We start from the raw sequence: 57,671 nt of genomic DNA, 5'->3' as shown, positions 1-57,671 counted from the left end.
GGCAAAAAAATACTCGACCTGCCCGTCAGGCGCAAGAGGCGGGGAGCTGGGCACATTTTCACAGGGACAGATGGTACCCGAATTCGACAAGGTGGTTTTTAATGATGAGGTCGGTGTTGTACACGGTCCCGTCAAGACACAGTTCGGTTATCACCTGCTCGAGATCACAGAACGTTCATAAAAATGCACTAAGATGGGTAATGTTTTATCCATCTTATGCTAAAATCCTTTTCACCTAATCTTTGGGGGCTTAGCTCAGCTGGGAGAGCGCTTCGCTGGCAGCGAAGAGGTCGTCGGTTCGATCCCGATAGTCTCCACCATTAAACTTCATCTAACACCTCCCACTTTCCGCCTTTGGCACTACCGATCCGTTCTATTTTTCCTTCTTTTTTGAGTTTGTTGATCATTTTTTTGATTCCCGACTCACTCATGTTGAGTCTTAGCGCAAGTTCTTTGATCGTGATCGTACGGTCTTCTTTCATCAGTTCATATATTTTCTGGTCACTTTTCAGGGTACTTTTATGGTCACTTTTTTGGTATTCTTCGAGAAATTCTTTTACAGATTGATGAATGCTTTCAAGCATAAACTCTACAAAAGGTGTACTCTCACCGACACTACCTGCCGCTTCAAGGGCTTCATAATATGCCTTTTGATGCTCTTTGACCACACTCTCTATAGGTACATAATAAAAAATATCCCGAAAACTCCCCAGTATCACACTCTGCCAGAGTCTTCCTATACGCCCATTACCATCACTGAAAGGGTGGATAAATTCAAACTCATAATGAAACACTGAACTAGCAACCAAGGGGTGTTCTTTAGTTTTGCCAAGCCAGTCAAACAGTTCGCCTATAAGCTCAGGTACACGGTATGGCGGTGGTGCAACATGAGAGACACCCTCTTTGCCATATACTCCGACATTGCCACTTCTAAAGTGTCCTGCATTTTCCAAAATGCCACCCATCATCCGTTTATGTGCCAAAAGCAAGTCATCAAGCTTTTTAGCATCATACTCTTCTATCAACTCATATGATTTGATGGCACCTTTGACTTCCTCTATCTCCCGTACACTTCCCAGAACTCTTTTGCCCTCTATGAGTGCTGTTACCTCCTCTTCACTGAGGGTATTACCCTCTATCTGCAAAGAACCGGTTATGGAGCGGATACGGTTCTTTTTACGTAGTATTGGTGTCGTCCTGTCTTTTTTGATGGAGCTGACTTCGGTGATCATCTCGGTGATCTCATTGGTCAACAACAATATCTTTGATGTAATGGCGTATGGCGGTATATAGTTACTCATCGAACACCTTTACGCTTTTGGATAATGTTAGTCAGGTAATTCTGCTGCATTACACACCTTTTAAGATTTGTATAAGATATTATGCCAGATATGTCATTAAGCCTATAAAGCCCCAATGAATCTTTTAACAAATCATTTTCGTGTTTCATCCAAGGAAGATAAGTAAGATGAGTAGCACTTGTACTGTTTTCCAAAACAACACGACAACTCTTTTCACAATTTGCTATAATAATTCCGTCAAGATACAAAAAGAAGGTATTATTCATGAAAGCGTTTCTATTCTTGTTTCTTCTGCTGGGCGGAATGAACATTTCTTCCTATGCAGATGTCACCATGCACAAAAGACCCATCATCCCACCTCGTCCCGTGCACCCCATAGAACCTGTACGTCCTGTAGACAGGCCCATTGTCAGACCTTATGTGGATACGGCTTTTGTCGACAATAGGGTCATCAACAACACTTACGAGAGTTGTGACAAGTACAAGGACCTGATCGATGAGCTGAATGCCTACATTGACAGTCTGGAACAGCAGATCGCTGCATTTAAAGAGAGAGAATTTGCACGTATGCGCAAAAAGCTCAAAGAGAAGAATGACAAAGAGCTCAAGGCTTTTGATGAGCGAAAAAGTTCTATCAAGACAAAGAACAGCATTACGATCACGGATAAGCCGGAGAAGTGATCTTCGACTGTAGGCAACGTTCAGCATCCATGTAGTACTTTTTAAGTAAAATCATTACAAATAAACAGAAGGTACAGTACGTCCATGTTGCAAAAGAGAACCATACTATTGTCAATTATTTCTCTGCTGTTCCTCTATGGCTGCGGCAGTACAGATAAAACAAAACAGAGCGATATAGAAGAAAAACCATTAGCGGTAAAAGTCCATACGCTGAAAAAAGAGGTGTATCCTATCTGGGGAACCTTTACCGGAAAAACACAGGCAGTTGACGAAGTTATGGTCCTCTCGCGTGTGGAAGGGGAGCTTAAAGAGCGTCTTTTCAATCCAGGAGATATGGTCAAGAAGGATCAGGTTCTCTTTGTGATAGACAAAAGAAAATATCAGGCAGCCGTAGATCAGGAGAAAGCGATTTTGGAGAAGGACAGGGCCAGCCTGAAACTGGCGAATGCCAACGTAAAACGTTACCGCCCCCTGGTGAAGGAGCAGTTGGCACCCAGGGAGAAGCTTGATGAACTTGTGGCCACGCAAAAGCAGCTTGAAGCGACGATCCGTGCAGATGAAGCTGCGCTTGAAGCGGCAGAACTCGATCTCTCCTATTGTGACGTCAAAGCAAGTATCGATGGACAGATAGGGAAAGAGATGGTACTGGCAGGCAATATCGTTAAACCCGGAACGGAGTTGGCCAAAATCGTCAATGCCGAGTATCTGTATGTCAACTTCAATCCCTCTGCAGAAGAGATCGCTGTGATCCAGAAATACAAATCCCAGACCAATCCCAGTGTGAAAGTCTATTTGCGGAGCGGTAAGAAAACAAAGATCGTACTGGAAGGGAAGATCGAGTTTATCGACAGTGTCTCCAACGCTTCCACGGGGACCGTACCGGTCAGGGCAAAAGTATATAATCCGGACAGGGTCATTTTCCCCGGCAGTTTCGTGATCATCGATGTGTTGATATCTGACAAAATGCCGGTAGTGGCCGTCGATCCCGATCAGGTCTACCAAAACCAGCAGGGGCAGTATGTCTATGTCGTAGATGCCAACAATACGATCGAAGTCATGCAGATCCATCCGGTATTCAGCACTAATGATATGGTGATACTCCCGAAAGAATTCATCGGTAAAAGAGTACTGGCTGAAACGATCCGTGCGATCACTCCGGGGGTCAAGGTAACGCCGATCGAAGTGAACAATACCGTGACGGTGTCGGAATAGTCAATGTTCCCACTCTTTTTTATCGAGCGGCCGGTGGTTGCAAAGGTGATTTCGATCTTTATCGTGATCGTGGGGCTTATTGCGATGAAGCTTCTGCCTATTGCACAGTTTCCCGAGATCGTACCCCCGACGATACAGGTCTCGGCGAACTACACCGGCGGGTCGGCGGAAGTGGTCGAGAAGTCCGTGACTTCACCTATTGAAGAACGGCTTAACGGTGTCGAAGGGATGATCTATATGGATTCCATCTCCTCTTCGGATGGCTCTTCGACCATCAAGGTCTATTTTGAATTGGGCTATGATCTCGATATCGCGGCAGTAGATGTACAGAACAGGGTCGCCCTGGCTACGCCTGTTCTGCCCGATACGGTCAAACAGACAGGTGTTTCTACCAAGAAACTCTCGACCTCCATGGTGCAGATCGTGACGGTGCAGTCGAGCAATCCGAAGCATGATGCACTTTTTCTCTCCAACTTCGCCAGCCTGAATATCCTCGAAGAGCTGAAAAGGATCGATGGTGTCGGTGATGTGCAGAACATGGGGGAGCGGAAGTACTCCATGCGTATCTGGGTCGACCCGGACAAACTTTCCGCTCTGGGCCTGACTGTTAATGATGTGACGCAGGCACTACAGGACCAGAACCTGCAGATCGCCCTGGGAAAGATAGGTGAAACTTCGCTTACCTCCCAGAACAAATTCCAATATACACTTGTATCCAAGACCAGACTGGACTCAAGCAAAGAGTTCGAGAATATCGTCATCAAGGAGAACGAAGATGGCAGCAGGGTCCGCATAAAAGATATCGCCCGTGTTGAGTTGGGGGCGGAGTCCTACATGTGGTCTGCCGATCTCAACAACAAACCTGCAGCGCTTCTTGGTATCTATCAGCTCCCCGATGCCAATGCACTGGATGTTGCCCAAAAGGTACAGAAGAAACTTGAAGAACTCAAGAAGCGTTTCCCCAAAGATATCATCGTCAAGCCTACATACGATACAACTAAGTTTGTGGAAGTTTCCATCGATGAGGTGATAAAAACGCTCTTTGAAGCACTGCTTCTTGTGCTGTTGGTAGTCTACCTCTTTTTGCAGTCTTTCCGTGCGACCATCATCCCGGCACTGGCTATTCCTGTTTCGCTCATAGGTACCTTTGCCGTACTGCTGCTGATGGGTTTTTCCATCAACACCCTGACACTCTTCGGACTCATCCTGGCGATCGGTATCGTAGTGGATGATGCCATCCTGGTCGTTGAGAACGTAGAAGCCAATTTGGAAAAGGATCCCGATATCTCTGTCAAGGAGGCAACGAAACAGGCGATGAAGGAGATCTTTGCGCCGATCATCTCCACGACACTCGTACTTCTGGCTGTTTTTGTGCCTGTAACATTCATCCCGGGTATCTCGGGCGCCCTGTACAAACAGTTTGCCCTGACCATCTCTTTTGCCGTCCTGATCTCCGCTTTGATGGCATTGACACTCTCCCCGGCACTCGCAGCAGGTATCCTTCGCAGAAGGAAGGGAGAGAAGAACAGGTTCTTCACAGCCTTTGACCGTGGTTTGGAAACGGTAAAGAAGCGTTATGCCGCTTTTCTGAAAATACTCTTGAAACACTGGGTCGCCGTCATGGTAGTTTATATGCTTTTACTGGGGGCGACCTATGGTGTGTTCAAGCTTTTGCCTATAGGATTCCTTCCCAATGAAGATCAGGGAACACTGATCGCTTCCATTGCCCTGGACCCGGGGAGTATTCTGCAAAAAACAGAAGAGAGTACAAAAAAAGCCGTGGAGATCTTTAAAAAGACCAAAGGGGTATCGGATGTCATTTCCGTGAACGGTTTCAACATGATCACCGGAGCGCTCGACTCCTCGACAAGTACACTCTTTATCATTCTGGATGACTGGAAAAAGAGAAAATCCAAAGAAACCTCCGTGAAGTACTTGATGTCAAAAATGACACAAGAGGCCAGATCAAAGATTCCGTCGGCCACAGTAAGACTCTTCAGTCCGCCATCCGTACCAGGCCTCTCTGCTGTGGGAGGATTTGAATTCAAGCTGCAGAACCTCACTGCCATGCCGCTGAAAGAGTTTGGACACTATGCACGTGATTTCATAAAAAAACTGAATGCCGATAAACGTATTGCTATGGCCTATACGATGTTCAATGCCGACTATCCTCAGCTCTATGTCGACATAGACCGTGACAAGGTCTTCTCTCTGGGCTTGAAATTGCAGGATGTCTTTTCGGTACTGCGTACCTATCTTGGTTCCCTGTATGTCAATGATTTCAACAAGTTCGGCAAGACTTACAGGGTCTTCATTCAGGCAGATGAGAGTTACAGGACCAACAGAAACGATATTTCGGCCTTCTTTGTCAAGAACAGCAAGAATGAGATGATCCCGCTAAGTACGATTGTAAAAATAAGAAATATCAGCGGTCCGAACTCCATCACCCATTTCAACGGTTATCAGAGTATCGCGGTTAACGGTGTGCATAACATCAAGGGCGGATTCAGCTCTGCCGATGCGATCGCTGCCATTGAAGAATTGGCCGCGACACAGCTTCCCGCTTCGATCGGACATGCATACTCCGGGATCACACTGCAGGAGAAAGAGGCGGGTAATGCGGCAGTGTATATCTTTATACTCTCCCTGCTGATGGTCTTTCTCTTTCTTTCAGCACAGTACGAGAGCTGGATGACACCGCTGATCATCATGCTGCCTATCCCGGTGGTCATGTTCGGTGCGCTGGGCGCCAACATGCTCGCCGGCCTGCTCAACGACACCTATACACAAATAGGGCTGGTCCTGCTTATCGGGATGTCCTCCAAAAATGCGATCCTGGTGGTAGAGTTCGCCAAAGAACTGCACAATTCAGGCATGGGACTGGTGGAGAGTGCCATACAGGCTTCCGTACTAAGATTCAGGGCCATCCTGATGACCGTATTCGCTTTTCTGCTGGGTATTTTGCCGCTTGTGTTCGCTTCGGGAGCGGGTGCGGCGTCGAGACAGTCTCTGGGTACGGCGGTCTTTGGCGGGATGTTCCTGTCAACACTGTTGACATTTTTGCTGACACCGGTCCTCTTCGTCGTCCTGGAACGGCTCAAAGAAAAGTTCGTAAAGGAAGACAATGTATCTTAGGTCTCTGTTTATCATGCTCTTGTTGTTTACGGCCATACAGGCGACACCCCATACTCTTACCGTGGATGCACTGATCAAGATAGCCCTGGAGCACAGTCCGGATATCGATATCAGCCGTTTCGATTTCGAAGGGGCTCAGCAGCGTGCCAAATATACGGAAGGCTTTTATCTTCCGAGGCTGGATGCGGCGCTGAATGGCGGAAAACAGCGGGCAGAGCTTAAGAACCATACCACGAACTATTCTGACATGCTGGCCGGTTCGCTGGGGGTTTCCCAGCTTCTGTACGATTTTGGGAAAACATCCGGCAGGATCTCGGGTGCCCATGCCGAGACTTTGGCACTGCAGGCACAGATGCAGCAGGTTATTTCCGACAAGATCCTGGAAGTCAAGCAGCGCTATTATGATATTCTGAAAACCAAAAGCATCATAGAGGTGGAGCGGAAGAACGTGAAACTGCAGGAGGAACAGCTTCATCGTGCCCAGAGATATCTTGCCTCTGGTATTAAAACGATCATCGATGTTTCCGATGCCAAAGTACGCCTGGAACAGGCACGCCTGGACCTGGAGAATGCCCGGTATGAACTTGAAGAACAGCGGGCCAGACTGGAAGAGACGCTGGGCTACGTCCCCTACAACGGTAACTACATTCTCTACAGTAGAAAACTCTCCCTGCCTAAAGTGAGCAAGACACTGCCCCGGGTAAAAACCTCTCTTTACCGTTTGCAGTCCTTCGCCTATGATCACCGGTATGTACTGCAGAGTTCCAGACATATCGTCTCCGGGGCCAAAGCCAATGTGAAAGCGGAAAAAGGCGACTACGCTCCGACCATTACGCTGAACGGCCAATACAGCAGACAACACGTGGATGACACTGTGCTGGCACTCAGCCCTGAAGAACAGGGGCAGGTCACGGTCACGATGAACTGGAATCTTTTTTCCGGTTTTCAGACTGATGCCAGCGTCGAAGAGGCGAAGATCAATGTGCTCAAGGCTTCTTCGCAGGTGCAAAGTGTCAAACTAGCCATCAAGCGCCAGGTACTGGAGGCACATATCTCTCTGCGCAGGAACGGGAACAATGTCAAGCTTTCCGAGGGGATCGCCCATGCCAGTCATCAAAAATTCATTCAGGCACAAAAACGCTACGAGAACGACCTTTCGGACTACATCGAACTGCAGGATGCCCAGCAGGGGTACATTCGTTCCCTCTCCGATCTGGTCAATGCCTATTACGATTATTTTATCGCACTGGCACAGCTCGATCATGCCATAGGCCGATGAGATCGACAGTATGCGCCTGCGATTAATAAGCGTGTATGGATATCATTGAATGTTGATTAAAGTTTTGGGAAGTTATGTTGGTGACCCCTAGGAGACTCGAACTCCTGTAACATGGATGAAAACCATGGATCCTAACCGCTAGACGAAGGGGCCAACAAAATAATAGTGTACAAGATACAAATGGTGACCCCTAGGAGACTCGAACTCCTGTAACATGGATGAAAACCATGGATCCTAACCGCTAGACGAAGGGGCCATTCACAACTTGTGGACGAAATTATATAGATTGACCGCTTAAATAACTCTTAAGTTGGGTATAATTTACCTAAAAAACAGGAATTCAAATGCGATATCTGAAATATATTATCATTTTTTTAGTGTTATGGTCCCTGTGGGGATGCAGCGAACCAAGCTACAGCCAGCAGAACAGTGCCTACATCGTGCTCAAAACCCCTACGGTCAAATATGCCGATATGGGCTTCCTTTATGAAAACAGTGATGCGGTCAAGGCAGAGATATACAGTAGCGGTCAGGCACTGATGACATTGAAGATATCCAAAGATTCTATCTGTATGAGCCGCCTGAAGTGTATGTCCAAGAATACATTTAATGCACAGGTACTGAACCGTGATTACCCGAAGGATATTGTGGAAAATATTTTCCGGGGAAAACCGGTCTTCAACGGTGTGAATATGACGAAAAAAAGTAACGGCTTTACACAAACGATCAAAAATCCCGGCAAATACAACATTGAATACAGGGTTTTAAATAATGAAATTCTCTTCCGTGATACAATAAATGAAATTCTCATCAAGGTGATCAAACAATGAAGTTCGTAGGAGCGCATGTCAGTGCAAGCGGCGGAGTGGATAATGCACCGCTTAACGCTATGGCCATAGGGGCAAAAGCATTTGCTGTATTTACAAAGAACCAGAGGCAGTGGGTGGCCAAACCGCTGGAAGCAAAAACCATAGAAGCCTTCAAAAAAAACCTTGAAACAGCAGGTATCCTTCCCAGGCATGTACTCCCCCATGACTCCTACCTGATCAATCTCGGGCATCCGGAAGCAGAAAAACTGGAAAAATCGAGGAATGCTTTTATTGATGAGCTTGAACGCTGTGGGCAGCTTGGAGTGGACAAGCTGAACTTCCACCCCGGTTCCCATTTGGTGAAGATCCCCAAAAAAGACCCGGAGTATGAAGAGAAGCTGATGGAGGCAGAACTGAACTGTCTCGATGTGATCGCCGAGTCGATGAACCTTGCCATTGAAGCGACCAAAGGTTCCGATGTCAAACTGGTCATTGAAAACACGGCAGGGCAGGGCTCCAACCTCGGCTACCGTTTCGAACACCTGGCACACCTCATAGAGAAAGTAGAGGACAAAAGCAGGGTCGGCGTCTGCCTTGACACCTGCCATACTTTCACCGCCGGCTACGACCTGCGTACCAGAGAAGCGTATGATGAAACGATGGATGCTTTCGAGTGCATCGTCGGGTTCAAATATCTGATGGGTATGCACATCAACGATTCCAAACCGAAACTGGGTTCCAGGGTGGACAGGCATGCCTCACTGGGACAGGGAGAGATCGGCTGGGATGCTTTCAAATTCATCATGAACGACCCGCGCATGGACGACATACCGCTCATTCTGGAAACCATCGATGAATCGCTCTGGCCTGAGGAGATCAAGGCACTCTACGCGTTGGTGGAAAAATAGACATAAGCGTGCGTCACCTTGAACTTGATTGAGGATCCTTGGCGGATATTGAATCAAGTTCAACATGTGATGGACATAAAAAACAAGGAGAAGAAAATGAAAACGATCGTAAAAGGGCTGGCACTGAGTGCCGTGGCGGGAAGCATACTTATGGCAGGCGGGTACAAGATACCTGAACAGTCTCTTAATTCTATGGCGCTGGGTGCAGCGTATGTGGCACATACAAGCGGTGCGGATACAGCTTATTTCAACCCGGCCAATATGGTTTTTATGGAAGACAGACAGTACATAGAAGGCGGACTGACCCTGGCGCATCTGCCGCAAACTGACTATGTGCTGATGGCGCCTTACAGCGGAAATACGGAAACAGAGAATATTGTCATTCCCAATTTGCATTATGTATCCAATGCGATAGGCGATTTCAGATGGGGTGTGAGTCTAACCGCACCGGGAGGATTGACCAAGAAATGGAATACACCGTATCAGAAAGCTTTTGCACAGGAGTTTACACTCAAGATACTGGAATTGAACCCTTCTGTTTCCTACAAAGTAATGGATAATCTCAGTATCGGTGCAGGTGTAGGACTTGTATACAGTACCGGCGTTGTGAAAAGCGATGCTACAAGTATCGGGATGCCTCTGACTGTCAATATGGATGGAGATACGGTCGAGTTCAGATATAATCTGGCACTCAGCTACAAACCGACTGCAGATATTACGCTTGCAGCAACCTACCGTTCGAATGTGGACTTGAAAGAAGAGGGAACTGCGACGATCAACGGGCATGCTATGGATGCCAGTGTAACGGTGCCTTTGCCAGCTGCGCTAAATATCGCAGCGAGCAAAACATGGGCCAATACATTTACACTTGAAGCGGTTTATGAAAGGACATACTGGTCAACCTATAAAAATCTGGAATTTGTAGGTACCCCTCTTCCTGTGACACCTAAAAACTGGCAGGATACCAATACCTTCAGGATCGGTGCTACGATGGTGATGGATAAAATCACCATGATGATGGGATTTGCGATCGACGAAACACCTGTGCCTGTTGAAAATTTAGGTTTTGAACTGCCTGACAGTGATGCAAAGATCTTTTCCATGGGATTCAGATACCAGCAAACCCAGAACCTTTCCTGGGGTGCGGCACTTTTGGTTGACTCCAAAGATCCTGTCAGTATGCCAAAGGGTGTCAATGCGAACCCTGTTCTGAACAACGGCGGATCATTTAACGGAGGAGGTGCCGTCTTGACAACATTGAGTGTGGCATACGAGTTCTAAAATGGAGTACCCCTACAGTAATTTTTATGAGTTTCTGTTCGCTCAGGCACAAAGACACAGACGCAAGGTCGCCCTTTTTGTTGATGATGAAAAGATCACGTATGGTGTCCTGCTTGAAAAGATTGACAGGTTCGCCGCCTTTTTGTCTCAAAAAGGCATCAGGGAAGGCGACAAGGTCGCACTCTTCCTGCGCAATTCTCCGGAATTCATCTATACTGTATTTGCTGTATCCAAAATAGGTGCGATCACTGTCCCTGTCAATACCTTCCTCAAAGAGGAAGAACTCAGTTATATTCTCAAGGACAGCGAGAGTACGGTACTGATTGCTTCAACCGTCCATGCAGAAGTTGTGAACAGGTCGAATGCACAGGTTCAATGCCAACTGCTTGTCTGGGAAGGTGCTTCACCCCCGCTGGATGAAAAAAATGTCAGTTTTTCAGAAGCTTTGGCAACATCTGCCGAGACGGCCCATGTTGTGAGAGGTCTTGACGATACGGCAGTATTGATCTATACTTCCGGCACGACCGGAAAACCAAAAGGGGCGATGCTCAGCAATAAAAACCTGCTTTCCAATATTGAGTTTGCAAGAAAACTGATCAAAGTAAAACCTAAAGACCGTGTTATTGTATTTCTGCCCATGTTCCACTCTTTTACCTTTACGGTCGGGGTGATCATGCCTCTGTATGTCGGGGGAAGTATGGTGATCATAAAATCACTGCAGCCTTTCTCCAATATTTTTAAACAGGTACTGACAAAACGGGTTACACTTTTCTTTGGTATACCCAATGTGTACAATGCGCTGGCAAAAGCAAAGCTTCCGTGGTATTTTTTATGGTTCAACAATATACGTGCCTTTATTTCCGGGGCATCTGCCTTACAGCCTAAAACCCTTGATGCTATGGCAAAAAAGTTCAAAAGGGCCAAACTGCTTGAAGGCTATGGTCTGAGTGAGGCAAGTCCTGTTGTCTGCGTGAACACACTGAAAAAACAGAAAGCAGGTTCAGTAGGTACGGCAGCCTACGGGTATGAGATCAAAATCGTTGATGAAGAAATGAACGAGCTTCCTCACGGGCAGATCGGAGATATTATTGTCAAAGGCGACCATGTTATGCAGGGGTATTTCAAGCGTCCCGAAGCAACCAGGGAAACCATTGTAAATGACTGGCTTTTGACAGGAGATATGGGATACATGGATGAAGAAGGTTTTCTTTTTATCGTAGATAGGAAAAAAGATCTTATTATTTCCAAAGGGATCAATATTTATCCGCGTGAAATTGAAGAGATTATCGATGCTTTTGACGGAGTTTCCGCTTCTGCGGTGATTGGTATGAAAGACGAGAAAAGCGGCGAAATACCTGTTGCCTATATTGAGCTTGAAGCAGAAAAAGACAGTTACAGCGAGTCGGGCCTGAAGGCACACATGAGGGAGCATCTTGCAAATTTCAAGATTCCAAAACAGATACATATTATTGATGAACTGCCCAAAAATGCTACAGGCAAAGTGCTCAAACGCGTGCTAAAAGAGCATTTGAATGCATAGGACGGCGCCCTATATCCGCCCGGTGAAAAAGGAAGAAACATCAAAGCGATTGTAAATGGTAAACTGATTGTCAACGATCAAATCACGGAAGAGAAGATCCTTCTTTTTGATAAAACGATCGTTGCGGTGTGTGATATGCGGAATCTAAGCGGCATCGAAGTGATCGATGCCAAAGGGCAGTATGTCTCTGCGGGTTTCATAGACCTGCATATACATGGTTCAGGCGGTGCTGATGTGATGGATGCTACACCGGAGGCTCTTCAGACCATATCTGAAACCCTGGTTCAGACGGGTACTACTTCTTTCCTTGCTACTACCATGACGATGTCAACATCTGCTATTGAGAATGCTTTACAAAATGTAAAACAGCACGCCTCCCTTGTAAAGGGTGCCAGGGTCATAGGTGTTCACCTTGAAGGGCCTTTTTTGAACCCGGAAAAACACGGTGCACAGGATAAACAGTATATTCGTGAACCCAGCGTTGAACTCATCGCGCCGTATCTCGACCAGATCAGGATGATCACGATGGCTCCGGAAATAGCAGGAGCGGAAAAATTTATCCGGATGCTTTCCGGGAAATTCCCCCATATTATTTTAAGTATCGGGCACAGCAATGCAAGTTTTGAGCAGAGTAAAGAAAGTTTTGCATGGGGCATTACCCATGCGACACATCTTTTTAACGCAATGAACCCCTGCTTTCACAGAGAACCGGGGATCACCGGTGCCGTGTTCGATTCAGATATTACCTGTGACATTATTGCGGATAGGGTGCATGTACATCCGTCTGTCCTGAAACTGACCCACCGGATAAAAGGTGACAAACTGATGCTCATTACCGATGCTATGCGCGCAGGATGTATGCAAAACGGTTCTTACGATCTGGGAGGAAGGCCGGTGAGTGTTGAAAACGGCAAAGCTGTTTTACAGGACGGTACATTGGCCGGTTCTGTTCTGAAACTGAATGAGGCCCTTCGGAATATGACGAACGTTTCCGATATGACACGTATTGAGGCAGTCAATGCTGTCACCTGCATACCTGCGAAAAAACTGGGATTGGACCTAGGGAAGCTGGAAAACGGTTATGCTGCGGACATAGTCATTTTTGATAAAGATTTCAGTATCATAACAACTATTGTCGAGGGTGAAGTGAAATACAATAAAGGATAAACAGTGTTTGGATTTTTAAAACGAAAAAATAGAGAGATTCTTTCTCCGGTAGACGGTCAGGTCATAGAAATAGAAAAAGTGGACGATGAGGTCTTTTCCGCTAAAATGGTGGGTGACGGTGTTGCGGTCATTCCGGTTTCCAATACTTTCTGTGCTCCCATAGACGGAACAATAACCAAGATATTTACGACCAACCACGCGTACAGTATCAAAAGCGACAAAGATCTGGAAGTGATGGTCCATATCGGTCTTGATACGGTTTCTCTGAACGGAGAGGGCTTTGAACGGCTTGCGAACGAAGGTGACGAGATCAAGGCGGGCGATCCTGTGATCAGGGTTGACCTGCCCTATATTACCGAACATGCCAAAGATATAGTCACTCCCGTCATTGTCTCCGATGAAAGTGACGTCAGGGAAATAGAAAAAACAATAAAGATCGTAAAATGTGCCGATCTGATCATGGAGGTAAAATAATGCCACGGGGGGATAATATCTATCATTACGTAGCCTATGCTGTTGTACTTGTTATTTTTTTTATTGTTTTGAAGAGTCCAAAGAAAAAAAAATAGGTTCAGAACTTCAGGTAATGTTTGGGTAAGCCATTTCTTATATAGTATGAACTATGATGAAAATATTATTGCTTGAAGATGACAAAATACTGTGTGACAGCCTGAAAGAGCTGCTGGAATATGAAGGATACGATGTCGATAAGGCTCATCGCGGTACCGAAGTGTTCGATTTGACATTTCCTACGGTGTATGATCTTTATATTTTAGATATCAATGTGCCTGACACGGACGGCTTTGATGTCCTTTCCGCACTCAGAGAAGCGGGAGATGATACCCCTGCGATCTATATTACAGCATTGACGGATATCAATTCAATTTCCAGAGGGTTTGAGATCGGTGCGGAAGATTATATTAAAAAACCTTTCGATCCCGAAGAACTGATCATCCGTATCAAGAACAAATATGAACGAACGGGCCAATGGATCGTTCTTGGCGATATTCGCTATGATCCGGTTTCACGAGTCATAGAGAAAGAGGGGAAAACAGTTATTCTCGGAGAAGTACAGCATAATCTTTTTCACAGTCTGATCACGGAACAAAATAAAATTGTCAGCAGCTATACCCTCATGGATATGCTTGAACAGCCGAGTGCCAATGCATTAAGGGTCAATCTGGCAAAACTGAAAAACAAACTGGGTATCGAGATCAGAAATATCAGGGGGCAGGGGTATATGATTGAAAACGTATGAGGTAGAGTCTTTTGTCAAAAGTTTTTTTATTTTTCTGATACTGCTCGAAATACTGCTGGCTATTAATTTCTGGTATGAATTCAGAGTTAAAAAGATCGAGCTTGAAAAAAAGATTGAAATAGAAATGAAACTATGTGCCTATACGGTGCAGTGTGAAGGCTTGAAAACGGATTTTGTCGACAAGGGAAAAGATACAGAAGAAAATATTCTGTACAAGGATAACGATTTCATCAGTTATTTTGCACTGCCGAATGTCAAGAAATCTCTCATGAAAGTGGTCTATCCCAGAACCAAATACGAAGCACATATTCAGGAGATAAAAGTACTTCTGGAGAAGAGATTTCTGCTTTATTCCCTGGTTGCAGCACTTATTTCGTTTTTATTTTCCATTTATGCCCTGTTGCCTCTGCACAGGGCACTGCGTCTGAATGAAGAATTTGTAAAAGATATTCTGCATGATTTCAACACACCGCTTACCTCGATGAAGATCAATTTTCAGCTTTTTAAAAAAGAGATCGGTCCCAATCCGAAGATTCAAAGGGTGGAAAACAATATTGAAACCATTCTTTCTCTCCAAAATAATTTACAAGTCTTTTTGCAGGAAGCACGTACCCAGGTAGAATATGTCGAACTTCAGACGCTGACCCGGGAAAGGGTTTCTTATTTTCAGGTACTGTATTCGGATGTTGCCTATCACATCGATGTTCCGGCAGTTAAGATCGTAACAAACAGAGATGCGTTCATACGGATACTTGATAATCTCCTGAGTAATGCAGGCAAGTACAACAAAACATCAGGAGAAGTTTTTATTGTGTTCAGCGGTACGATACTGTCGATCAAAGACACAGGCAAAGGTATTGAGGAACCTTCAAAAGTATTCAGGCGTTATTACAAGGAACAGGAGAGAGGCATAGGGATCGGGATGCATATCGTGAAAAAACTTTGTGATGAAATGCATATCGGCATAGAAGTTAAAAGCCAGGTGCATCAGGGAACGGAGATCCGCCTGGATCTTTCCCGTATTATGGGTTAGTTCTTTGACTGCTGCTGTTTCAGCAAGACCATGATACGCTTTTTTATCTCAGGGTCTTTGTCCTTTTTGTACGCTTCTATCAGTGTTTCCAGGGAACCTTCGGTTAAAAGTGTTTCTTTCCGAAGTTTGGAGAGACGTGTTTTGAGGCTTGCCAGCTGGCCGCTGCTGAGTGTTTTGACGGTCTGGGGATCTTTGAGGTAACGGTCCAGCTCAGCTGACGAAGCGTAGTGCAGATAGTAGGGGTACAGAGGCTTTATCTGAGTATTTTCCGAATCTGTATCCATGAGAGTAACAGACTGTCCCTGTGTTGACTGTGTTGGATTTTCATTTGCTTCTTTTTCTTTTGGCCGGCGGTGATAATCTTTTACTTCGAACATGAGTGTTTTAACCCCTTTGTATCGGCGCAACCCTACTTTTGTCCTGTATCCGAGTGCTTTCAAGTCTGCGGTGCGGTATCCTATCTTGGCAAAAGAATGCAGCATATGTCTTTCTCTGTGACGGGAAGTGATCTTCAGTTTGACCACCGGAAGATTTCTGTGGGAAAAATGGTACAGCGTATAGGTATTGTGATGACGCAGTACAAGGCCGAGATCATGCTTGTGCCTATTATAGAGGAAAAGATATTTCTGTTTTTTCCATACCGGTTTCAACTCACTTCTTGCAAAATAGGCTCTGTAGTGTTTGACCTCGGGAGTGGATTTAACAAGGGTGACCCGGTTAATTTCATTAAATAGGAACAGTTCATTGACTGAACATCCATTCATAAGGAACAAAAGAACAATAAGTACAAAATGTTTCAATAGGCTCTCCTGTGAATTATAGTGAATAATTATATTGATTATAGCAAATTTTGATTTAAGTGCAGGGATGTATAAAAAAGTGGAATACGATCTGCTCTCCGGCAAAAATGCCGGAGTAAGTAAAATTTAAGAAGTAAGGCTAATGGAGGGCTATATGTTCTCTGTGAACTCCTTTGAAAAAGACTGTATCAAATATCTGATACAGTCAAATTATAGTGAAAGAGTATTACCTCAGTATTACCTGTCTGCTATGATTTAAGATAAATGGTTTTTTGTGTCTACGGATATAGAAAGGTCCAGATAAGTGTAGTAAAGAAGACACTGAATGGGAGGGTCAGTATTGCAATAAGCACGGTGGCTAAAATAAGTTCTTGCATTGTTTATCCTTTGGAGTGGTTTGTCCGATTCGGATATGGTAATATCCGAACTCCTAAAGTATAATGCAATACCGTGACTCTATTATTACCTGCAGAAGCGTACTTCAGCCGGTTTTTGGTTTACTATATCTATCACAAGGTATGATGAAATGGAAAAAGGATGATATGCCCCGGCATATTGCCGGGAAGGAGTATAAGGAAAATTTAGGAGTTATGTTTTTGGTACGTTATTTGTTTTCTGTCTGATCCTTTTCGCTGCTGTTCTTGTCGTCCTGTTTTGTTTTCGGAACCTGTGGCTCTTCACCTGGAGCTGCCTGTGTGGTGTCTTGTGCCGCCATAGTGATGGTGGATTTTACCTTTTCCATATCGTTTGCATGTGCAAAGAGGCTTGTGAGTGCAAGTATGCTTGCAAATGTAAGAAGTTTTTTCATGATTCGTCCTTTGAAAACCGCAGCAATGTTCTATGCATCACTGTGGATAAAATAATTGTATCGGATATCTGCTGTCCGACCCCAAAATTATAAGATAGGACTATTACCCCAGTATTACCTCGGCGCTACTTTGGAAGAGGCAGCATATTGGTTTCAGGAGAACAAGGATTTCCCGGGGTTTATCGGGTCAGCACATCTCTGATCTTTTCTGCCACTTTTTCTGCTTTGGTTCCCAGAATGATCTGTATCGAGCCTTTGTCCGGCCGTATGACCCCTTTGGCTCCCAAGGCTGTAAAGTCCTTGTCTTCCAGGGAACTGCTGTCATTTACATTCATACGCAGGCGGGTGATACAGGCATCGGTGTTCAGAATGTTCTCTCTGCCTCCCAGTGCTGCGATGAATGCTTCCGCTTCCGAAGAGGTATTTGGGTTCTCTTTTTTTGTATCATCGGCGAGTTCTGTTTCCATGATTTTGAGTTTAAGCAGTTTGATCAGGTAGTAGCTTGAGACGAAATAGATCACTGCAAACACGGCACCCAGCGGTAAAATCAAAATGGGATTGGTCGCCAGTTTATAATTGATGACATAGTCGATAAAGCCTGCAGAAAAACCGAATCCCGCATGAATATCGAGCATTTGTGCCGTGGCAAGTGCCAAGCCTGTCAAAACGGCATGCAGGATAAAAAGCTGCGGGGCAGCAAAGAGGAAAAGAAATTCCATCGGTTCCGTAATGCCGGTCAAAAAGGAGGTGAAAGCTACCCCTGCAAGAATGGCACCTGCTTTGACCCGATAGGCTTTTGGCGTGTTGAGGTAGATCGCCAGGGCCATGGCCGGCAGTCCGAACATCATCACGACATAAAAACCCGACATATAGATTCCGGCAGTAGGGTCTCCGGCAAAGAAACGGTGCAGATCTCCATTGGCTACCATTTCCACACCGTTCTTGACATAGGTATATTCTCCGAGCTGGAACCAGAAGATCGAGTTGAGAATATGATGCAGCCCCAGTGGAATGAGCAGACGGTTGAGTACACCGTAAAGGAAGGTTCCGAACTCATGAAGCCCGATGATCATATTGGAGAAAGCATCAATGCCGTTTTGGACATAAGGCCAGAAATATCCGGCAAGTATACCTACAAATATAGCGGCAATAGAGGTAATGATGGGAACAAAACGTTTGCCTCCGAAAAAACCGAGAAATTCCGGCAGTCTGATATTGTGAAAACGGTTGTAGAGCGTTCCGGCAAGGACACCGATGATGATCCCGACAAAGACTCCCATGTTGACATCTTTGTCAATGCTGACATACACGGCCTTGGCGATGAGCACACCGATGGCACCGGAAAGTGCCGCGGCACCATCGTGGTTCTTGGCCAGTCCGTAGGCAATACCAATACCAAAAAGCAGATCGAGGTTGCCGAACACCGTCTCTCCGGCACTTTTCATAATGAGGGCGGTCTGCCCGTCGAAAATATCTCCAAAACCCAGACGCAGCAGCAGTGCCGCAACCGGCAATACTGCAATAGGGGTCATGAGTGCCTTGCCGATCTTTTGCAAAAGACTAAACATGTCTGATCTCCTCTTTGGTGGCTGCAATGCGTTTGGGTGATACACTCAGTGTCTCAATACCGATCTTCAGCAGTGTCCCTACAGCTTTAGGGTCGGCAGCCAGTTCTCCGCAGATGCTGACCGGCTTGTCTGCCTGGTCAATGACTGTTTTGATGGCGTCAAATACTACGGAAGAGTGTTCATCGACTTTGAGCGAAGGGTGGGTTCTTTCTATGGCGAACAAATATTGTGTGAGATCGTTGGTCCCGATGGAGTAAAAGTCCGTGACCCTGTTGAAATTTTTGATCAAAAAGAGTACGGAAGGTACTTCTACCATGATGCCGAAAAGCATAGCGGAAATGTCAAGGTCATATTTTTCCGCTGTCCGGAAAGCAAACGCTTTGGCGTGCATGAACTCTTCGACGGTGCTGACCATGGGGAACATCACTTTGATCGGGCGTCCATTGGCAGCCAGAAAGATAGCATGCAGCTGCTCTTCCATCAGCTGTGGATGTGTTTTGAACAGGCGTATACCCCGTATGCCGAGGAAGGGGTTGTCCTCTTCCTGCAGCGTGAGATAGGGCAGTTTTTTGTCTCCGCCTACATCCAGGGTACGTACGGTAATATTTTCAAAACAGGAAAAGATCTCTGTGTACGCCTTTGTTTGCTCTTCCAGGGAAGGTTTTCTGTTTTTAAAAAGAAATTCGGTCCTCAAAAGTCCAATCCCTTCCGCCCCTTCTGCCCTGGCTTCTTTTGCCGAATCGATATCGGTGACGTTGGATAGGATATGAATCTGTTTTTGTGTGCGGGTCAGTGCTTTTTCAAAACGTTTGTTTGCAGCAATGTTTCTTTGCTTTCTGTCCTCTGTTTTGCGTTTTTCTGCTTCGGTAAGATCCTTTTCGCTCGGTTTTGACACTATCATACCGCTGTTGGCATCAAGAATGACCCTGCTGTGCTCTTCCACCGTACTGTAGTCGGCGATAAGCGAGGGAATACCCGCAGCACGCAGCAAAATGGCGGTATGTGATGTCAGGGTGGTTTCCTTGAGTACCACCCCCTCAACACGGCTGCTGCGAAGTTGCGTTATCTGACTGGGAAGAAGATCTTCGGCTAAAAGAATGGCGGAAGTTTCAGGAAGGATCATTTCTGTTTTGATCCCCATATGGTTTTTGACACGCCGGAGAATATCTTGATAGTCTATGATCTTGGATGCCATTTTGCTTCCCGTAAGATGGGCAGACGCTTCTGCAATGGTCAGTTCAAACGTTTCAAATGAGTCAAGATCGTCTGCTATAGCATGCAAAAGTGCTTTCTGGGCAAGATAGATACTGCCGTTTTCCTCCTCTTTGTGCGCAAGGTAAAGTATTTCCAGCTCATCCAAACTTTTTGCAAGCGCTTCTGAAAAGTCCAGCCTGGCTTCTGTGGCAAATTCGCGTTCCGCATAACGGCAGACAGGTGCAATGACCACGCCTCTGGAAATAATCTCCCCCTCTATGATTTGTCCGTCATAGACTTTGGTCTCTTTGCCCAATGTGCTGACCTCTTTGTCCTCCTGCATCAAACGTGCAAAGAGTGCCTGAAGTGTTTCTGTGGCCACCTTGGCATCTTTGCCCCGGGCAAGCAGTGTAAAGCTGTCCCCCTTTTCAAGCCCGAGGGAAAGCAGCGCATTGACACTTTTGGCACTGACGCTTTTGTGCTGGTGCAAGGCACTGATGTCACAGGCGAATGTTTTTGCCGTGTTGACGAATTCCGCAACGGGCCGAAGATGAAAACCGTTGGCTGAAGAGATATGAAGCTGTATGGTATGGGGCTTTTTCCCAAAAAGCTGTTGAAAAAGTTGTAGCATTACACGCTTCCGTTTTAGGGCACCTATGATTAGAGGTACCCTTTATTTTATCCCGGATGATACACTTAAATGGCCAACATGCTGTAAGTGCCTGTTTGGTGCATACCTGCGATATGCTGAAGACCGGTATTCTATGGCATGATCCGAGTAGAGGCAGTATATCAAATTTTTAATCAGAAATAACTATGAGTCAAATCCCTCCATAGGAAATATGATGATTTTATTTTAAATGATATATAATAGCCGGAGATATATTAGAAAGGGAAAGAATGGAATTTAAAAATATAAGCAAGAATATACTGATCGTTGAGGATGACACCTTCAATATCCAGCTCATTGAAACGATCCTTTCCAGGATCATAAATGCCACGGTCGTGTCGACAGATGACGGAGACGAAGCCTTGCAGATGCTGTCGTCGGGAGAGCCCCAGATCGATATGGTTCTGCTTGATCTGCACCTGCCAGGGAAAAGCGGCAGGGAAATACTTCAGGAGATCAGAGCCGATAAATCTATGGATAACCTGCCGGTGCTCATCATTACGGTTGACGGACTCGATGAAATAGAGTTCCGAAAAATGGGCGCGAATGATTTTATTCTCAAACCCTATGACATCAATACGTTTACAGAGAAGCTCTCCCTCTATTTCAAAGAAGACTGAAGTATTCCCTGCATACCGGAGAGCCGGACAGAAGATATTATTTTTTCAAATCACGGACACAACGGACATAGCGGTCATAGTACTGAGATGCCTTGCTGCTTGCGCCGCGTTTGAAATTCACACCCCAGAATGCATCATCCTCATCGGCAACATGTGTTTTTGTCCAGTAAAAGGATTCATCTTCCACGTAAGAGAATGCTTTGGGAAGAGCTGGAGAAACACGATGATAGTCAACGATCGTAAGCAGTTCATGGATCGTCGGCAGTCTCCAGTTGTCAAATCCGCCCAGTTTGAGTTCGCTGCAGTATTCTTTTGCCCGCGGCTGTGTGACCTTGGTCTCTCTGACGTGCGGTGTGTCTTCCCACATCAGACCGTGCCGGCTGTCTTTGACCATGGTGGCTTCTGCCGCAAGAAGGGCAGTCAGGGCAATGAACGCTAAGAAAAGTTTATACATTATGATCCTCCGAAAAAAAGTGATTAGTAAGAGTATATCAAATATTTGTTATACTCAAACAAAAAATATGCATGATTACAGGAAAACGATTGAAATATCTCATTGATTTTATAGAAACAAAAGATGTGTCAAAAGCATCGATCTTCAAACATTTGAAATGTACCAGAGAAGAAGCAGAACTCATTCAGTATGTCTGCCGCAGGTATGTCAAAGGTATTGAGGAAATCTCTGTCCTTGAACTGCTGCAGGACAAATTTTCCCAGCCGGGATATGCCTATCTGAAAAAACTGGATGTGGTCAAAAACCTGCTCGACCTGGGCTGGTTCATACAAATGAGTTTCGGACAGGTCAAGGCACACGAAACTTCACAGCTTGAACTTTTAAATACTTCGATCACTCCGAGCATCTCGCTGCTTCGCTTGCTTGAAGAAGGCTCTTTAGAACTCTCCCTGCCTGAAGTGAAACCCTATACGGACCACCTTGAATATCTTCAGGATCAGTTCGACATGGTTGCCCTGCTGCATAAGATCGCTACGTTCAAGCAGGGTTTTGCGGACAACTCTTTGAGCATAGGCCGGCTGAAGAACAAGTTGACATTGTTGACAAAACGTATCGAAGAGCGAGTAAAGATCACGGAGACAGCCATCGTTGTAGAGGAATTTTTCAGCGAAAAACAGCTTGATGAAAAAGAACAGCGTATTTTTCTTGCGCTGCTGAAAGAAGAGTACAGCGGCGGAGAAGGGCAATTCCGCGATATGAACACGCTTATAGAACTGATCTCCTTCGACGAATATGAAAAGATCAAGAACCGTGCCCTGCTTGAAGATGGCGCAAAACTCATTACTGAGGGAATCATCGACTATGAGGAAATTCTCAACATGTTCGGCGGGGTAAGCCGTTCTTTCTACCTGCAGGAAGAGGTGATGCAGCGGATCATCCATCCCAAGAAAAAGAAAAAGGTGACGAAACTCAAGCTTGATGCTCTGGTACAGGAACAGGAGCTTTTCGAGTACCTCAAGCCCGTTACAACGCTTGATGATGTCGTACTGCATCCCAAAACAAGGGAAACACTGAACAATGTTGTTAAACAGGTTGACAAGGAAGTGTTCAAAAAACTCAAAGAATGGGGCATCAAAGACAAACGCAAAGGTATTGATGCGCGTATCATTTTCTACGGTGCCGCGGGTACGGGAAAAACGATGACAGCGATGAGCCTTGCCAAAACGCTCAAGCGTCCTATTCTCTCTTTTGACTGTTCAAAGATCCTCTCCATGTACGTGGGCGAGAGCGAAAAGAATGTCAGAAGGATCTTCGATGACTTCAAAGAACTGAGCCGAAAAGCAAAGGTCGACCCCATTCTGCTTCTCAACGAAGCCGACCAGTTCCTCAGTTCGCGCAGTGAAGGGGCAGGCTCTTCGGCAGACAAAATGCATAACCAGATGCAAAATATCTTCCTCGAGCAGATAGAAAAATTCGAAGGCATCCTCATCGCGACAACGAATCTGCTGGGGAACATTGACAAAGCATTTTCAAGACGTTTCAACTATAAAATAGAGTTCAAGAAACCGGGCAAAAAACAGCGCCTGAGACTCTGGCAGTTCATGCTCCCCGAAAAAGCGGACTACGATGAGGGTTTCAATGTAGAAGCACTCTCAAAATATGAATTGACAGGCGGACAGATCAATCTTGTCATCAAAAATACGGCATATAAAGTGGCTGTAAGAGAGGAAAGTGTTTTCAGTAACCAGGATTTTCTTGAAGAAATAGAAAAAGAGATGGGTTCCAGTTTTGACGGGGCAAAGAGTATGGGCTTCAAGGTATAAACCCGGAAAAAAACTGAAATGGTGCCGTGGGGACACGGCACCCTACGTGGGTATTCATGATCATATTGCAATTCGCGTAGGGTGCTGTCCCCCGACAGCACCACGAACCCATGCATTTCAATCAGACACAAATCCTAAAATCACTTCACGATCTCCAGGTCGGTCCCCCGCAGGCCGATCATCCCCTGTTTTACATTGAGCGGTACAAAACCGTGCTTTTCCAAAATGCGTGAAGCTGCAACGCTGCGGCTTCCGCTGCGGCAGTAGACGATGATCTTTTTGTTTTTGTCGGTTTTGAGCTTGTCAAGGTTGCTCTCAAGCTGGCCCAGCGGGATGAGTTGGGCACCTCTGATGTGACCGCTTTTGTATTCCGGGATGGTTCTGACATCCAAAAGCGAAACATTGTCACCTTTCTCTATGAGTAGAGCAGCCTGTTTGGGACTGATCGATTCAAAGGGTGCAAGGATCCAGCCTTTAGTATAGGCAATGTAAAAAAGCACGCCTGCCATTGCGATCCAGTAGAGAATATTGGTCTTTTTCATTACAGCAAATCCTTATAAACATGATAATTCAACCGACATTGTAGCTGTTTTTCTGTTTCACTTAGTTACAGTCACACTTTCTCATTCGGAAACAAAAATAGGTGCTCAACTACTTTAATACTCTTTTGGATAGTATAAAAGTGATATTCTGAGAAAACTCTCAAATAACGAAAAGGGATAACTATGACTCATGTAATTACAGAACACCCGTATTTCGGTGTCTTTGTTTTATTTGCTTTGACAGCCGTTGCATTTCCTGCAACACTCGCACTGGCACGTATTGTCAGTAGAAAACTGGCCAAACTTGATACGGAAAAGCTCAAGCTTACCATCTACGAATGTGGCCCGGAAGTCACTAAACAGCCAAACACGATCTCGGCGCAGTTCTATCTGATCGCACTTCTTTTCATCCTCTTCGATGTGGAGATCATCTTTATGTTCCCGTGGGCGATCGACTTTAAACTGCTTGGCTGGTTCGGATTTGCGGAGATGATACTCTTTATCGTATTACTCGCGATCGGTTTTGTATATGCATGGAAGAAAGGAGCACTTGAATGGCACAGCATCAAGTAAATTATGCCTCAGCAGCAGGCTTGCCGATAGCATTGACGTCGGTAGACAAATTGGTAAACTGGGGGCGTTCGAACTCGCTCTGGCCACTGACATACGGGCTCGCATGTTGTGCGATCGAAATGATGGCATCGGGTGCATCACGCTACGACTTCGACCGTATGGGTACGATCTTCAGGGCTTCCCCGAGACAGGCGGACGTCATGATCCTTGCGGGAACACTTTCCAAAAAACACTCTGAGTTCGCGAGAAGACTTTATGACCAGATGACAGAGCCCAAGTGGGTTATCTCCATGGGGTCCTGTGCCAATACCGGCGGTATGTTCAATACGTATGCGACAGTGCAGGGGGTTGACAGGATCATACCGGTAGATATTTACCTTCCGGGCTGTGCACCGAGACCGGAGACGCTTCAGTATGCGTTGATGATGCTTCAAAAGAAGATCAGAAGAGAGTCTGCCAATATGAATAACAATACAAAACAGAATTTGAGGTTGGTGTAATGAGAAAATATACTCCCAAAGACAATGTACAGAAAAAGTCCTATTATACGGACAGATACTGGGTCGCGCCGCGTGTGCCGCAGACAGAAGTAGAGGCAGGAAGCCATTTTGCCGATGTCGTCAAAGCATTGGGCAGAAAAGCCAAAGAGTCCTATGTCTCTGTCGGTCAGCTTGTCATACACATAAAATCAACAGATAATTTTGATGTCATGAAAACCCTTAAAGAAGAGTGCGGCTATACGCAGTGTTCCGAGCAGTCCGCCGTGGACTATCTTGCACAGGACGGAGAGTTCGAACTGTTCTGGCAGCTGCTCAACATTACCGAAGCCAAAAGAGTCAGAGTAGTGACACGCATCAAAGAAAAGGAAGCGATCGAAAGCATCGAACCGCTCTTCAGATCGGCGAACTTTGCTGAGCGTGAAATGTTCGATATGTTCGGTATCAAGGTTAACAACCATCCTTTCCTCAAGCGTATTCTTATGCCGGATGACTGGGAAGGACACCCGCTTTTGAAAACCTATCCGCTGCATGGCGATGAATTCGCTTCATGGTATGAAGTCGACAAGATCTTCGGCAAAGAGTACAGAGATGTGATCGGGCCGGAAAACAGAGACCCTGCGCGTATTGACAGATACGATACGAAGCGTTTCTCCAGAGTCGGATACGAAGTACCGTTCGGTGCCGATATCTCCGAAGGAGAGAAAGAGCAGCCAATCGAATACAGTGAAACGATCCTTGTGGATTACAATAAAAATTCATCCAAGCAATTAGATGAGAGAAGGTAGGGAAGAAGATGCAACAACCCAATAAACTAACCCCGTTTTTTGAAAACCTCAATTTTGAGAGAGATGACAATACGATGGTCATCAACTTCGGTCCGCAGCACCCTTCTGCGCACGGTCAGTTAAGACTGGTTCTTGAACTGGATGGTGAACAGGTCGTTAAAGCCTATCCGGATATTGGTTACCTTCACAGAGGTATCGAAAAAATGGCAGAGAACATGACTTATAATGAGTTTTTGCCAACGACGGACAGACTTGACTATATCGCGTCTACTTCAAACAACTATGCCTATGCCCTGGCTGTAGAGAAACTGCTTGGTATTGAAGCACCAAGACGTGCACAGGTGATCAGAACGATGCTGCTTGAATTGAACAGAGTCATCTCACACCTTTTCTTTATTGCAACCCATGCCCTCGATGTCGGTGCTATGTCCGTATTTCTGTATGCTTTCCGTGAACGTGAATATGCGATGGACCTGATGGAAGAGTACTGCGGTGCCAGACTGACCCACTCATCTGTACGTATCGGCGGAGTGCCTCTTGACCTCCCGAAAGACTGGATCATTAACATGATCTCATTCTGTGATAAAGTAGATCATGAGCTGGAGCATACCTATAATGCTCTGCTTCAGGAAAACCGTATTTGGAAAATGCGTCTGGAAGATGTCGGGGTTATCTCGGCAGAAGATGCGCTTTCCTGGGGCTGTACCGGACCAATGCTCAGAGGTTCCGGTGTCAACTGGGATATCAGAAAAGAGGAACCGTATGAGCTTTACGGTGAACTTGACTTTGACATTCCTGTAAGTAACAGATGTGATTCCTACGGACGCTACAGACTCTATATGGAAGAGATGAAACAATCTACGAGAATTTTGAGACAGCTTGTACCGATGTACAAAGAATCCGATCCTCAGCTGATGGCACATGCTCCGCAGTACATTTCAGCTCCGAAAGAGGAGATCATGACACAGAACTATGCGTTGATGCAGCACTTTGTTCTGGTCACACAGGGTATGAGACCGCCTAAAGGTGAAGTCTATGTACCGACAGAGTCACCAAAAGGCGAGCTTGGTTTCTATATTAAGTCGGAAGGTGAACCGTATGCTTACAGACTGAAGTGTAGAGCACCGAGTTTTTTCCATACAGGACTGCTGCAGGAAATTCTTGTAGGAACATATATTGCTGACGTCGTTACGATCATTGGTTCTACCAATATCGTATTCGGTGAAGTTGACAGATAGGAGAGACTATGAAAAGATATGATTTAAGACATTTACATGACGATTTCTATGACAGAATGGTCGAACTTATCGATAACGGGCTGAAAGTCGGAGAAGCAGGCATCTTCCTTTTCGAAGTAGGAGATTTCTCTTCCATTCAAAAGTCTGCCGATGTCATTAAAGAAACAGGGCATGATCTGATGAATTCACTGAAGTTCAATGAAGTGGACTGGACGGTCGTCGTCAAAAAAGTGGATGAAGAAGTAAGAAAAGAACGTGCCGAAAAAATCGCTGCTGCCAAAGCGGCCGCAGAAAAAGCGGCCAAAGGGGCGGAAGAAGCCGCTGCACTGAAAGCAGCCGAAGAGGCAAAAGCCAAAGAAGAAGCAGAAAAAGCAGCAGCGGAAGCGGAAGCCAAAGAAGCGGCTGCCAAAGCGGAAGCAGAAAAGAAAGCGGCGGAAGATGCAGCCAAAAAAGCGGAAGAAGAGGCTAAAGCCAAAGCTGAAGCAGAAAAAGCAGCGGCAGAAGAAGCCGAAGCGGAAAAAAAGGCGACAGAGGAAGCTGCAGCCAAAGAAGCAGCTGCAAAAGCAGAAAAACCGGCACCCGCAAAAAAGCCTGTAAAAAAATCTGCAGCCAGAAGAAACACTGCCAGAAAACCAAAGGCTAAATAATGTCTGGAATTGTATTCTCAACTTGGAGAGGCGAGTTTATCGACAACCGCGGTAAATCCTCTGACGAGTCGAGCCAGTCCGAATTCAAACTGCCTGAAACCTATCACGGGGAGAAGAACTCCAAAGCGTTCATCGGCTGGGATGGTGTTGCCATCTTTGACGAAGATATCGATGCGGTGGAACTGGCTTCGAAGTATGCGGCACAGTATCAGGAATATTCCGAAGCCTGCGGCCGCTGCGCACCGGGTAGATGGGGCGGCAGGATTCTGTACGATTTGCTTGACAAGATCGCCAGAGGAGAAGGTTCGCATGATGACATAGCCCATCTTAAAGAGATCAGCAAAACGATGATGGCTACATCAAAATGCGAGATCGGGAAAACAGTCCCCAAACCGATCCTTGATCTGATGGAACATTACGAAGCGCAGTTCGATACCTGTATCGAACTGCAGATCCCGTCGAGGCATTACGGCGGCAATACGGACTATATCGCCAAGGTCACTGCACCGTGTACAGATATGTGCCCTGCACACGTGGATATTCCCGCCTATATAGAAGGGGTAAGAGATATGGTCTTTACCGATTCTTTGGCAGCGACAAGACAGACCATGCCTCTGGCACATACCTGCGGGCGTGTCTGCCCCCATCCGTGTGAAGATGCTTGCCGGCGTGCAAACCTCGATGAACCTATCTCTATTATGGAGCTGAAGCGTCTTGGTGCGGACTATGAAACGGACCATGATCTTGAATGGCTGCATCCTCGAACGCCGAAGCCTCCGAGAAACGATGGCAAAAAAGTGGCAATCGTCGGTGCAGGTCCCGCAGGATTGACCGCGGCATATTATCTGGCACTCGAAGGAATACAGGTTGATATCTTTGAAGAACTTCCTGTCAATGGCGGTGAAGTCGCGGTAGGTGTACCTGAGTACAGAATGCCTGTGGACAAGTACAACAAGGACATTGAGCTGGTACTCAGTATGCCGACGGTAAGTATCACCAATAATTACAGAGTGAATGCAGAGCGTCTCAAGGAGCTCGATGCCGAATATGATGCGACACTGCTCGGATTTGGCGCGAGACTTTCGAAAAAAGTGCGTGCTGAGAACGAAAACACTAAAATGGGCGGCTACTGGGGTGCGATCGATATGCTGGACAAAGTCAATCTCTGGCATAAATACAACATCGGGTCACCCGCTTCCAATGAACTTAAAGACAAAGTTGTTGTTTGTGTCGGCGGCGGGTTTACCTCGATGGATGTCGTCCGATGCTCCATTCGTGAAGGCGCGAAGAAGGTGATCATGCTCTACCGCCGTGATGAGAAAACGATCATTCGCAACACGACTTATGAAGAATATCATGAAGCAGTCGAAGAGGGGGTGGAATTTATCTTCCATTCTGCGATTGAAGAAATATTTGATGACGGTGAAAATATCACGAAACTCAAAGTGAACCGTTTCGAGCTTGTACCGGACCCTAACGGCGGGCGTGCACAGCTTGTCAAGATTGAAGGCGGTGACTTCGAGATCGAGTGTGACTACCTGATCCCGGCGGTTTCCCAGGCACTGGATACACAGCTTCTGCCTGAAGAATGGAATCTTGAAATGACATCCTGGAACAGTATTTTGACGAACGGAAAAGATTTCATGACTTCCCGTCCGGGGCTTTTTGCCGCGGGTGACTGTGAGTACGGCCCTATGACCATCGTCAATGCAGTGGGACAGGCACGGCGTGCCGCTTCGGTCATCAGCCGCTATATCTATGACGGAAAATGTACCCTGACAGATGACGAGATCATGGAAGACCATCTTGCCAAACTCAGGGTGTATGACAAGAAGGAAAAGATCACAGGCTGGATGCCGGGACTTCCGAGAGCCGAAAGTGAAAAACTCGGTGTAGACGAAAGAAAGAGCAACAACAAAGAAGTCAATCTCGGATTTACAGGCGAAGAAGCGATCGCAGAAGCGGAAAGATGTATGCGATGTTACTATATTTCAATGGTGGCGGTGTAATATGAGTGCACATAATTCTATGAATACCGGGAAAGAGATCAGCGTTACCATTAACGGTCAGGAGTTCAAAAGTACTTTTGGCAAAACCATACTGGAGATCGCCAGAGAGCATGATATTTATGTCCCGACCATGTGCTATTTGACCAAGGTCCAGCCGATAGGTTCATGCCGTATGTGTGTGGTAGAGGTCGAAGGTGTGGAAGGGATGATCCTCTCCTGCCAGGAAAAAGCGACGGACGGCGCAGTCATTACTACTGACAGCGATGCCCTTTTTGAGGAACGCCAGAGCATTATGAAGCTCTATAATGTCAACCATCCGCTCGAATGCGGTGTCTGTGACAAAAGTGGGGAATGCGACCTTCAGAACAAGACCATGGAGTTCAACCTCGAGGCACAGGACTTCACGGCAAGAGACCAGAACAGGCCGGTAGAGAACTGGGGACATGTTTCCTACGACCCTGCACTCTGTATCATGTGTGAGAAGTGTGTACGTGTTTCGACCGAGATCACGGGGGATGAAGCGCTCAAGATCAAGTTCGGCGGATACGGATCAACCATTGTCAATACCAAAAAAGAGAAGAACTACGCTTCTCTGGGTGAAGCAGCAGCGGTCTGCCCTGTCGGGGCACTGGTCAGTACGAAGTTCAAATACACGGCCAATGCCTGGGAGTTGACGAAGATTCCGAGTGCCTGTCCGCATTGCGGCGGCGGATGCCAGATGTATTACGAAGTGAAGCAGGACAGGATCTACCGTGTGACCAACGAGTTTGAATTCAGTACTCTCTGCGGCGCAGGCAGATTCGGTTTTGACTATGCCAATGAAGGTGTGACAAAAGACAAAGAGGCTTTTGCAAAAGCGGTTGAAGCTTTCAACAAAGCAGATACGGTCCTTCTGTCGAACCAGACTTCGAATGAAGAAGCGCTGATCCTTCAGAAACTCAAAGAGAAGCTCGGTTTCAAACTGGTCTCCCCCGAAGCGCGAGCCTACCAGAAATTTATGCAGGCCTACGGCAATATTACCGGAAAACATCTCTATGGCGGTACCCTTAAACGTATTTCCGAGTCAAAAGCGGTGATCATTTTCGGTTCGCGAATCAATGACGATGCACCAGCGGTGAAATATCATGTCAATATGGCAAGCAAGTGGCATCAGGCCAGAGTCGCCTATATGCATCCGATCGAAGACAAAGAGATACAGAATATCGTGACACAGTTCATTAAATATGAAGTGGGAAGCGAAGAGGGTGTGGCCGCTTTGCTGGCCGATACACTGCTTAAAGAAACAGAATTGCCCAAAGCGGTACGTTCTTTCCTGGATGATCTCGATATCGGCTATCTGTCAGCCGAGACCAATGTAGGGGAAGAGGAGCTTGAAGCGCTGAGAAAATCTCTGTTGAAGAAGAGCGGATTCTCTTTGGTAGTCGGCTCTGACCTTTATGCCCATCCCAGAGCAGAGCAGATCGCGAAACTGGCAGCACTGCTTGAACAGTATGCCGGTTTCAATGTGGTCTGTGTCCCTCCAGCGGGTAATGCCATGGGTATTTCACTCGTCTGTGATCTTGATGATGAAGCAGAAGGTGCTACGGTCGGTTACAATATGCCTGCCGACTTTACCCTTTCCGCATTGGGCGGCGGTGATCTTGACATGCCGGCAATGAATCAGCAGGAGGGTACGCTTACTACAGTGGACAAGCGTGTCGTACCTATGAATGCAGCCCTTCCGTATGGGGGCTATGTTTTGAATGATGTCGCCAATGTTTTGGGAATGGATGCGGAATATACCATTGAATATACGAAAATACTGCCGGAAGAGAAGGGTTTTGAAGCGATTGAATTCGATGCGCTTCCGGATTATTTTGACAGTGTAGGCACTGAGCACAGAGGCTATCTGCTGAAGGCCCGAAAGGTTTCTGTCAGCAGAAATTTTGACGAAGTGGAAGAGCTCGAAGGCTATGACGGAGCTGTAGTATACCGCTGCGATCCTGTCGAACAGTTCTCGGCTTTTACAGCCAAGTCATCCCTGTTGGAAGACGAAGCCGTACTTCTGGGTTCACAGCAGTTCGCTACGGCAACCAGACTGAAAGATGGTGACCGTATCACGTTCGCTATCGATGGTGTGGATTTCGATCGACTGTTTAAGATCGACACAACCATGAAAGGAACCATCGCCCTTAATCCGACATTTGACATGGGATTAAGTGGAGCTTTGGTATCCTCTTATAGATTTAAGAGGTTAGATTTTGAAAGGGCAGGAAATTAATATGAGTACAGTCAATATTAAAATCGATGGCAGGGAAGTCGCGGTCAAAGAGGGTGAATATATCCTCAATGCCGCACGTGCCAACGATATTTTTATTCCCGCGATCTGTTATTTGACACGATGTTCGCCAACACTGGCGTGCCGTCTTTGTCTGGTAGAGGCCGACGGAAAACAGGTATATGCATGTAACGCAAAAGTCAAGGAGGGTATGGAGATCACGGTCGATACACCCAACATTCTTGAAGAGCGTCGTGCGATCATGGAAGTTTATGACGTGAACCACCCGCTTCAGTGCGGCGTCTGCGACAAGAGCGGAGAGTGCGAACTTCAGAATTATACGCTTGAACTCGGTGTGGATTCACAGTCCTACATGATTCCGGATACCAAAAGAGAGGTCAAGAACTGGAGTTCCGTACTGCATTACGATGCAGGTCTCTGTATCGTATGTGAACGTTGTACGACCGTCTGTAAAGATATGATCGGAGATGCGGCACTTACTACCGTAAAAAGAGGCGGAGAGGCACTTGACAAAGGCTTTAAAGAAACGATGCCGAAAGATGCCTATGCAATGTGGAACAAACTGCAGAAATCTGTCATCGCACCAAGCAACGGAACAGAATATACGAACTGTTCGGACTGTGGCGAATGTGCGGCTGTCTGTCCGGTAGGTGCACTGGTCAGCAGAGATTTCCAGTATAAATCAAACGCGTGGGACCTCAAGAGGATTCCCGCAGTTTCTGCACATTCTTCGGACGGTTTCCAGATTTATTACGAAGTGAAACCTGCTTCCATTGAGAACAGAAATGAAAAGATCTTCCGTGTGACCAATGAGTGGAACTATGTTTCATTGGACGGTGCAGCACGTTTTGCCTATGATTTTGAAAATACTGATGTTACAAAAGATGAAGCAGCATTCGCAAAAGCACTGGAAGCATTCAAAAATGCGCAGACCGTACGTTTCAATTCTGTGATCACCAATGAAGAAGCCTTGATGCTCCAGACGCTCAAGGAAAAGAGGGGATTGAAACTTTATAATCCTGAAGTACGCGCTTTCCAGAAGTTCCTCGGCTATTATCAAAAAGCTTCAGGCAATAGATTCTGGACGACGGACAACGATGCAATCATGAAAAAGAGTGACTTTGTCATTGCCCTTGGCTCTGCACTCAGAAATGATGCACCGGGGATGAAGTATGCCTTCAACAATGTTCAAAAGCTGAACAAGGGGGCGGGACTCTATTTTCATCCGATTGCCGATACCCTCATTCCAAGCTTTGGTAAAAATGTGGAGTGTTTTACCCACAAACCGGGTCTGGAAGAGGCTGCCCTTTACCTTGTACTCGATCTTTTTGCCGACAAAGAGAAACTGCCTGAAGAGGTGAAAGAATATCTTGCAAGTTTCAAAACGACCGAAACGAAGACGATCAAAGAGAAAGTGATGAAGGATGTGACTGAAACCGTGGTTGATGAGGAAACAGGCGAGAGCAAAGAAGTGACCAAGAAAGTCCCTGAAATGGTAGACAAAGAGATCACGGTCGAGAAGAACGGTCTGGTAGACCTGCTTGGCGGCAATTCTTCTACTTTTACAGATACCTTTGAGAAAATGATGAAGAAAAAAGAATCCTTCTCCATGATGATCGGTGAAGATTTCTATTATCATGACAAAGCGGAGAACCTGGCGAAACTCATTGCCCTGATCGAAGAGACTTCCGAGATCGATGTCGTAATGGCTCCGCCAAAAGCCAATGCGCTCGGTGTAGCGCTGATCTGTGATCTTGATGATGAAGCCGAAGGCTATACGATCGGATATAACGAGATCGGCGATTTCAGACTCTCCGCACTGGGTGACGGAGACTTGGATATGCCGGCGATGAACCAGCAGGAAGGGACCTTCACCAATATTTCCAAGAGAGTGGTACCGACCAATGCCGCTGTCGAATACGGCGGATATGAGCTGAATGACCTTGTCTCGGAACTCATTGAGGAAGGGGAAAGCCTGACCGTTGACTGGACTGTCAGGCTGCCTGCTTCAAAGGGCTTCCGTGCCATAGAGTTCGATGCATTGCCGAACGGTTACAGCAACGACGGTACGGAGAACAGGGGTTATTTGTTGAAAACATCCAACAGAAAGGCTAAAACACCTTCTGTAGAGAAGTTCGATGAGCATGCAGCACTGGAAGGCGAGATCGTGTACCGGTGCAACCCGGCCAGACAGTTTTCCGACTTCTCGGACAAGGCACATGAGATATTTGAACCGTTCGGTCTGTATGCCAGTGCCGAGAAAGCTGAGGCGCTTGGAGAGAAAGTGGAAGTGGTATTCGGGAATGGAAGTATCGTCGTCGATGTGATCGCGGATGAGAAGATGACCGGTGATATCACAAAACTGTCCGATTTCAAGAGTGCTCAGAACGTGTATGAGCTATTTGGCCCGGCCAGATATCAAACAGTAACAATGAGAAAGGTGTAATATGGAAACAACACTCGTACAAAATTTACCGGAAGTGACGGCGGCCGGTGTTATCATTAAAGCCATCCTTATTCTGGCAGTGATCGCGGCGATCGCCGGTTTCGGTACTTTTATTGAAAGAAAGGTACTGGCATTCATGCAGAGAAGACTCGGACCTATGCACGTAGGTCCCTACGGTTTGCTTCAGCTTGTGGCGGATGGTATCAAACTTTTTACCAAAGAAGATATTGTCCCCCAGAATGCAAACTCCCTTATCTTCAAGATCGCACCCTCCATTACGGCAGCAACAGCCTTTATTGCGCTGGCTGCAGTACCGGTATTCCCGGACTTTACCATTCCTGAGTGGGTGCCTTTGCTTGGAGGTGTTTTTGTACCTTCTATTGCGGCAGACCTGAATATCGGGATTCTCTTTGTGCTGGGAATGATGGCGGCAGGACTTTATGGTCCTTTGCTTGCAGGTATGGCACAGGCGAACAAATGGGGTATTATCGGTGCGGCAAGAACGGCAATCCAGTTTTTGAGTTATGAAGTAGTGACAGGTCTTTCCATCCTGGCTCCGATCATGCTGGTAGGTTCACTTTCTTTCGTTGACTTCAATAACGCACAGGCAGGCGGCATCAGCCACTGGCTTATCTGGCAGCAGCCGGTTGCGTTCGTACTCTTCCTTATTGCAGGGTTTGCCGAGACGAACAGGACACCGTTCGACCTCCTTGAGCATGAAGCGGAAGTGGTTTCCGGATATGCAACAGAGTATTCGGGTATGAGATGGGGTATGTTCTTTATTGGTGAATATGCCAATATGATCACTATTTCTATCATTGCGGCAGTTGTTTTCCTCGGTGGTTACAGCGAAGTGGGTATAGGTTGGCTGACGATCATTCTGAAGGTAGGGTTCTTTTTCTTCCTGATGCTATGGGTCAGAGCAGCATGGCCGCATGTGAGACCGGATCAGTTGATGTGGCTGTGCTGGAAAGTATTGATGCCGATAGCTGTGATCAATATAGTGATCACAGGTATTGTGATGATGGTGTAAGGAGCAGGTATGGGTTTAGAACAATTTAAAAATAGAAATGTAGGTACACAGAACTATAAGATGCTTGATCTTGGGCAGAGTCCCGAAACAGGCATGGGTAAGTTCAAGCAGGTCTTAGACAGGACGTTCAAGGGCGAACTGCTTGTAGGACTTTGGGTCACAATGCGGGAAATGATCAATGCACTGTTCAAAGGACAGATGCATACAGTAAAATATCCGTTTGAAAAACTGCCGATCTCTCCGAGATACAGAGCGATCCATGATATGCTCAGACTGCTTGAAAGCGGTCATTACAGATGTATCGGATGCGGATTGTGTGAAAAGATCTGTATTTCAAACTGTATCACAATGGATACAAGATACGATGAAAACCAGAGAAAAGAAGTCAGTGAATATACGATCAACTTCGGACGCTGTATCTTCTGCGGGTATTGTGCGGAAGTATGTCCGGAACTGGCGATCGTACATGGACCGAGATATGAAACAGCTTCCGAGCAGAGAGCGAGTTTCTCACTTTTTGAAGATATGTTGACACCGATCGACAAACTCAACCTTCAGCAGGAATATGACGGATTTGGCGCTGTCTCACCGAATGCTGATGAAAATATCAAAAAAACGCCATTAGCGTATTAGGAGGAGCAGATATGTATGAAACAATAGCCTTTTACCTATTTTCGGCTTTAACAATAGGACTTTTCCTCATCACGGTCTTTAGCAAGAATGTCTTGTATGCCATGACATCGCTTGCTGCAGGGATGGTGCTGATCTCAGGCTTTTTCTTTATTCTGGGGGCAGATTTCCTTGGTGTGGTTCAGCTCATTGTATATGTCGGTGCCATTATGGCACTTTATTCGTTTGCAATGATGTTCTTTGATTCAACCAAATCGATCAAAGAAAAAAATACCAATCCTGCCTTGATCTTTGTATTGGGCGGTTTGAGCGCCCTGTCATTGGTACTGATGTTCGCTGCACCGATCTACAATGAATCGATCCAGGCGCTTTATCCGATGCATGAAGGTGTCGGGAATGCACAGGATGTCGGTATCGTACTCTTTACCAAGTATCTTATCCCGTTTGAAGTTGCAGCGGTTATGTTATTGGTAGCGATGATCTCAGGGATTATCCTTGCCGGTAAGAAAATGGATCAGAGTCTCACCAAGGACACTTGTGTAGATGATGAAATCTTGATAAAAAAGGATGTAAAATGATAGGTTTAACTCACTATCTTGTCATCTCAGCACTGATCTTCTCTATCGGGTTGATGGGTGTATTGAGAAGAAGAAATCTTTTAATGCTTTTCTTCGCAACGGAAGTGATGCTCAATGCGGTCAATATCGCATTTGCAGCGATTTCACACTACTATAATGATCTTACGGGTCAAATGTTTGCATTCTTTATTATCGCGATCGCTGCGAGTGAAGTGGCCGTTGGTCTGGGTATACTGATCGTATTGTATAAAAAACACGGTAGTCTCGATCTTGATGATCTTGCAAATATGAAGGGGTAATGATGGAAACTTTAGTATATATAGCACTGTTTGCTCCGTTTGCGAGTTCGCTGTTCGCAGCTTTGTTCGGAATGAGTCCAAAACAAACATTTGTAGGTATTGTAGCGTCTCTGCTGCTTTTTGCATCGTTCTGTGCTTCGGCTATGCTGGCATTTCATGTCTGGACCACAGGGGCAGGCATACATGTTACAATGATGGATTGGATCTCTGCAGGTGATCTTCATATTCCGTTCGGTTTTGTGGTGGATCAGGTTTCCGTGACCATGATGACCGTTGTCACACTTGTTTCGACAGTGGTTCATGTTTATTCTATAGGATATATGGACCATGATAAGAGTTTCAACCGATTCTTCTCATACCTGTCAGCCTTCGTTTTTTCGATGATGATCCTTGTTATGTCAGATAACTTTGCCGGACTTTTCATCGGATGGGAAGGTGTGGGGGTCTGTTCATGGCTTCTGATCGGTTTCTGGTATCACAAAGAAGATGTATCCAGAGAAGAGAATCCCTCTATTTCTCCATCCTGGGCAGCGAATGAAGCATTTATTATGAACCGTATCGCTGACCTTGGAATGCTGATCGGACTTTTCATCCTTTACTGGAATGTTGGCAGTCTGCAGTATGATGTGGTGTTCGCGGCACTTCCTGATTTGAGCGGCTCGGTACTGAATGCGGCAGCGATCGCACTCTTTATCGGAGCAATGGGTAAATCGGCACAGTTCCCGCTCCATACCTGGCTGACAGATGCAATGGAAGGCCCGACGCCGGTTTCTGCATTGATCCATGCGGCCACCATGGTAACTGCCGGTGTATTCCTTGTGATCAGAGCGAATCCGCTCTTTTCCATGACGCCGGAGGTAAGCTATTTTATTGCGGCCCTGGGTACCTTTGTCGCTTTCTTTGCGGCATCCATGGCACTGGTCAACAGAGACTTGAAGCGTATTATCGCTTTCTCGACACTTTCTCAGCTGGGATATATGTTTGCGGCGGCAGGTCTGGGAGCTTACTGGATCGCACTTTTCCACCTCGCGGCACACGCTTTCTTCAAAGCACTGCTCTTCCTGGGTGCAGGTAACGTGATGCATGCAATGCATGATGAACTTGACATTTTCAAAATGGGTGGATTGAAAAAAGCGATGAAGTGGACTTATATCTATATGGGAGTCGCTTCCCTGGCTTTGGCAGGAATTCCTCCGTTTGCAGGTTTCTTCTCCAAAGATGCCATCATCGAAACGGCCTTCAATGAAGGAACATTGTTTCTATGGGTTATCCTTGTCGTGACGGCAGGTATGACTGCATTCTACAGCTTCAGACAGGTCTTCCTTACTTTCGAAGGGGACGAAAGATACAAAGCATTCGGTATTCATCCGCATGAAATGTATAAATATGTTCTTATTGCAATGTCACCGTTGGCAATACTTGCAGTGATAGCCGGTTTTGCACAGGGTACGTTTGAGCACTTTGTAACCAAGCTGCTGCCAGACTACCATATGAGTGAGCATACACACCATCTTTCAATGATGCTGGGACTGATTGTCCTTGCCTTTGCGGTAGGCGGTATTGTACTGGCATACAGAAAGTACTATAAGGGACTCAAAAGAGACAAGAAACTGGAGAACAGTTTCACATACAAACTTTTGGCAAATCAGTACTATATTCCAAATCTGTATGAAGCAATCATTACAAAGCCGTATGCGATGCTCTCGGAAATGATGTGGAAAGATGTAGATATGAAAATTGTAGATGCAACCGTTGACGGCATTGCCAAATTCCTCTATAAGAGCGGGGATGCTTCAAGAAAGATGCAGACAGGTAACCTGTCCAACTATCTGAATTGGATGGCTGTGGGTTCTGTATTCCTATTGGTTATCGCAGTCATTTCAGCGATGTTTGTGTAAGGAGAAGATAGATGGAAAATATTTTAAGTATATTGGTGTTTTTTCCTGCAATCGCTGGATTGTTGGGATTTGTTGTAGATAAAGAGAGTGCACGTGCCTACGGTATTACTGTAGCAGCGATCGAGTTTCTTCTCTCTGTCTGGCTGTGGTTCAGTTTTGATACGGCAAATGCAGGAATGCAGTTTGTCGAACTGATTCCTATCATTCCTGATTTTGGTATCAGTTATTATCTTGGTGTAGACGGTATTTCTCTCTTCATTATTCTGATGGCGACATTGATGACGCTGATCGGTATGATGAGTATGAGTATTACAGAGAATATCAAAAATATGATCATCACATTGCTTTTCCTTGAAATGACAATGGTAGGGGTCTTTGTTTCCCTTGATGCGATTATCTTCTACCTTTTCTGGGAACTTTCGCTTGTGCCGATGCTTTATATTATCGGTGCATGGGGCGGACCGCTCAGAGTTTATGCGGCTGTGAAGTTCTTCCTGTATACCTTTACGGGGTCCCTGATCATGCTGGTAGGTATGCTGTTCGTAGCCTATGTTTACCATAATCTTACCGGGGTATGGAGTTTTGCTATTACAGACTGGTATGCACTGGTGCTTCCGGTCAATTATCAGCTTTGGCTCTTTGCTGCCTTCTTCGTCGGTTTTGCGATCAAGGTTCCGATGTTCCCGTTCCATACCTGGCTGCCGTATGCACACGGTCAGGCACCTACCATCGGTTCCGTCATTCTTGCAGCAGTCCTGTTGAAAATGGGTACATACGGTTTCGTAAGATTCTCACTTCCCATGTTCCCTGATGCCTCTGTCATGGCAATCATGCCGATCGCTGCGCTTTCCATTGTAATGATCATCTATACAGCAATGGTCGCCTATGCACAGAAAGATATGAAACAGGTTATTGCGTATTCATCTGTGTCTCATATGGGTATTATCATGCTCGGTATTTTTGCCATGAATGCCGAAGGTATCAGTGGTTCTGTTTTCCAGATGCTCTCACACGGTATCGTGTCGGGTGCATTATTTATGCTTGTCGGCGTGATCTATGACAGAAGACATACAAAGCTGATGAGTGAATTCGGCGGATTGGCATCGGTGATGCCAAAGTATGCCGTGATCTTCGGTATTATGCTGATGGCTTCCGTCGGCTTGCCGCTAACGATCGGATTTGTCGGTGAATTCCTGGTTCTGCTCGGATTCTATCATGTATCACCGGTATTGACTGCTCTTGCAGGTACATCCATTATCATCGGGGCGATCTATATGCTCACGTTGTTTAAAAAGAGTTTCTTCGGGCCGGTGACCAATGAAGCCAATAAAACACTTAAAGATTTAAGCAGTAAAGAGACATGGTCTCTGGTACCTTTGGTTCTTATCGTTGTCTGGCTTGGGGTTTACCCCAAACCGGTACTTGCGCCGATTGATAATTCTGTGAAGGCAATGTTGGCATTTATGGATGCCAAAGCGATCACCCAAGAGGCAAAAGATATGATCAAAGTTTCTAAAACAACACTAAACAGAGGGGAGGTTAAGTAATGTTACAGCCTATTAATGTAAGTTTGGAAAGTCTTAATCTCATTACACTCGCACCAATGCTTATTGCAGTTGCCGGTGGTTTGATTATCCTGATACTTGACCTGATCAATGGGAAACTGCACAAGTCTCTCTATGTGATGCTGACCATTCTGGTACTGGTGGTTGATTTTGGTGCCACACTGGGGCTCAATGTGAATGAACGGGGTTTCTTTGATGTTATGCTGATCGATGGGGTTTCCATCGTTTCGCAGCTTCTGATCATTGTAGCTTCCATTATATTTACACCGTTGGCGCTGACTTCAAAGCGTTTTCATGAGTACTCCTATCCGGAGTTCTTTGCACTGTTCCTGTTCATGGTTGCGGGATTCCAGTTTATGGTGGCAAGTGACAACCTGATTCTGATCTTTGTCGGTCTGGAAACAGCATCACTTGCACTCTATACGCTTATTGCACTGCACAACAGAAGCAATTCCTATGAGGCGGCAGTGAAATATTTCACTATGGGTGCGCTGGCAGCCGGCTTCTTTGCTATGGGGTCAGCCGTGATCTACGGATTGACAGGTTCTATTGAACTCTACAGGGTAGCGGATGTATTGGCTGCACGTATGAATGAAACAGGATTGATGATAGCAGTCTTCGGATCTGCTGTGCTTCTGCTGGTGGCCTTTGCCTTTAAGCTTTCTCTCTTCCCGTTCCATACATGGGCACCGGATGTGTATGAAGGTGCGTCTGCACCGTTGGCAGGATATATGTCAGTAGTTCCAAAGGTAGCAGCCTTTGTTGTTTCCATCAGGATTTTCGGTATGTATATCGACCTTGGTGTTGAATGGGTCCGTATCGTGATTATCGTACTTGCCGTACTTACCATGACACTGGCAAATGTCATGGCCCTGGTTCAGGAAGATGTCAAACGTATGCTTGCGTATTCGTCTATTTCCCATGCCGGTTTTATTATTGCAGCACTGGCACTTGATACAACAGAAGGTACGACAGCTATTTTCTTCTACTATGCACTCTTTATGTTTACCAACCTGGGAGCCTTCACGATGCTTTGGATTTCGAGACATAAAGTCAGAAGATTCGATGCACGATATGACCATCCGTATGAAAAATTTGCCGGTATGATCAGTATCCGGCCTGTCGGTGCAGTGATCATGGCGATCTTTATGCTGTCTCTTGCAGGTGTTCCTCCATTCTCGGTATTCTGGGGTAAAATTTATGTCATGCAGGCAGCGGTGAATTCAGGGTATGTATGGCTGGCTGTCGTGATGGGACTTAACTCAGCGATCGCGGCATACTACTATTTGAAGCTTGTTGTCTACATGTTCCTGAAAGAACCGGTAAAAGATGTCGATACAGTACAATATAATTCATCCAAGCCTTTGATGGCTGTGGTAGGGTTTGCGACACTGGCTACGGTGGCAGCGATCTTCTATGTACAGCCGCTGGTATCCTATATATACTATATGATCTCGGCTTCAGGTTATTAAAACGCCATCGTAGGGTGCGTATCTACGCACCTTTTTTGATCCTTCCGGTTAGTGTTATTTTTTACACGGACCGGATGAAGCGGTGCGTCTTACGCACCCTACAGTAACAGTTTCTCCAACTCCGAAACACTTCCCTTTATGACAGTGTCAAACTGTGAATGATTGAACGTAGTCTGCCTTTTTGCAAGTCGGGCGGTATTGGTAGTGATCTTCTCTTGAAGCATGGTTTTATCATAAATACCGTCAAGGTAGGCAAGTGTTTCTTTGATACCGATGGCTTTCATGCAGCGGGGTGTCCGGGTATACTTCCGCTCCAGCATGCATATCTCATCGATAAGCCCCTCTTCCAGCATCATTTTGGTACGTCGGGCAATACGCTCTCTAAGTACTTTTCTGTCGACCTCTATCTGGTAGAGAGAGAGCCCTGGATTCATGGCGGGCCGGGGAGGGAATTCTCTGAAATATGCAGTAGGGGTTAACCCTGTTTCAAAGTAGATATTCAGTGCTTTTTCAATGCGGTAGGGATCATTTGCAGCGATCTTTTGCATATAGTCGGTGTCCATACGGCAAAGCCACGTATACGTGCCGGAAAGATCTCTCAGTGCCTCTTTTGATTTTATGCTTGTTTCTTCCGATATCTTTGGAAGTTCGCTGATACCCTCCATCAGCATCTTGAGGTAAAAACTTGTTCCTCCGACAATGACAAGGTTTTTTCTGTCGGCAAGGGCTTTTTTATAGGTATCATGATAGAGCTGAATAAAGGTGGTTACATTAAAATCTTCATCAGGAGAAATGTAGTCGATGCCAAAATGCTCTATTCCCTGGCGTTCTTTTAGCGTCGGTTTTGCGGAAACAATGTTTATATCTTTATAAATGGAGAGTGAATCTATGGAAAGAATGTAGGCATCAAGAGCCTCTGCTGTTTTGATGGAAAGTGCTGTTTTCCCCGATGCAGTAGGACCGATAAGAGCAAGTTGTCTGAGGCTATTCATGTTATTATGATAACAAGTTGCGGCTAAGTGTTAAGTACGAAGAGGGTAAAATTGTACATAACTAACCTGCGGCCACACGACAGGGCTGGACTCAGGCTAATATTTTGGAGAGTGCATGGATCTATTTGACAAAGATAACCGTTTCAATATTGCCAATATAGTGACCTATCTGAATGTTTCACTGGGGGTCATTGCCATTTATTTTATTGTCAAGGAAGATTTTTTTACGGCTATCGTATTGGCATGGATCGCGGGAGCCTGCGATATTATCGATGGCAAGCTGGCGCGAAAATATGAACTCTCGACCGAATTCGGTATACAATTGGACAGTTTTGCCGATTTTATCTCTTTTGTTGTCATGCCGCCGTTCCTGCTGTTCTATGCACTCAAAGGCAGTTTTTCAAGCGGATGGGAAGAGATGGCAGTCGGTGCGGTTTTTATCGCCTATATTATTTTGGGACTTCGCAGACTGGTGGAATTCAACCTGAAGGTGGATGCGGGCGAAGTGGCGAAATATTTTGAAGGTGTACCGACCCCGCTGGGTGCTATTCTGCTCTGGATACTCTATCTGCTGTTCAGCTATAACATTATTCCAAGTGTTTTTGTGATCACCCTGATGGTTGTAGGAATCGCCTGGTCGTTGAACAGCAAGCTGAAGATACCACATCCCTAAAAACAAAGAGAGAAAAGTGAAAAGCAAAGAATTGGGTGAGAATGGATTTCTCAAAAAACTGAATGATTTTTCCGAACTGGTAATGTTCAAACACTCGGTATTTTCATTGCCGTTTATTTTCATCGCAATGCTGGTCGCTTCCTATTTAGACAGCGGTTCCGGATGGTTCGGGTGGAGACTGCTTGTACTGGGGACTGTTGCGGCGGTTTCTGCACGGAATTTTGCCATGGGTGTCAACCGCTATCTTGACAGAGATATCGATATACTCAACCCGAGAACAAAGAACAGGCCCTCGGTGGACGGACGGGTCTCCTCCGGACAAATGTTATTTTTTGTTGCAGTGAACGCACTGCTTTTCATAGGGGTGGCCTATCTCATCAATACCCTTGCTTTTGAACTGGCTGTACCCATTCTGATAGTGCTGGGTGCCTATACGTTTTTTAAACGTTTTTCTGCTCTGGCTCACCTCATACTTGGGGTAAGCCTTGGTTTGGCACCGATTGCAGGAGTGGTAGCTGTCTCGGGGGAAATCACAGTCTGGTCGCTTTATCTTGCTGCCGGGGTGATGTTCTGGGTAGCAGGATTTGATCTGCTTTATTCACTGCAGGATATGGCATTTGACAAAGCAAACGATCTGCATTCTATCCCCTCAAAATTCGGTCCTGAAAAAACAATGCTGATTGCACGGGGTTTTCATGTGCTTACCGTGTTTTTCTGGGCAGCATTTGTGATGCGTGCAGGACTTGGCATCTGGGCTGATGCGGCAGTTGTTTTTGCTGCGATTATGTTGACATATGAACACTATCTTGTCAACAAAGACTTTACAAAGATAGACAGAGCTTTTTTCACCGTGAACGGATATCTTGGTTTTGTTTTTCTGTTTTTCATTATCTTGGAGGTAGCATAAATGGCTTATTTGGAAATAGGGATCATCGCTTTGCTGGTTATAGTCGTCTTTTATCTTTTTGCAGTGAACAGCAAATTGAAGAAAGAGAAAAAGGTGTTGCAGGAAACACTGGAAGTGAAAGATACCACCATACAGAATTTACAGGCTTCACGTGTTGCCGTGAAGGATGTCATTGAAAATCTTTCGGCACATGATGAAGTGATGACATTGCTGGAAGAGGGAAAAAGCAGGGAAGAGATCTCGGATGAACTCGGTATTCCTATCAGTAAGATCGAACTAATCATCAAGTTTGACAGGATCAAAAAAGACCATGCCGTCTGACAACTGGGACTACATTCTTAAAGAAGCCTACGAAGAGCTTGAAGCGGATTACCGTTTTTTTCTTGAAGAAAACACTGCATATATCCCCAATAAAGAAAATTATCTGAATGCATTCAAAACCCTTCCGAAAGAGAAAGTGAACTATATTCTTTTCGGACAGGATCCCTATCCGAGAGCCGAAAGTGCCAGCGGATATGCTTTTATCGACGCCAGGGTTAAAACGATCTTCTCCGAAAAAGGTCTCAGCAAAGAGGTGAACCGGGCTACAAGTTTGCGCAATTTTGTAAAGATGGCGCTGCTTGCACGAGGTGACCTGTCCCCTGATGATCTGTCACAGGATGCCATTGCCGCTCTTGACAAAACGGCATTTATCTCTTCTATCGGGGAACTTAGATGCAACTTTGAGAGGAACGGTGTTCTGCTCCTCAATACAGCGCTTGTTTTTACAGACAAGAAAAGTTCGGCGAGACATGTAAAAGCATGGCGGCCTTTTGTTCAGAGTTTGCTGCACTCGCTTGAGCCTCAGGCGCCGAAACTGATTCTTTTTGGAAACCATGCCAAAGAACTGAAAAAGCATCTGCCGCTTGAAAACTTCGAGACAATTGAGCTGGAGCATCCCTATAATCATACATTCATTACCAATTCCAAAGCACTTGATCTTTTCGGTCCGATGCAGTTACTTGATAAATAAAGAATTTTTCGCTACAATTCGCTCACTAAATATCGCAGCAACTTCTAAATGTGCGCTCATGGCTCAGCTGGATAGAGCATCGGTTTGCGGTACCGAAGGTCTCAGGTTCGAATCCTGATGGGCGTACCACTTCTATTGACGGTTTGGCCGTTGTTTCAATATATAATTTTTCTTTATTGCTTGAAGGTATAGGTAACTCCTACTTTTTATCCCACTTTTGAATTTTTTTGTGCTTTACTACACTGTATGTTAGTGGACAAGGAAGCTGCACTGCAAGAAAACAAATATAAGTTTGCGTGAATTACCGAGCGGAAATATCGGGTGGAACAATAGTCCACAGTGCACAGTGCAGGCTGTCTAACTTACACCGTTATTGCACAGAGTCTCCCTCTGTTGGCACAGTTCGTAGGGATCGTCATATTTGTCCACATCTAAGAGATCCAGATCATCCCATTCCTAATCGGTGATGAAGATCTCTTCATGGTTTGGCTTCGCCTGAGACATGCTTGCCTTCTGTAGGCACTTCTGAAATGGCCTGTGAGAGTTCGAAGCGGATCAGGGGAAGTTGAACCTATGAACCAGAGAGAAAGCCACTGTTATAGGAGGAAAGGTCTGTAATTCGAACACTTAACATAGTATCCTCCTTATGTATGATATGTCATAGTTTAGGCTCGTTGCGGAGCAAATACATGATGTCGTGATTCGTTGTTATAAACAGATAAACAGCGAAGAGTGGCAGGTGCCAATGATGACGAAGGTGTATCAATAGTGAGAAAAGATGCTTACCTGAAAAAAATGCCTGGGGTGGTTCGGATTTTGGTGTTAATATCCAAACCTTATGAGATTGGAAGTATGTGATATTTGTCTACATAGAGAGAAAATTATTGGTTGAAAAAGTAGGAAAATCATATTTTCATTCGTATTGATGCTATAATTAAATAAAGGGAATTTAATAATTTTCTTTATTACAACTTATAAAATGGAGGAAAAATATGTTTAAAGTTCGTAGTATAAACCTTATATTGGCTACAAGTGCCGCATTGATACTCACGGCATGTGGAGGAGGAAGCAGTAGCGGAAGTACTGCCCCGACGGCTTCAGTCGAAGGCCAATTCATTGATGATGTTGTGCAGGGGTTAAATTATAGCTGCTCGTCTGGAGCAAAAGGTCTGACTGATAACAATGGTCATTACACCTGTAAGGAAGGAGATGATGTTGTTTTCAGCTTGGGAGAGAATATTCTGCTGGGGACACTACCCGCACAAAGCGCTTTCTATACGCCATACTCAGTCTTTCCAGGTGACCTTGAAGCATCTTTGAACCTTGTAGCATTGATCCAAGCTTTGGATAAGGATGGAGATCTGCATAATGGTCTTATCAACATTGACCTTTCCCTGCTGGACAGACTGCCCGCGGATATTGACTTTCACAGTCTGACATTCAGAGAAGATATTGAAAAAGCTCTGGGGATCGCTCTTCCATCCGCACATGATGCACAGAAAAAACTGAATGAAAATATTGTAGCAGCAGGTGGTGTGGTTCCTGACTGGGCAAGTGATTTGGTACCAGTTCCAAGTCCATCACTGGAGCCAACACCAGAGCCGAGCCCGACACCAACACCTCCTGGACCGACACCAACACCAACACCTGATACAACGGCACCGGTATTTACCTCAAATGCAAATGTTCAAGTGCTTGAAAACAAAACATCGGCCCTTACGCTTGTCGCTACAGATGAAAGCACTGTAACCTACGGTATAAACGGCGGTGACGATGCTAACAGCTTTAATGTCGACAGCACTACGGGTGATGTTACGTTCAAAGTGGCACCTGATTATGAAAGTTGCAAAACAAATTATGAATTTACCGCCAGTGCTACAGATACATCTGGAAATGAAGCAACACAAGATGTCAACATTACAATTTTGAATTGTGAATGTGATACTCCTGTAACACATAATGGTACAGAATACTGTCTGGTAGTGTCTCCAAAGACATGTAAGGTATGGTTCGACAGAAATTTGGGGGCGGCACGAGTCTGTACCAGTATAACTGATACAGCTTGTTTTGGAGACTACTACCAATGGGGTAGAAATGCTGATGGGCATGAAAATAGTACTAGCGATACCAATGATACACTGGCGACACAATTCAATCCTGTACAGAATGAAATACTTGGCAAATACATAACAAATACCGATAGCTCTTCTTATGAATGGGCAGCAATAGATAGCGAAGGCTCCCAGAGAAGTGCGAACTGGTCAGTGACGGATGGAACAAATCTTTGCCCTGTAGGATTTAGGGTGCCAAGTTTTTCAGAACTTTATAGCGAGGTTCAAAATACAATCCATAGCTCCGATGAAGCTTTTGATAGTTTCTTGAAAATCCCAGGCGCTGGAATGCGTCTCGCAGATGATGGTCAAATAGATACGTATAATGACTTTTCGGCATTTTGGACATCAACACCGTATATAAATAGTGACCCTGGAGGGAGCAGTTCACCTGCGTCAATGGCAATTCAGTTTGAATCTTCTAGTATACATATATATGAGCATCTGGGACGTGCCTTTGGTCTTACAGTACGCTGTATACAAGATGATAGTGCTCACTAGCGTGTACTTTCTACCTGACCAACTATGAGGGATAGGGAAGCACACTTCTTTTAGCTGCATGATGCTACGAAAGCATCATGTTTTGTCAATTACATTTGATGCGGTAGCACGGCTACATGGAATGTGGGTGGGTTTAACACTATCAGGAGATGGACAGTGCAGAGTGACAGGTGCTAACGTTACAGAAGAAACAAAAATGTGCTGAAAAGTTCCTAATATACTTAATGGGAGGGGATGGTCTGGATATGGTGGAAGGATTAATTCTTACTGGGGTCGTAAGTCTGTGAGGTTTTTTCCCTAATGGTTTTAGTTTTTTGAAAGTTTTTGGATAAAATCGGGTTTTTTCTTCAAAAATTTCTGAAAACGGATAGACAAGTGTTTATAGTGACGGCTCAAGCAAAGATGTGACTTCCAGTGCAACATGGAATGTCACTGACACAAGTATTGCAGTCATTAACGAAAAAGGAACAGCAACAGGACAAAGTGTTGGTACTGTGGAAATCGCAGCTACCTATACTGATGGTGACATAGAAAAAACCGGCATCGCAGAGTTAGATGTTCTGGCTGCACCGCCATCTTTTGATTCATTGACCATTGAAGGTAACAGTATTGTTCCTATAGGTGTTACAGAGCATTTAGATGCGATCCTGACACTGAGTGATGGAAAACGATATACTGTAAACGACAAAGTGAACTGGACTTCTTCCGATAGTGCTGTTGCGACAGTAACAGCAAGTGGAGATGTAAGAGGAGTAGCAGAAGGAAAAGTAGTTATCACAGCTGCAGCTAAAAATAATAGCAGTATCATGGCAACACATGCTATGACGGTAACAGCGGCAACCTTAACGAAAATCCAAATCGAAAAGGGATACAGTCCTGATACCCCTACACCTATCACATCATTGGATGTACCAATTACCACAGACGTGTATATCACTGCATGGGGTATCTATTCAGATGGATCAAGAGAGTATATCAATACAGATACAGTATGGTGGTCAAGTGATCAGCAAATTGCCAGTATTAACTATTTGAAATCTTCATATGTGTACGGTAGAGATACAGGAACTGCTACTATCACAGCAGCCTATCAGGGTCTAAAAGCAGAACTTTCTGTTACAGTATTACCACAAGATCCTGCACTGACAAGTATCGAACTGATCTAAAGTACGTATGGAGATGTGACTGGCAAATCATTTGATCTGCCACAGGGTGACAAGGAATGGATCACAGCATACGGGCATTATTCTGATGGCAGTAAAGAGGATATCAATAGATATGTTTCCTATTCTTCAAGTGATCGAAATGTTGCGTATGTGATCGATGAAATTGATTCAAATGTTCACGGAAGAAATCCAAGTACTGCAACCATCAATGTAGACTGGCAAGGTGTGCATGCAGAAGTTGCAGTGAATGTCACTGCAAGTACAATTGAAATTCAGGAAGGCTGCTCTTCCAGTCAAACTGACATCATAGATGATAGCAATCCGCTTGAATTGACAATTGATGAAGAACAATGCATCAACGCATGGCTCGTCCACAAAGATGGAACAAAAGAACGTGTAACAACGACTGTTTTCTGGAAGTCCCAAGATCAAAGTATCGCATCTATGGATCTTTTACAGAGAAACTCGAAAGTTACAGGCGTAGCAGCTGGTAGTACAACAGTATCTGCAACACTTGATGGGGTTACGGGGAAAGCACCTGTTGTTGTGAGTGAACCATAAAATATTTTAATATTTATCCCGTTCCGGCTTGGTTCGGGGTACAAGGGCAATCATTTCTTTCACACTCTTCCGTTTTTTATTTTAAGCCATATGAAACGGGTTTTTCGTTACATACGATAAATTAACCATGCCTAACCAAATTTATATTACAATAAGAACAAACTATTCTGTGGAGTCTCTGCTGTGAAAATCCTGCTTGTTAATTTAAATCCTGTTGTTTCCAGACTCTTTGCGCTGTGTACCCGAGATGCGCATGTAGTATTGGATGAAGTGCAGAGTGTCGGCGAGATTGGACCCGAAAATAAGTATGACCTGCTTTTTGTGGACGACGCTTCCTATACGGGCAGTGTCAAAGAATTCATAGACAGCCGGGAGAGAGGGAGAACGGTATTTCTTTCGTATGACGATGCATCGGTACCCGGTTTTGATATTACGCTTAAAAAGCCGTTTCTGCCTTCTCAGATTTTGACATTGATGGAAAGTGTCGATAGTGTGCGTGAACCGGAAAAAGAAATAGAAGAGCCTGTGATCTTTCCTCTGGAAGAGGAAACGTTATCTGAAGAAGAAACAGAAAGTTCGATGCCGGCTGAAACACTGTCTGCCTCTATTTTGCCCCAGACAGAAGCACAATCAGTACCAAAAGAGGATCTTTTGGAGATGGGTCAGGAAAGTTCCCGCATACTTGACAGCAGAGAGATCGAAAAGATCAAAGATCTGCTTGATATGGATGAAGAAGAAATACCTTCTTTTGAAGAAGAGGTAGCAGAAGAGGTGCTTGAACAGCGCAAGGTAGATGCTATTACCGCACAGCTGATCTCAGAGGGATTGGAGATCGTGGATGAAAAAGAGATTGTAGAGGCACTCCATTCAGACAGCAAGTCCAAGAAAAAGAGAAAAAGAGAAGAGACAGGGCCTTTCAATCCCAAAGAGTTTGAAGTGCTTCAAAAACAGTTTATGAAAGCACTTTTCAAGCTCAAGCCTAAAAAGATCAGGAAACTTCTTAAGGGGAAGAACGTAAAAATAACATTGAAACTAAAGGGTGGGAACTGATGTATAATGGTGCAATACTGGTATTGTCCGGACCAAGCGGAGCGGGAAAAAGTACAGTGATCAATGCGGCTTCGGATAAAATAGGCGAATATTATTTTTCTATTTCGACAACGACAAGAGCACCAAGGGCGGGTGAAGAAGACGGAGTGGACTATTTCTTTGTGAGCAAAGCATGTTTTGAGGAAGATATCAAGGCTGGAAATTTTCTGGAGTATGCCCAGGTACACGGAAATTACTACGGTACTTCACTCAAACCTGTAAGAGAAGCACTCGATCAGGATAAACTGGTAATCTTTGATATTGATATTCAGGGACATCGTCTGGTACGTGCAAAGATGGATGACATTACTACGTCAGCGTTCATTACCCCTCCGACACTCAAAGATCTTGAGTCGAGGCTCCGGGCACGGTGTACGGATACAGAAGAAGTTATTTTGCGGCGTATTGAGAATGCAAAAGAGGAGATCAAAGCAGTAGGAGAATATGATTTTACAATCATTAACGATACGGTAGAAGAGGCAGCACAGAAATTTACCAGTGTTGCCAGGGCAGCCAGACTGAAACAGAGTAAAGAAGAAGAAGCCGAATTTATACAACAGTGGCTTGGAGTTTGGGACGGATAGAGCTTGTCTTAAACATTTTTAAGTATAATTATTAAAATTTTAACATTGCACTATATAGTAAGTGCAGACAAAGGATGAATTATGGGTATGCCAAGTATGCCGGAGTTATTGATCGTTTTGGCGATCGTTGTACTTCTTTTCGGAGCGAAAAAAATTCCAGATCTTGCAAAAGGAATGGGTAAAGGTATCAAAGACTTCAAGAAAGCCATCAAAGAAGATGACGAAGAAGAGGTAAAAGAGATTGCCAAGAAAGAAGAGCCGAAAGTCGAAGCGGCAGCAGAAGAGAAAAAAAGCGAGAACGCTTAAATCAAGTGCTGAACGTTCAATAAGCCAGAGGCATGTGTCCTTTTGGCCGGGCACGTTGAGTGTTCAGAATATTCTACATAATGTGTTCCTCACACATTCATCTATTACCGTACCAAACATTTAGGTATATACTTGGTACAGTAATACTATCCCACACTATTTACGGAAACGGTTATTATGAAGTTAAAAGAAGAAGTCAATAAAGTTATACAAACAGCTTTTCAAAAAACAGGTATCGATGCACAGCCTATCAATGTTTCGGAAGCGACTAAGCCGGAATTCGGTGATTATCAGTTCAATGGTGCCATGGCACTCTCCAAAGAACTGCGGAAGAACCCCAGAGAGATCGCCTCCGGGATCCTTGAAAACCTTGACCTTTCCGGCATTGTAAGCAAAGCGGAGATCGCAGGACCGGGGTTTATCAATTTATGGCTGAATGACAATGTCATTGCTGAAAAATGTCGTGAGGCACGTGAAGACAAGAGGCTGGGAGTTTCAAAAAAGAGTGCTCCGATTAAAGTTGTCGTTGATTATTCGGGTCCGAACATGGCAAAACAAATGCATGTGGGACATTTGCGTTCCACGATTATCGGCGATACACTGTCGAACCTTCTGGAATTTCTGGGTGATGAAGTGATCAGGCAGAACCATATTGGCGACTGGGGAACACAGTTTGGTATGCTGATCGCCTATCTCGAAGAGAGGGGAGAAGACGGTTCGGGCAGCCTGAAAGACTTGGAACAGTTCTACAAAGATGCCAAGAAACGTTTTGACGAGGATGAAGCATTTGCCGACAAAGCAAGAGAATATGTCGTCAAGATCCAAGGCGGAGATGAACACTGTCTGAATCTCTGGCAGAAATTCATCGATATCTCTTTGGGGCATTGTGAAGAAGTATATGACAAACTCTGTGTCAGGCTGACACGTGAGGATGTCAAAGCGGAAAGTTTCTATAATGAAGATCTCCCGGAAGTCGTTGCTGATCTTGCAGAAGAAGGCAGACTGAAAGAGAGTGAAGGGGCCCAGTGTGTCTTCTTTGAAGATGAAGAGATTCCTGTGATCGTGCAGAAAGGGGATGGCGGGTACCTCTATGCAACGACTGACCTTGCAGCACTCCGGTACCGAGCCAATATCCTGGGTGCAAAACGTATCTCCTATGTTGTGGATGCACGGCAGGGGGAACATTTCAGACAAATTTTCAAAGTAGCCAAAATGTCCGGTTTTGTGCCGGAAGATGTCAAACTTGAACATGTCGCTTTCGGGACCATGATGGACAAAGGCGGCAAGCCGTTCAAAACGCGTGACGGTGGTACCGTAAAGCTTATTGATCTTTTGGATGAGGCTGTCGTTAAAGCCAAGGCGGCGATTAAAGAAAAAGATGACTACTCTGAAGAGGAAGTGGAAAGACTGGCGAAGATCATCGGTATCGGTGCCGTGAAGTATGCCGATCTTTCCATCAACCGTGAATCGAACTATATTTTCAACTGGGACAAGATGTTGTCATTCGAAGGCAATACCTCGTTATATATGCAGTATGCCTATGCGCGCATACAGAGTATTTTCAGGCGCTACAGAGGAGAGATCAAAGGGAGTGTTGTCATTACGGATGTGCTTGAGCATCGTTTGGGTGTGATGCTGCTTCGCTTTGAAGAAGTACTTGACCGGGCAGCGGAGGATGCTGCACCCAACCAGATCACAACCTATCTGTACGAATTGGTCACACTGTTTATGCGTTTTTATGAGCAGAATCCTATTTTGAAAGAGGGCGTTGATGAAGAAGTGAAACTCTCTCGTCTGGTTTTGGCGGATATGACAGCAAAAACCATTAAGCAGGGCTTGGATATACTCGGTATTGATGTGGTAGATAAACTCTAAAGGAGATATTGATATGAAGGCACTGATAGTAGTGGGTATCCTTGCAACATTTGGGCTCATCTTTTTTCTTTATTACCGCAACAGGGATCTGAAAAAACTTTTGATAGCACTGGGTACATTTGTGTTGCTCATTTCTTTTGGGATTATGGGCAATATTACCCGGCAGATCATTCCTCTTTTTTTGGCGCATGTCATATTGGTGGTCTTTGCGTGGGGTGGGCTGCTGTATTATCTGTTCAGAGGCAAATATTACTGGTGGGTGATTTTTTCACCGGCAGTCACCCTTGCGCTCTTCATTGCACTTTCTTTGCTTGAGGGATCACGGTACGAGGATGTGTTTGCTTTTTAAGCGTCCTGCCTACTGTTCTTTTTTTTGATTTTCCACGAGTTCGCTTAAGAATGTTTCCAGTGAATAGCGCTGTCTGTACTCGGGAATCATAATATGGATCAGTATATCGCCCAGATCCGCTACAGCCCAGTCATCACTGATATCTGTTGCCAGAAATGTTTCGCCAAGCGGTTTGAGATCTTTTTTGAGATGTTCAAAAAGTGCTACGGTATGTTTGCCGTTCAGTGAATTGGCGATTACCACATGTTTGGCAATATAATCTGTATTTCCAAGGTCGAATACTTCGATCTCTTCCGCTTTTTTTTCATCCAGTACCTTTACGATATGTTCTATTCTGTCGTTTGTTGTCATGTTTTGTTTTATCCTTTTTTGTTGTCATTTATAGTCTCTTGGACCGATTTTTTTATTTTGCTGTCAATATAGTGTAAATCTCTTTTCTCCCTGATGGCTGAGGAACTGACCGGAAAGTCTATTTCCAAGAGTTTCCATGAGTTCAGCATGTCCGTATCAAGAAAATGGTTCTCTCTGGTGGCGATCACCCAGGTGACCGTTTTGTTCAGCCAGTCAAACGCATGCCATTGTGTCAATGTTGACAGATTGTCAGATCCGATAATGAGATACTTTACCTTATAGGTGCGGTTAAAATATTGTACACTTTGTGAAGTGCGTATACTTTTGCCTTGTTTGATCTCATAGTCATCAACGGTTACTTTGGGAATGTCATCAAAAAGCCGATGACACCATTTCAGACGTTTCTGTGCACTTGCCAGGGATGTACTTTTAAAAGGGTTCAAATAGGCAGGAACGATAATAAGCCGGTCGATATCCAGATGTTCAACTGCCTTGAGAACAATTTCCTGATGTCCCCGGTGGGGAGGGTCGAAACTCCCTCCGAATATTGCGACTTCCGGCTTGGACTGATTAACCAAATGCTAACCTCACTTACTGTAAAATAATATACTATTTAATGTGACATTTTTTGGGTAAAACCCAAAAAAATAACGCTAATACCGGGTTTATTCCGGCAGCAGGCGTTCGCAGAAAGTATTCTTGGGATTACTGATGCGACTGGTCGCATTTTAGCATAAAAAGCATAAGGGATGCGTATGGCGGTAAAAGTAGCGATAAACGGTTTGGGAAGAATCGGGAGATGTGTGGCAAGGATTATTGCCCAGAGAGAAGATATCGAGCTTGTGGCAGTCAATGCGAGCGGGACGGAAGCAATGCTTGAATACAATTTAAAGTATGACTCCGTACACGGTACAAGAACGGATGTCAAGGTAGCGGATGGGTATATTTGTATAGGCAAAGACAAGGCAAAGATCTTTGCGGAACGCGCACTTGAAAAGATCGACTTTGCAGGCTGCGGCGCTGAGATCGTACTGGAATGCACCGGTGCTTTTTTGACAGCAGAGAGTGTTCAGCCGTACCTTGAGAACGGTATTCAAAAGGTACTTTTTTCCGCACCGGCAAAAGATGATACGCCAACATTCGTACTGGGTGCCAATGCAGAGGCGTATGAAGGGCAGGCCATTGTTTCCAATGCAAGCTGTACTACGAATGGCCTGGCACCGGTCGCCAAAGTACTGGATGACGCTTTTGGCATTGAAAAAGGCTTGATGACCACGATCCATTCCTATACCTCCTCTCAGCCGATTCTGGATGCAAAGCATAAAAAAGATCCAAGGAAAGGACGTTCCGGCGCGAGCAATCTCGTACCGACGACCACCGGGGCGGCCAAAGCCATTTCCAAAGTGCTTCCGCAGCTTGAAGGCAGACTTAACGGCCAGGCGATCAGGGTACCGACCCCGGATGTTTCCATGGTGGATTTGACCGTAATACTGAAAGAAGAAGTGATACTTGATGAAGTGAAAGCCGCTTTTAAGATCGCCAGTGAAGGAACACACAAAGGTATCCTCGGTGTCGATGAAGAATACCGGGTCTCCCAGGATTTCGTGGGTGAAGAGCTCAGCAGTGTCGTTGCTATCGATACTATTCAAGTTATCGGCGGGAATATGGTCAAAGTACTTTCCTGGTACGACAATGAGTGGGGATACTCCTGCCGGCTTGTAGATATGGCTGTACATATCAGCAAAAAATAACATTTGGAGGATTTATGCTAAGAACGATCAAAGATATCGATATCGATGGGAAAAGAGTATTTATACGCTGTGACTTCAATGTTCCAAAAGATGAATTTGGAAATATTACGGATGACAGACGTATCCGTGCTGCGCTGCATACGATCCGCTACTGTATTGACAGAGAATGCAGGATCATTCTGGCTTCCCATTATGAGCGGCCGGAACCGGGGAAGTATGAGGAAAAATATTCTCTCCGCCCCATAGCCAAAAGACTGCATACGCTTTTGAAGATCAAAAACGAACTCTATATGGCAAATGATGTTGTCGGTCCGGACGCCAAAGAAAAAGCATCAAAACTTCAGCCTGGAGATATTTTGATGCTTGAAAACCTCCGTTATGAAGCAGGGGAAACAGCCAATGATGAAACCTTTGCCAAAGAGCTTGCATCGTTTGCTGATGTGTACATTAATGATGCTTTCGGTGCCTGCCACAGAAAGCATGCGTCCATTTACGCTATTGCGATGCAGTTTGACAAAGAGCACAAAGCAGCCGGTTTCCTTTTGAGCAAGGAAGTGAACTTTTTCAGTAAAGTACTTGAAGATCCTATCAGGCCTTTCATTGCAGTGGTCGGAGGATCAAAAGTTTCCGGAAAACTTCAGGCGCTGAATAACCTGCTGAACAAAGTTGACAAAGTGATCATCGGTGGAGGTATGGCTTTTACTTTTCTAAAAGCACAGGGCTATGAAATCGGTAAATCACTTGTTGAAGATGATTTGATCGATGAAGCAAGAGATATTATGGAGAAAGCACATTCCCTGGGGGTAAAATTCTACCTGCCGGTCGATTTTGTCGTGGCTCCGGAATTTTCTGAAAATACAGCAGTCAAGTATCTGCCTTCCCAGGAGATCCCGCATGACTGGATGGGGCTCGATACCGGTCCTGCTTCTTCACGGCTTTTCAGGGAAGTACTCAATGATGCGCAGACGATCATCTGGAACGGTCCGATGGGGGTGTATGAAATGGACAAGTTCTCCAAAGGAAGTCTCATGATGTCACACCATATAGCGGAGACACATGCAACGACCATAGTAGGAGGAGGTGATACTGCCGATGTAGCACAGCGTGCAGGTGATGTGGATGAAATGACATTTGTCAGTACCGGCGGCGGTGCAAGCCTGAAACTCATTGAAGGTGTGAAACTTCCCGGGATAGAGGCATTGGAAAAATGATTTATGCAGCCAATTTCAAAATGAACCATACCCGGGCAAGCACACAAGCCTATCTGAAAACACTCGAGGCAAAATTGTCCAAAATGCACAGCGGGGACCGTGTTTTGGTTTTTCCTCCTGCAACAGCATTGACTGCGCATACAGGAAATATTACTGTAGGGGCACAGAATGCCTATAGGGAAAGAAACGGTGCTTTTA

55 protein-coding genes and 4 tRNA genes (1 of these 59 running past the window's edge) are annotated in these 57,671 nt (G+C 45.3%); 47 read left to right on the top strand and 12 right to left on the bottom strand.

The features are described 5' to 3' along the window. Nucleotides 1–181 carry the 3' portion of a peptidylprolyl isomerase gene (locus F8L24_RS06325; RefSeq protein ID WP_294953313.1) on the top strand. Its footprint begins 101 nt before the window's first position, so the window shows 181 of its 282 coding nt (coding positions 102–282); its start codon lies beyond the left edge, outside the window; the stop codon is at nt 179–181. A 63-nt stretch (nt 182–244) separates the two neighbouring features. After that, nucleotides 245–320: transfer RNA gene (locus F8L24_RS06320), tRNA-Ala, on the top strand. Here the strand turns inward: F8L24_RS06320 and F8L24_RS06315 are convergent. Further along, nucleotides 321–1,301: a Fic family protein gene (locus tag F8L24_RS06315; protein WP_294953310.1), complete on the bottom strand. Its 981-nt coding sequence runs from the start codon at nt 1,299–1,301 to the stop codon at nt 321–323. A 264-nt stretch (nt 1,302–1,565) separates the two neighbouring features. On the opposite strand from F8L24_RS06315, the gene F8L24_RS06310 reads away from it, so the two are divergent. The 4 genes from F8L24_RS06310 (at nt 1,566) to F8L24_RS06295 (ending at nt 7,608) form a co-directional block, all read left to right on the top strand. After that, a complete protein-coding gene (locus F8L24_RS06310) occupies nt 1,566–1,982 on the top strand; it encodes a hypothetical protein (RefSeq protein ID WP_294953307.1) in 417 nt (138 codons plus the stop codon). A 108-nt stretch (nt 1,983–2,090) separates the two neighbouring features. Continuing rightward, nucleotides 2,091–3,194 (top strand): efflux RND transporter periplasmic adaptor subunit, encoded by a 1,104-nt coding sequence (locus F8L24_RS06305; protein ID WP_294953304.1) that lies wholly within the window; start codon nt 2,091–2,093, stop codon nt 3,192–3,194. Nucleotides 3,195–3,197: 3 nt separating this feature from the next. Further along, a complete protein-coding gene (locus F8L24_RS06300) occupies nt 3,198–6,329 on the top strand; it encodes a multidrug efflux RND transporter permease subunit (RefSeq protein ID WP_294953302.1) in 3,132 nt (1,043 codons plus the stop codon). Continuing rightward, a complete protein-coding gene (locus F8L24_RS06295) occupies nt 6,319–7,608 on the top strand; it encodes a TolC family protein (RefSeq protein WP_294953299.1) in 1,290 nt (429 codons plus the stop codon). Before F8L24_RS06300 ends, F8L24_RS06295 begins: the two co-directional genes overlap by 11 nt. Before the next feature lie 78 nt (nt 7,609–7,686). On the opposite strand, the gene F8L24_RS06290 is transcribed toward F8L24_RS06295, so the two are convergent. Together F8L24_RS06290 and F8L24_RS06285 are read right to left on the bottom strand one after the other, a co-directional pair. Then, nucleotides 7,687–7,761, bottom strand: a tRNA-Glu gene (locus tag F8L24_RS06290). 28 nt (nt 7,762–7,789) lie between these two features. Then, nucleotides 7,790–7,864 (bottom strand) — tRNA-Glu (locus tag F8L24_RS06285). An 88-nt stretch (nt 7,865–7,952) separates the two neighbouring features. Between F8L24_RS06285 and F8L24_RS06280 the strand changes: the two genes are divergently transcribed. The 8 genes from F8L24_RS06280 (at nt 7,953) to F8L24_RS06245 (ending at nt 15,604) form a co-directional block, all read left to right on the top strand. Continuing rightward, the gene (locus tag F8L24_RS06280) at nt 7,953–8,438 is read left to right on the top strand and encodes a hypothetical protein (protein ID WP_294953296.1); all 486 of its coding nucleotides are present in this window, start codon (nt 7,953–7,955) and stop codon (nt 8,436–8,438) included. Next, nucleotides 8,435–9,325 carry a deoxyribonuclease IV gene (gene nfo, locus F8L24_RS06275; protein WP_294953293.1) on the top strand — a complete coding sequence of 297 codons (891 nt, stop codon included), beginning with the start codon at nt 8,435–8,437 and terminating at the stop codon, nt 9,323–9,325. Before F8L24_RS06280 ends, nfo begins: the two co-directional genes overlap by 4 nt. Before the next feature lie 96 nt (nt 9,326–9,421). Further along, a complete protein-coding gene (locus tag F8L24_RS06270; protein ID WP_294953290.1) occupies nt 9,422–10,606 on the top strand; it encodes an outer membrane protein transport protein in 1,185 nt (394 codons plus the stop codon). A 1-nt stretch (nt 10,607) separates the two neighbouring features. Next, nucleotides 10,608–12,146: a fatty acid--CoA ligase gene (locus F8L24_RS06265; protein WP_294953287.1), complete on the top strand. Its 1,539-nt coding sequence runs from the start codon at nt 10,608–10,610 to the stop codon at nt 12,144–12,146. Between the two features lie 39 nt (nt 12,147–12,185). Next, nucleotides 12,186–13,313, top strand: a complete 1,128-nt coding sequence (nagA, locus tag F8L24_RS06260; RefSeq protein ID WP_294953333.1) for an N-acetylglucosamine-6-phosphate deacetylase — start codon at nt 12,186–12,188, stop codon at nt 13,311–13,313. A gap of 3 nt (nt 13,314–13,316) precedes the next feature. Beyond that, nucleotides 13,317–13,787: a PTS glucose transporter subunit IIA gene (locus F8L24_RS06255; RefSeq protein WP_294953285.1), complete on the top strand. Its 471-nt coding sequence runs from the start codon at nt 13,317–13,319 to the stop codon at nt 13,785–13,787. Nucleotides 13,788–13,935: 148 nt separating this feature from the next. Continuing rightward, nucleotides 13,936–14,571, top strand: coding sequence for a response regulator transcription factor (locus F8L24_RS06250; protein WP_294953282.1), 636 nt, complete (start codon nt 13,936–13,938; stop codon nt 14,569–14,571). Further along, entirely contained in the window at nt 14,558–15,604 is a 1,047-nt protein-coding gene (locus F8L24_RS06245) for a HAMP domain-containing sensor histidine kinase (protein WP_294953279.1), read from the top strand. Before F8L24_RS06250 ends, F8L24_RS06245 begins: the two co-directional genes overlap by 14 nt. Here F8L24_RS06245 and F8L24_RS06240 read toward each other — a convergent pair. The 4 genes from F8L24_RS06240 to F8L24_RS06225 all read right to left on the bottom strand — a co-directional run bounded on the left by F8L24_RS06240 (nt 15,601) and on the right by F8L24_RS06225 (nt 20,605). Next, the gene (locus tag F8L24_RS06240) at nt 15,601–16,404 is read right to left on the bottom strand and encodes a hypothetical protein (protein WP_294953277.1); all 804 of its coding nucleotides are present in this window, start codon (nt 16,402–16,404) and stop codon (nt 15,601–15,603) included. The genes F8L24_RS06245 and F8L24_RS06240 overlap by 4 nt on opposite strands. A 604-nt stretch (nt 16,405–17,008) precedes the next feature. Next, on the bottom strand, nt 17,009–17,212 hold the full coding sequence (locus tag F8L24_RS06235; protein ID WP_294953273.1) for a hypothetical protein: 204 nt from the start codon (nt 17,210–17,212) through the stop codon (nt 17,009–17,011). A 179-nt stretch (nt 17,213–17,391) separates the two neighbouring features. Further along, a complete protein-coding gene (locus tag F8L24_RS06230; protein WP_294953270.1) occupies nt 17,392–18,780 on the bottom strand; it encodes a PTS transporter subunit EIIC in 1,389 nt (462 codons plus the stop codon). Beyond that, nucleotides 18,773–20,605, bottom strand: a complete 1,833-nt coding sequence (locus F8L24_RS06225; RefSeq protein ID WP_294953267.1) for an HPr family phosphocarrier protein — start codon at nt 20,603–20,605, stop codon at nt 18,773–18,775. Before F8L24_RS06225 ends, F8L24_RS06230 begins: the two co-directional genes overlap by 8 nt. Before the next feature lie 269 nt (nt 20,606–20,874). Between F8L24_RS06225 and F8L24_RS06220 the strand changes: the two genes are divergently transcribed. Next, nucleotides 20,875–21,264 (top strand): response regulator, encoded by a 390-nt coding sequence (locus F8L24_RS06220; protein WP_294953264.1) that lies wholly within the window; start codon nt 20,875–20,877, stop codon nt 21,262–21,264. Between the two features lie 37 nt (nt 21,265–21,301). Here the strand turns inward: F8L24_RS06220 and F8L24_RS06215 are convergent, their stop codons facing one another. Next, entirely contained in the window at nt 21,302–21,718 is a 417-nt protein-coding gene (locus tag F8L24_RS06215; protein WP_294953261.1) for a DUF1566 domain-containing protein, read from the bottom strand. A gap of 89 nt (nt 21,719–21,807) precedes the next feature. Here F8L24_RS06215 and F8L24_RS06210 point away from each other — a divergent pair, with 89 nt between their 5' ends. Further along, nucleotides 21,808–23,541 carry an ATP-binding protein gene (locus tag F8L24_RS06210; RefSeq protein ID WP_294953258.1) on the top strand — a complete coding sequence of 578 codons (1,734 nt, stop codon included), beginning with the start codon at nt 21,808–21,810 and terminating at the stop codon, nt 23,539–23,541. 140 nt (nt 23,542–23,681) lie between these two features. Here F8L24_RS06210 and F8L24_RS06205 read toward each other — a convergent pair whose 3' ends face one another. Next, the gene (locus tag F8L24_RS06205) at nt 23,682–24,083 is read right to left on the bottom strand and encodes a rhodanese-like domain-containing protein (protein ID WP_294953255.1); all 402 of its coding nucleotides are present in this window, start codon (nt 24,081–24,083) and stop codon (nt 23,682–23,684) included. Nucleotides 24,084–24,266: 183 nt separating this feature from the next. Between F8L24_RS06205 and F8L24_RS06200 the strand changes: the two genes are divergently transcribed. The 15 genes from F8L24_RS06200 to nuoN are packed head-to-tail and all read left to right on the top strand — an operon-like array spanning nt 24,267 to nt 42,034. After that, a complete protein-coding gene (locus F8L24_RS06200; RefSeq protein ID WP_294953251.1) occupies nt 24,267–24,656 on the top strand; it encodes an NAD(P)H-quinone oxidoreductase subunit 3 in 390 nt (129 codons plus the stop codon). Further along, entirely contained in the window at nt 24,638–25,156 is a 519-nt protein-coding gene (locus F8L24_RS06195; RefSeq protein ID WP_012084008.1) for an NADH-quinone oxidoreductase subunit B, read from the top strand. Before F8L24_RS06200 ends, F8L24_RS06195 begins: the two co-directional genes overlap by 19 nt. Then, entirely contained in the window at nt 25,156–25,941 is a 786-nt protein-coding gene (locus F8L24_RS06190; protein ID WP_294953248.1) for an NADH-quinone oxidoreductase subunit C, read from the top strand. The genes F8L24_RS06195 and F8L24_RS06190 overlap by 1 nt, the downstream gene beginning before the upstream one ends. Nucleotides 25,942–25,949: 8 nt before the next feature. Continuing rightward, nucleotides 25,950–27,179: an NADH dehydrogenase (quinone) subunit D gene (nuoD, locus tag F8L24_RS06185; RefSeq protein ID WP_294953245.1), complete on the top strand. Its 1,230-nt coding sequence runs from the start codon at nt 25,950–25,952 to the stop codon at nt 27,177–27,179. Nucleotides 27,180–27,187: 8 nt separating this feature from the next. Continuing rightward, nucleotides 27,188–27,826, top strand: coding sequence for an NADH-ubiquinone oxidoreductase subunit E family protein (locus F8L24_RS06180; RefSeq protein WP_294953242.1), 639 nt, complete (start codon nt 27,188–27,190; stop codon nt 27,824–27,826). Continuing rightward, complete coding sequence (locus F8L24_RS06175) at nt 27,826–29,835, top strand: FAD-dependent oxidoreductase (protein WP_294953238.1); 2,010 nt, start codon at nt 27,826–27,828, stop codon at nt 29,833–29,835. The genes F8L24_RS06180 and F8L24_RS06175 overlap by 1 nt, the downstream gene beginning before the upstream one ends. Nucleotide 29,836: 1 nt before the next feature. After that, on the top strand, nt 29,837–32,095 hold the full coding sequence (locus F8L24_RS06170) for a 2Fe-2S iron-sulfur cluster-binding protein (protein ID WP_294953235.1): 2,259 nt from the start codon (nt 29,837–29,839) through the stop codon (nt 32,093–32,095). 1 nt (nt 32,096) lies between these two features. Beyond that, complete coding sequence (locus F8L24_RS06165) at nt 32,097–34,559, top strand: NADH-quinone oxidoreductase subunit G (RefSeq protein WP_294953232.1); 2,463 nt, start codon at nt 32,097–32,099, stop codon at nt 34,557–34,559. Nucleotide 34,560: 1 nt separating this feature from the next. Further along, the gene (gene nuoH / locus F8L24_RS06160) at nt 34,561–35,592 is read left to right on the top strand and encodes an NADH-quinone oxidoreductase subunit NuoH (protein ID WP_294953229.1); all 1,032 of its coding nucleotides are present in this window, start codon (nt 34,561–34,563) and stop codon (nt 35,590–35,592) included. Between the two features lie 9 nt (nt 35,593–35,601). Further along, entirely contained in the window at nt 35,602–36,225 is a 624-nt protein-coding gene (gene nuoI, locus F8L24_RS06155; RefSeq protein WP_294953226.1) for an NADH-quinone oxidoreductase subunit NuoI, read from the top strand. A gap of 11 nt (nt 36,226–36,236) precedes the next feature. Further along, a complete protein-coding gene (locus F8L24_RS06150) occupies nt 36,237–36,800 on the top strand; it encodes an NADH-quinone oxidoreductase subunit J (protein WP_294953224.1) in 564 nt (187 codons plus the stop codon). Further along, nucleotides 36,797–37,099: an NADH-quinone oxidoreductase subunit NuoK gene (nuoK, locus tag F8L24_RS06145; protein WP_294953221.1), complete on the top strand. Its 303-nt coding sequence runs from the start codon at nt 36,797–36,799 to the stop codon at nt 37,097–37,099. Before F8L24_RS06150 ends, nuoK begins: the two co-directional genes overlap by 4 nt. A 2-nt stretch (nt 37,100–37,101) precedes the next feature. Beyond that, nucleotides 37,102–38,997, top strand: coding sequence for an NADH-quinone oxidoreductase subunit L (gene nuoL, locus F8L24_RS06140; RefSeq protein WP_294953219.1), 1,896 nt, complete (start codon nt 37,102–37,104; stop codon nt 38,995–38,997). Nucleotides 38,998–39,008: 11 nt separating this feature from the next. Continuing rightward, a complete protein-coding gene (locus F8L24_RS06135) occupies nt 39,009–40,544 on the top strand; it encodes an NADH-quinone oxidoreductase subunit M (RefSeq protein WP_294953216.1) in 1,536 nt (511 codons plus the stop codon). After that, nucleotides 40,544–42,034, top strand: coding sequence for an NADH-quinone oxidoreductase subunit NuoN (gene nuoN / locus F8L24_RS06130; RefSeq protein ID WP_294953213.1), 1,491 nt, complete (start codon nt 40,544–40,546; stop codon nt 42,032–42,034). The genes F8L24_RS06135 and nuoN overlap by 1 nt, the downstream gene beginning before the upstream one ends. 98 nt (nt 42,035–42,132) lie before the next feature. Here the strand turns inward: nuoN and miaA are convergent, their stop codons facing one another. Further along, a complete protein-coding gene (miaA, locus tag F8L24_RS06125) occupies nt 42,133–43,026 on the bottom strand; it encodes a tRNA (adenosine(37)-N6)-dimethylallyltransferase MiaA (protein ID WP_294953210.1) in 894 nt (297 codons plus the stop codon). 115 nt (nt 43,027–43,141) lie between these two features. Here miaA and F8L24_RS06120 point away from each other — a divergent pair, with 115 nt between their 5' ends. From F8L24_RS06120 to F8L24_RS06060, 13 genes are all read left to right on the top strand, one after another. Beyond that, a complete protein-coding gene (locus F8L24_RS06120; protein ID WP_294953207.1) occupies nt 43,142–43,699 on the top strand; it encodes a CDP-alcohol phosphatidyltransferase family protein in 558 nt (185 codons plus the stop codon). Nucleotides 43,700–43,715: 16 nt separating this feature from the next. After that, nucleotides 43,716–44,606, top strand: coding sequence for a menaquinone biosynthesis prenyltransferase MqnP (mqnP, locus tag F8L24_RS06115; RefSeq protein WP_294953205.1), 891 nt, complete (start codon nt 43,716–43,718; stop codon nt 44,604–44,606). Further along, the gene (locus F8L24_RS06110; RefSeq protein ID WP_294953202.1) at nt 44,607–44,927 is read left to right on the top strand and encodes a sigma-70 family RNA polymerase sigma factor; all 321 of its coding nucleotides are present in this window, start codon (nt 44,607–44,609) and stop codon (nt 44,925–44,927) included. After that, nucleotides 44,917–45,618, top strand: a complete 702-nt coding sequence (locus tag F8L24_RS06105) for a uracil-DNA glycosylase family protein (protein ID WP_294953199.1) — start codon at nt 44,917–44,919, stop codon at nt 45,616–45,618. The genes F8L24_RS06110 and F8L24_RS06105 overlap by 11 nt, the downstream gene beginning before the upstream one ends. A 52-nt stretch (nt 45,619–45,670) precedes the next feature. Continuing rightward, a tRNA-Arg gene (locus F8L24_RS06100) sits at nt 45,671–45,747 on the top strand. Between the two features lie 863 nt (nt 45,748–46,610). Beyond that, nucleotides 46,611–48,230, top strand: a complete 1,620-nt coding sequence (locus F8L24_RS06095) for a cadherin domain-containing protein (protein ID WP_294953196.1) — start codon at nt 46,611–46,613, stop codon at nt 48,228–48,230. A 404-nt stretch (nt 48,231–48,634) separates the two neighbouring features. After that, nucleotides 48,635–49,396 carry an Ig-like domain-containing protein gene (locus F8L24_RS06090; RefSeq protein ID WP_294953193.1) on the top strand — a complete coding sequence of 254 codons (762 nt, stop codon included), beginning with the start codon at nt 48,635–48,637 and terminating at the stop codon, nt 49,394–49,396. A gap of 15 nt (nt 49,397–49,411) precedes the next feature. Beyond that, nucleotides 49,412–49,957, top strand: a complete 546-nt coding sequence (locus F8L24_RS06085; RefSeq protein ID WP_294953190.1) for an Ig-like domain-containing protein — start codon at nt 49,412–49,414, stop codon at nt 49,955–49,957. Between the two features lie 183 nt (nt 49,958–50,140). Continuing rightward, complete coding sequence (locus F8L24_RS06080) at nt 50,141–51,007, top strand: hypothetical protein (protein ID WP_294953187.1); 867 nt, start codon at nt 50,141–50,143, stop codon at nt 51,005–51,007. After that, nucleotides 51,007–51,630 (top strand): guanylate kinase, encoded by a 624-nt coding sequence (gmk, locus tag F8L24_RS06075; RefSeq protein WP_294953183.1) that lies wholly within the window; start codon nt 51,007–51,009, stop codon nt 51,628–51,630. Before F8L24_RS06080 ends, gmk begins: the two co-directional genes overlap by 1 nt. An 81-nt stretch (nt 51,631–51,711) precedes the next feature. After that, the gene (locus F8L24_RS06070; protein ID WP_294953180.1) at nt 51,712–51,936 is read left to right on the top strand and encodes a twin-arginine translocase TatA/TatE family subunit; all 225 of its coding nucleotides are present in this window, start codon (nt 51,712–51,714) and stop codon (nt 51,934–51,936) included. 177 nt (nt 51,937–52,113) lie between these two features. Next, nucleotides 52,114–53,811 (top strand): arginine--tRNA ligase, encoded by a 1,698-nt coding sequence (gene argS / locus F8L24_RS06065; protein ID WP_294953177.1) that lies wholly within the window; start codon nt 52,114–52,116, stop codon nt 53,809–53,811. Between the two features lie 13 nt (nt 53,812–53,824). Further along, on the top strand, nt 53,825–54,160 hold the full coding sequence (locus F8L24_RS06060) for a hypothetical protein (protein WP_294953174.1): 336 nt from the start codon (nt 53,825–53,827) through the stop codon (nt 54,158–54,160). 9 nt (nt 54,161–54,169) lie between these two features. Here the strand turns inward: F8L24_RS06060 and rsfS are convergent, their stop codons facing one another. Together rsfS and nadD are read right to left on the bottom strand one after the other, a co-directional pair. Next, the gene (gene rsfS / locus F8L24_RS06055; protein ID WP_294953171.1) at nt 54,170–54,511 is read right to left on the bottom strand and encodes a ribosome silencing factor; all 342 of its coding nucleotides are present in this window, start codon (nt 54,509–54,511) and stop codon (nt 54,170–54,172) included. 8 nt (nt 54,512–54,519) lie between these two features. Beyond that, nucleotides 54,520–55,089, bottom strand: coding sequence for a nicotinate (nicotinamide) nucleotide adenylyltransferase (gene nadD / locus F8L24_RS06050; RefSeq protein WP_294953168.1), 570 nt, complete (start codon nt 55,087–55,089; stop codon nt 54,520–54,522). A 177-nt stretch (nt 55,090–55,266) separates the two neighbouring features. Between nadD and gap the strand changes: the two genes are divergently transcribed. The 3 genes from gap to F8L24_RS06035 all read left to right on the top strand — a co-directional run. Next, nucleotides 55,267–56,262: a type I glyceraldehyde-3-phosphate dehydrogenase gene (gene gap / locus F8L24_RS06045; RefSeq protein WP_294953164.1), complete on the top strand. Its 996-nt coding sequence runs from the start codon at nt 55,267–55,269 to the stop codon at nt 56,260–56,262. Nucleotides 56,263–56,276: 14 nt separating this feature from the next. After that, nucleotides 56,277–57,473 (top strand): phosphoglycerate kinase, encoded by a 1,197-nt coding sequence (locus tag F8L24_RS06040; protein ID WP_294953161.1) that lies wholly within the window; start codon nt 56,277–56,279, stop codon nt 57,471–57,473. After that, nucleotides 57,470–57,671: triose-phosphate isomerase (locus F8L24_RS06035; RefSeq protein WP_294953159.1), on the top strand; the 202-nt coding region annotated here is incomplete at its 3' end. The genes F8L24_RS06040 and F8L24_RS06035, both read left to right, overlap by 4 nt.

The sequence above is a fragment of the Sulfurovum sp. genome (assembly GCF_015493435.1).
Lineage (GTDB): Bacteria > Campylobacterota > Campylobacteria > Campylobacterales > Sulfurovaceae > Sulfurovum.
This window is presented reverse-complemented; position numbering and strand designations above follow the sequence as displayed.

Bases quoted from the DNA above. Each gene is read 5' to 3' on its own strand.
- F8L24_RS06215 (WP_294953261.1), bottom strand. From the start codon at position 21,718: ATGTATAAACTTTTCTTAGCGTTCATTGCCCTGACTGCCCTTCTTGCG.
- nuoH (WP_294953229.1), top strand. From the start codon at position 34,561: ATGGAAACAACACTCGTACAAAATTTACCGGAAGTGACGGCGGCCGGT.
- F8L24_RS06265 (WP_294953287.1), top strand. From the start codon at position 10,608: ATGGAGTACCCCTACAGTAATTTTTATGAGTTTCTGTTCGCTCAGGCA.
- F8L24_RS06230 (WP_294953270.1), bottom strand. From the start codon at position 18,780: ATGTTTAGTCTTTTGCAAAAGATCGGCAAGGCACTCATGACCCCTATT.
- miaA (WP_294953210.1), bottom strand. From the start codon at position 43,026: ATGAATAGCCTCAGACAACTTGCTCTTATCGGTCCTACTGCATCGGGG.
- F8L24_RS06225 (WP_294953267.1), bottom strand. From the start codon at position 20,605: ATGCTACAACTTTTTCAACAGCTTTTTGGGAAAAAGCCCCATACCATA.
- nuoD (WP_294953245.1), top strand. From the start codon at position 25,950: ATGCAACAACCCAATAAACTAACCCCGTTTTTTGAAAACCTCAATTTT.
- F8L24_RS06040 (WP_294953161.1), top strand. From the start codon at position 56,277: ATGCTAAGAACGATCAAAGATATCGATATCGATGGGAAAAGAGTATTT.
- F8L24_RS06205 (WP_294953255.1), bottom strand. From the start codon at position 24,083: ATGAAAAAGACCAATATTCTCTACTGGATCGCAATGGCAGGCGTGCTT.
- nfo (WP_294953293.1), top strand. From the start codon at position 8,435: ATGAAGTTCGTAGGAGCGCATGTCAGTGCAAGCGGCGGAGTGGATAAT.
- F8L24_RS06170 (WP_294953235.1), top strand. From the start codon at position 29,837: ATGAGTGCACATAATTCTATGAATACCGGGAAAGAGATCAGCGTTACC.
- F8L24_RS06060 (WP_294953174.1), top strand. From the start codon at position 53,825: ATGAAGGCACTGATAGTAGTGGGTATCCTTGCAACATTTGGGCTCATC.
- F8L24_RS06190 (WP_294953248.1), top strand. From the start codon at position 25,156: ATGAGAAAATATACTCCCAAAGACAATGTACAGAAAAAGTCCTATTAT.
- nuoL (WP_294953219.1), top strand. From the start codon at position 37,102: ATGGAAACTTTAGTATATATAGCACTGTTTGCTCCGTTTGCGAGTTCG.
- F8L24_RS06310 (WP_294953307.1), top strand. From the start codon at position 1,566: ATGAAAGCGTTTCTATTCTTGTTTCTTCTGCTGGGCGGAATGAACATT.
- F8L24_RS06110 (WP_294953202.1), top strand. From the start codon at position 44,607: ATGGCTTATTTGGAAATAGGGATCATCGCTTTGCTGGTTATAGTCGTC.
- rsfS (WP_294953171.1), bottom strand. From the start codon at position 54,511: ATGACAACAAACGACAGAATAGAACATATCGTAAAGGTACTGGATGAA.
- F8L24_RS06165 (WP_294953232.1), top strand. From the start codon at position 32,097: ATGAGTACAGTCAATATTAAAATCGATGGCAGGGAAGTCGCGGTCAAA.
- F8L24_RS06180 (WP_294953242.1), top strand. From the start codon at position 27,188: ATGAAAAGATATGATTTAAGACATTTACATGACGATTTCTATGACAGA.
- F8L24_RS06300 (WP_294953302.1), top strand. From the start codon at position 3,198: ATGTTCCCACTCTTTTTTATCGAGCGGCCGGTGGTTGCAAAGGTGATT.
- F8L24_RS06270 (WP_294953290.1), top strand. From the start codon at position 9,422: ATGAAAACGATCGTAAAAGGGCTGGCACTGAGTGCCGTGGCGGGAAGC.
- F8L24_RS06175 (WP_294953238.1), top strand. From the start codon at position 27,826: ATGTCTGGAATTGTATTCTCAACTTGGAGAGGCGAGTTTATCGACAAC.
- argS (WP_294953177.1), top strand. From the start codon at position 52,114: ATGAAGTTAAAAGAAGAAGTCAATAAAGTTATACAAACAGCTTTTCAA.
- F8L24_RS06120 (WP_294953207.1), top strand. From the start codon at position 43,142: ATGGATCTATTTGACAAAGATAACCGTTTCAATATTGCCAATATAGTG.
- F8L24_RS06070 (WP_294953180.1), top strand. From the start codon at position 51,712: ATGGGTATGCCAAGTATGCCGGAGTTATTGATCGTTTTGGCGATCGTT.
- F8L24_RS06105 (WP_294953199.1), top strand. From the start codon at position 44,917: ATGCCGTCTGACAACTGGGACTACATTCTTAAAGAAGCCTACGAAGAG.
- gmk (WP_294953183.1), top strand. From the start codon at position 51,007: ATGTATAATGGTGCAATACTGGTATTGTCCGGACCAAGCGGAGCGGGA.
- F8L24_RS06135 (WP_294953216.1), top strand. From the start codon at position 39,009: ATGGAAAATATTTTAAGTATATTGGTGTTTTTTCCTGCAATCGCTGGA.
- F8L24_RS06280 (WP_294953296.1), top strand. From the start codon at position 7,953: ATGCGATATCTGAAATATATTATCATTTTTTTAGTGTTATGGTCCCTG.
- nuoK (WP_294953221.1), top strand. From the start codon at position 36,797: ATGATAGGTTTAACTCACTATCTTGTCATCTCAGCACTGATCTTCTCT.
- F8L24_RS06250 (WP_294953282.1), top strand. From the start codon at position 13,936: ATGATGAAAATATTATTGCTTGAAGATGACAAAATACTGTGTGACAGC.
- F8L24_RS06220 (WP_294953264.1), top strand. From the start codon at position 20,875: ATGGAATTTAAAAATATAAGCAAGAATATACTGATCGTTGAGGATGAC.
- nuoI (WP_294953226.1), top strand. From the start codon at position 35,602: ATGGGTTTAGAACAATTTAAAAATAGAAATGTAGGTACACAGAACTAT.
- F8L24_RS06095 (WP_294953196.1), top strand. From the start codon at position 46,611: ATGTTTAAAGTTCGTAGTATAAACCTTATATTGGCTACAAGTGCCGCA.
- F8L24_RS06295 (WP_294953299.1), top strand. From the start codon at position 6,319: ATGTATCTTAGGTCTCTGTTTATCATGCTCTTGTTGTTTACGGCCATA.
- F8L24_RS06150 (WP_294953224.1), top strand. From the start codon at position 36,237: ATGTATGAAACAATAGCCTTTTACCTATTTTCGGCTTTAACAATAGGA.
- F8L24_RS06315 (WP_294953310.1), bottom strand. From the start codon at position 1,301: ATGAGTAACTATATACCGCCATACGCCATTACATCAAAGATATTGTTG.
- F8L24_RS06200 (WP_294953251.1), top strand. From the start codon at position 24,267: ATGACTCATGTAATTACAGAACACCCGTATTTCGGTGTCTTTGTTTTA.
- F8L24_RS06195 (WP_012084008.1), top strand. From the start codon at position 24,638: ATGGCACAGCATCAAGTAAATTATGCCTCAGCAGCAGGCTTGCCGATA.
- gap (WP_294953164.1), top strand. From the start codon at position 55,267: ATGGCGGTAAAAGTAGCGATAAACGGTTTGGGAAGAATCGGGAGATGT.
- nuoN (WP_294953213.1), top strand. From the start codon at position 40,544: ATGTTACAGCCTATTAATGTAAGTTTGGAAAGTCTTAATCTCATTACA.
- F8L24_RS06235 (WP_294953273.1), bottom strand. From the start codon at position 17,212: ATGAAAAAACTTCTTACATTTGCAAGCATACTTGCACTCACAAGCCTC.